Raw genomic sequence first — 44,365 nt, 5'->3', positions numbered from 1 at the left:
ATCCGAAACTGGGGCATGATCCTGAATCAATTTTTGACTATTTTTGAAAACAGAGTCAGGCTTTAAGCTTTGCCCGACCCCGATTGAAAAGTTTACACAGTTAATGCGATAGTCCCAAAAAGTGAAGGGTTATAAGCTAGGATTATATCCTTAAACTTTTAGCCCTTCACTTTTCTACCCTTAACATCTCACTTCACACATCTTACTTCACACATCTCACCTTTCACATCTCACTTTTCACATCTCACTTTCTCCCCTCACGCTTTCAAAAAGTCTTTTTGCTTCATAATGCGCTCAAAGACCTTTATGTCATGCTCCGTATTGAAGATAGTAAATGGTAAATGCAGGAACTGGCCTTTCGAGATTACCAGCACATACGCGTCTTTATCTTTATAAGCATCCTGGATCTGCTCCCATTTCATCACACTGCCTTCTTTCAGATTGAGTTTCATCAGGATCTGCCGGTTGTCGATCTCGTAAGAGAATTTCTCGAACATCGGCTTGTACTGGGCCAGTTGTGTAATTCCGGTAAACTGGATCAGCCAGAAAAGAACGTATAAAATAGCTCCCACAAATACGGTAATGTAAATCCACAAATTCGGATAAACGCCTGTCAGATTGAGAATTGCATTAATCAGTATCAATGCGAGCGGGATAAGCCCCCATTTCAGTTGCGTTTTGAAAAAATAACGCATCGCAAGCATAATATACTTTTTTGTAGGTAAAGCGTATTTCTTGGTACGGACCGCAGCCGGGTTCGTAGGCATTTGATAGACGGGCTGGTGTTTGTTTACCGAAACTTTGGCCATGACTTGATTTAAATTAACAATAGAGATCTCCGGAAACCGAGTATTTTTCTTGCCCGGAAATGAAGTGCAAAGTTAGAAAAAAGCCCGTGACATATCAGAAAGGCTTTGAAATAAAAAGCACTTATGAGAATTTAACGTAATTTGTCGTTGTACACAAAGACACGATCATATCACGAGCTAATGAGTTTTCTTTTTCCGTCTTTTCTGTGGGGTTTGCTGGCTGTATCTGTACCTATTGCCATTCATATTTTCAATTTCCGTCGTACCAAGAGAGTTTATTTTACCAACGTCGCCTTTCTGAAAGCCGTCGATACCAAAACGCGTTCCGTCCGGCAGATCAAGCACTGGCTCGTACTCGCTGCCCGGATTTTAGCAATAACCTGTCTTGCTCTGGCATTCGCGCAGCCATTTCTTCCCGCTGAAAATAAACTGGCCGTCGATCGGCGCGGGATAACGAGTCTGTACCTCGATAATTCGCTCAGCATGGAAAGTGATCTGAATAACAAACGCTATCTGGACATTGCCACCACGCGCCTCGGCGATCTTCTTGGGATCTTCAAAAATGCGACATCATTACAACTCATTACCAACGATTTTTCAGCCCAGGAACAAGGATTATACCCCGCCGAAAAGCTCCGCGACCGGCTCACAACCATTAACCTTTCCAATACACCGCGTACATTAGACCAGATTTACAAAAGACAGGAAAACCTGATCGCCCGGCATCAATCCACAGGAAAAAACCAGTATTTCTGGTTTTCCGATTTTCAAAAAAGTACAGCGGGAAATCTCGCAGATTTAAAAATTGATTCCACTAATCAGCTTTTTTTGGTACCCGTGCAGGCTGAGGCTGAGCGAAACGTTTTTGTTGATTCGGCCTGGCTCAACACGCCGTTTATCAGGGAATTGCAGAACAATATCCTTTTTGTGAAAGTGAGCAATTCGGGAAAACAGGAAGCAAAAAATGTCGTTCTAAAACTGACATTGGACAATACGCAGGCTTCTACGGCGTCGGTGAATGTGCCTGCAAATGGAAGTGCTACCGCGAAATTCAATTTTAACATAAAAGGGAAAGGTTACAAAAAGGGCCAGATTACATTCGACGACTTCCCGGTAACTTTTGATAACGATTATTATTTTGTTTTGAATTCGTCGCCGTTGATCCGGGTGCTGCACATTTTTGGAGAAAAATCGGATGCGAACTACATCCAAAATGTATATGACAACGATAGTCTGTTTTCCCTGCAAAGTTTCAGTGCGCAGAATGTGGATCCAGGCCTCATCAAAGGTTCGGACCTTGTCATACTGGAAAGTGTTACGCAGCTCTCAGGCTCATTGCCACAGGATTTACAGGATTTTGTTAAAAAAGGCGGCAGCCTGGCCGTGATTCCTCCGGGTACGCCAAATGGTGCCAGTTATACGCAGTTTTTGAAGGGTGTCGGTATAAATGGACTGACTGTCTCCGCAAGTTCCGATCCCGCACCCATAGAACTCGCCACACCCGATCGTAACAACCCGTTTTTTAGTGATGTTTTCGAAGAATCCGTTCGCCAGGAACTTAATCTGAACCTGCCTTCCGCGGCTCCGGTTTGGAACTGGGCAAATGCAGGCCAGCTATTACTTTCACTGCGAAACGGCCAGACCTACCTGAACCAGGCTAGCTCGGGAATGGGAAAAGTTTACCTGTTTGCTTCCTCGCTCAATCCGAAATACGGCAACATGGCGCAACATGCCATATTTGTTCCCATTATGTACAAGATCGCGGCGTCGAGTGTGCGGGCGCAACGGACTTCCTACAAGTTCGATGAAAACCCGATCAACCTGACTATCGAGAATCCCGGAGCGAATCCGGTTTACAAGCTTCGCAGAAATAAAACCGAACTGATTCCAGTCCAGCGCATTACCGGAAATCAGCTGCTTCTCGAAATTCCTGAGGGAGATCAACTGGGTGAAGGACTTACTGCCGGTTATTACGAATTGATCCGTGACAATAAAACGGAGCAAATCCTCGCATTGAACCATAACAATGCAGAATCCAAACTGCAATACTACTCGCCTGATGAGTTGCGGGCCGCCTTTTCGGGCCAAAAAAATGTGCAAGTGTTTGATAGGATCGATGACGATGCATTTGCCACGGCATTCGAGCAGCAGAATATGGGAACGACACTCTGGAAATATTTTCTGTATGCCTCACTCCTTTTCCTGCTCGTGGAAGTGGCGCTGATCCGGATTTTGAAATAGCAGACATCGTTGTCGAATTTCTTTACAATTTCTCCAAAACAATGGGATTCGATTTTATGTTAGCGGTTTTTAACCCATTTTTGTAGCATACTATTTATCTCTTAAATGCTTTCATCCCGAATTGGAATCCTAGGTGGCGGGCAGCTTGGGCTCATGCTTTTGCAGGCAGCCGTAGACTGGAACCTCGACATCCACGTACTGGATCCGGATGCAGACGCACCCTGCAAAAAGATCGCCCCGCACTTTCAACAAGGCTCATTACAAGATTATCAGACGGTTTATAACTTCGGAAAAAACCTCGATGTGATCACCATTGAAATTGAAAAAGTCAATGTCGAGGCATTGGAAGACCTGGAAAAAGAAGGAAAACGCATTTACCCCCAACCTTCGGTGATTCGTCAGATACAGGATAAACGGATTCAAAAGAAATTTTACCTCGAAAATAACCTTCCCACCGCCGAGTTTATATTGACCGAAAATCGTGCGGATGTATCGAAACATATTTCCTTCCTGCCCGCATTCCACAAGCTTGGCAAAGACGGATACGATGGCCGGGGCGTGCAACGGATCGCATCTGAAGACGATCTCGATAAAGCTTTTGACAAACCCGGATTACTGGAAAAAGCTGTTGACTTTGATAAAGAACTGGCGGTAATCGTCGCCCGGAATGCGAATGGGGAAGTCGCCACATTTCCTACCGTAGAAATGGTCTTTCATCCCGAACATAATCTTGTCGAGTACCTTTTCGCACCCGCGGAAATTGAAGAGTCCATTGACTCGAAAGCCCAGGAAATTGCAAGGAAGACGGCAGAGGCTTTTCAGATTGTAGGATTGCTGGCCGTAGAGCTGTTCCTTACAAAAGAAGGAAGCATACTGATCAACGAAGTGGCGCCGCGACCGCATAATAGCGGACACCACACCATTCGCGCCAATGCGACGTCGCAATACGAGCAGCATTGGAGAGCTATTCTCAACCTGCCTTTGGGTAGTACACATGCATACGGGCCATCGGCGATGGTGAACTTGCTGGGCGAGGACGGGTTCGAAGGTCCTGCCGTTTATGAAGGAATCGAAACTTTACTGGGCACCGGGCAGGTGTTCCCTTTTCTATATTGGAAAGCAGTCACAAAGCCTTTCAGAAAAATGGGACACATTACCATTATGGATTCAGAGATTAATGCTTTGAAAGATAAAGTTGATTTTGTGAAGAAAAATATCCGGGTAATCAGTACCAAATCTTAACATCAGACGAAATGGTTGGAATTATCATGGGAAGCCTTTCAGATCTGAAAGTAATGCAGCAGGCAGCCGACGCATTGACAGAACTCGGCATTGCATTTGAAATGGAAATCGTTTCGGCACACCGTACACCCGAGCGAATGCTCGATTATGCGGGCTCGGCAAGAGGCCGCGGGTTAAAAGTGATTATTGCAGGCGCGGGGGGCGCGGCACACCTTCCTGGAATGGTTGCATCGCTTACTTCACTGCCGGTAATCGGCGTTCCGGTGCTGTCTAGCAACTCCATAGATGGTTGGGATTCAGTGCTTTCCATTCTGCAAATGCCTTCCGGCGTCCCGGTAGCGACTGTCGCTTTGGACGGCGCCCGTAATGCCGGAATACTGGCAGCGCAGATCATTGGCGCCAGCGATCCCGAGGTTGGAAAACGCCTCGATTCGTTCAAAGAAGGCCTAAAAGAAAAAGTCTCTGCCATGAATGAGGAATTGAAAAATCACCTTGGAAAGTAGTATGTCTTTAGTATTTTCGTGTAAAATTAGCTCCACTAAACCTTGAATAGCGACTGAATTATGGAAGACGAATTCCCTAAAAAAAGAAATATCCGTCCCACTGAAAAGTCAAATCTGCCCATTGTTACGTTGCTCGTATTGGTTTTGTTGGTGCTCGCGATGTTGTACGTTGGTTACGAATATATTTCAGATAGTTCATCCAATTCAGAGGAGCTAACTTCGGTGGTTGTGGATTCGACATTAGAAGAATCGGTTGTCGGTGAGCCCATTAGAGATACGCCAGGTGCAGAGCCGGTGACTGCAACCGGGGACGTAAAATCCGGACCGATCAAGGAAGAGGAGCCTAAGCCTGTAAAAGAAGAGCCGAAGAAGGAAGACAAACCAGCCATTTCCGCTTCCTCATTGGGCGGCGAGTCGATCACGCACTCGGTCCAGGGAGGAGAAACTTTTTCGAGCATTGCTTCCCGATATAACCTGAAAACAGAAACGTTACAGGGACTCAATTCTTCCGTTTCTGACGTAAAATCAGGTGTGACCAAACTCAAAGTTCAGGTTCAGACCGTTCATACCGTGGGTCCCGGCGATGTACTTCGTGTGGTTGCTGGAAAATATGGCGTTACAAAAGAAGCGATCATGAAAGCAAATGGGAAAACCCGCGATTTCTCGGAAAGAGGCGAAAAGCTGATCATTCCGTTTGCATCGAAAAAATAATTTCAGATAAATACCAAGACGAAGAATCCCGGACCGATGACCGATCCGGGATTCTTTTTGCACTGGATATGAGGATCTAAGAATACTGATCATTAAAAGCCCCCTGCACCTCTTCCCCCACCGCCACCTTCTCCGCGACGAAAACCACCCCCTTCACCCTCAAAATCCCGTCTGCGGCCACCGCCATCATTAGTAGGCATTTTACCGAAGTTTTTCAATGTATAAGTGAATGTCAGCATTGCATATTGTGTCAACACACGGTTGGTTACATCCTGCACGTAGGTTTCGGTTACGTTACGAGTGATGCTGTTGTTTTGTTTTAATATATCAAAAACGGTCAGTTTCAACTCGCCTGCATTGTTTTTCAGGAATTTCTTGCCAATACTCGCATTCCACAAAGTGAAGTTTTGATTAAAACCTTCTCCCAGTCCACGATAAGATTGATTGCTCAGGTCGCTTTGGATCACAAATCCTTTGCCGAAAATCCAGTTCACGCGGCCCGTAATTCCCTGCGTATAGTAATTATTGTTAAGGTTCGGCTGGATCGTATTCCGGACGATGTTGTAATTCCCTGAGTACGAGACAGTGAAATCGAGTTTATCACTCACATTACTGCTCAATACAAGTCCCTGTGAAACAGCGTACGTATTTGAAAAATTCGGAATGTCGTTGATGAGCCCCGGCGATCTTACATAGTTGAAACCGGTTGTCAGGTTAAGGTTCAGTTTCAAAGGCGCGATTGGTTTACCGTAGGCGAAGAAGGTTCTTGCATTCCAGCTTCCATCGACATTGATCGGTCTGGTCAGCTTTGAGCCACGTTCCAGTATGATGCCATTTGCCAATGGCGTTGGCTGCTGGGCAATGAAGGTCGAGTTCACGATCGCATTGTTGGTTTGTGTCACGAACAACATCGCATTCAGGCTGTAAGGTCTTTTTGCACCGGCCAGAGAATATCGGATGTTAAACATGTTCCGGTATTCCTGTTTCAGGTTGGGGTTACCGGCAGTGAGTGACAATGGGTTACTGTTATCGATCACATTCTGCAATTGCGAGATTGAAGGCTGATTTGTGGAACTTCTGAAAAACGTCCGGAATTGCGTCCCCGATTTCGACCGGTAACTCAGCATGAAATTGGGCAGAAAATTGCTGAATGACTGATCCACTTTTACATTGTTCGGCGCCAGCTGCTCGCTGTACAAGCCAGTATTCTGATAATCCACGCCCAGGTTCGCCGACCAGCTGTTTTTGCGAAAGCGGTATCCGATCCCGGCCCGATTGGTCAAATATCGGTTGTCAAAATTGTTTGTGAGTAACGTATCCAGATCCGAGTATGTATTGTCATCGAAACTCATATTATAGGTGTCTCTGCTGGAGTTGCTGTTACTCAATGTCAGCCCATAATTGAACTGCAACTGCCCGGTACTGCTGATCGGCTCGGTATAAATCACATTACTTCCCCAGGCCATTCCATTCGAATTGGTATAACTCTGCTGATCGATGGTATCTCCCCGCATTGCAGCGAAAGTATCGTAGTACAAATTTTTAGAATACAGATTTCTGGTACCAGCTCTGTCATTCAGCTGCGTATTGACGTTCACACTTACGGTGCGGCCTTTTTTAGCGAAACTGTGACGAAATAAAAGATCATTGGAGAAGTTATAGCCATTATTAGCATTCAGTTGCGTATTATCCTGGCTGTTTATTCTGCTGCTATCACCCAAAGTCGTTAACCCTGCTTTTAAGCTGCTGGAAGTGTTATCCTGAAAGCTGAGTCGCGGCGTAATGATCAATGAGTTTTTGGGATCAATATTATATTCAATCCGGAAGTTGAGCCGGTGATTGGAATTCGTGGTCGATGTGCGGCTGTTTTCATTGTAAAACTGATCGGTAGAATCACCTGCCAGCAGGAAACGCTGCTGCATACTCTGTACATTGCTGTTACCCGTCCGGTTGAAAAAATAACTTCCCGTCACATCCACTTTCTTTCCAAATTTGTTGGAATAATTAAGCCCGAATGAATTGGTCCCTGTAATCCCATTTTGGTTTCCAACCAGGAAGTTATTAGAAGCACCGCCGCCGCCTGAGCCGCCTCTTCCTCCTCCCCCGCCGCTCCCGGAAACACCCAGCAGATCCTGGCTCGAGAAGTTTTGCATATTGATATTATTGCTCAAACCGATCACCGAAATCCGCTGATTTCCTTTAAAGAAACTGATATTACCACCAGCCTGGTACCGATTGTCCAATCCGTACCCGGCGAATACCTTGCCAAACTGGCCCATTTTACGGTCTGCTTTGGTCACAATGTTGATTGTTTTTTGACCATTACCATCATCAAACCCTGTAAACTGGGCCTGATCGCTCAGCTTATCGAAAACTTCGATTTTATCAACGATCTCTGCGGGAAGGGATTTTAATGTAAGTGCGGCATCTTCGCCAAAAAATGGCTTTCCATCCACCAAGACGCGATTTACCGTTTCACCGTGCGCAGTCACCGTTCCATTTATCACAGTAATACCAGGCATTTTTTGGATCAAATCCTCGGTAGTAGCGTCGGGATTTGTTTTGAATGCAGCCGCATTGAATTGCGTAGTATCGCCCTTTTGCTCCATAGCAGTCACCTGCCCCACGATTTTGATTTCTTTCAGATTGGCAATTGCTTCAGTCAGCTCAATGGTACCCAGATCCTGCGTATCGCTGGTCAAATTAACGGTTTTGACGAAGTCTTTATAACTGATATAGGTAACTTTTACGAGATAAGAAACTTGTTTGGTAAGACCGGTGAACGTGAACTTACCATTCACATCCGTTGTGACATATTCCGGCTTGGCATCGGGAGTATTGCGGCTCACCGCGACATAGGCACCGACCACCGCAGAACGGTTTACACTGTCGAGTACAGTACCTGAAATCTGTGCATTTTGCGCCTGAGCGATTTGAGAAAGTCCGAGACCCAGAGTAAGGATGAGGACTAATGTAAATCTGTTCATTAGTTCTAAAGGTTTAATTGCATTTTAGAGCACCATTTTCCATTTAAGTTTAACCGTGCCATACAATAAACCTTTACAATCGACGAACAAAGGGTATTTACATATCAGCCGCCCTTTTCACCCGATGGAAAATCCCCGAAAAAGACTGACCGAAATCGTTATTTCAGCCAGTCTCTGAGCATTCCCTCATAATTTTCCAGAAATTCGGAGAATGCCTGCTGCAACTGGGGCAGCGCCTGCGCCAGGGTGCTGGTATCCTCTGACTTCAATCGCCATTCCGCATCCCGCGCAATTTCTGCAAGTCTCGAAACGCCAACCGTGCCCCCACTTCCCTTTAATGTATGCAAATTGCTTTTTACCGTAGCAATGTCATTTTTTTCAAAAGCTTCCAATGCACCCGCAACCAGTTCGTTGGATTCCGTTACAAAATCTTCGAAAACCGACCACACGAGATCTGCCCCGCCAATCCCATTCAGCTGATCGATAATTTCCCGATCCAGAATAGGAAGCGTCGTTTGCGGAACCTGAGCTGCCTGTTGCGGCATGGAAGCAGGTTCTGTTCTGGTACCGACAATTTCTCTCACTTTCTGAACCAGTGTTTGTGCACGGATCGGCTTTGCAATGTAATCGTCCATACCCTGGCTGATAAACCGGTCACGGTCTTCCTTCATCGAATAAGCCGTCATTGCGACAATCGGTGGAAGTAATCCGGGATATTTCTTTTTCAATTCCTGTGACGTTTCCACGCCGTCCATATCCGGCATTTGGATATCCATAAAAATGATATCATAGCCAGGAAGCGAAGACGCCTGGCGGTTATCCACCATTTCAATCGCTTTGTAGCCACTCTCCGCGAGGTCCACCACGCAGCCTGATTTTTTCAAAATTTCATTCGCTACCTTCCGGTTTACCGCATTGTCGTCCACCAAAAGAATACTTGGATGGTAATCGGCAAATACGTTTTCAATCGGCGTCTCATCGATTTGCTTGACCGTTCCTACCTGGGCAATCGAAGTTTCCCTGGTCTCAAATGTGAACCAGAATGTGCTGCCCTGGCCAATGGTAGATTCCACGCCAATTTCTCCATTCATTAATGCGCAGAGTTGCTTCGAAATCGCAAGTCCAAGCCCCGTTCCTCCAAATGATTTCCGTGAGGAATTGTCCAGTTGGGTAAAAGAGGTGAACAAAATCTGCTTGTCCATTGCACTGATCCCAATCCCTGAATCCTGAACATCGACTTTGATCTTGTGGTAAATACCGTCTTTTTTTATCAGTGTAAGCAAAACTTTCACCGATCCGTTTTCTGTGAATTTTAATGCATTTGACGTCAGATTCGACAGGATTTGCAGTAATCGGGTCTGATCGGCGATGATAAACTTCGGAATGTCGGGCGCGATTTCATAGGTAAGCGTATTGTTTTTGCTTTTGGCAGTTTGCCCAAAAAGTGACACCAGTTTCAATAAAATCTCCTCGATCGCGATCGGAGCCTCATGCAGCTCCATTTTCCCTGCCTCGATTTTCGACAGATCGAGAATATCGTTCAAAATATTTAACAGCGTTTCCGACGAACGTTTGATCGTCAACACATAATCTTTCTGCTCCACATTCAGCGGCGTTTCTCCCAGCAGGTCAATCATCCCGATCACCCCATTCATCGGCGTACGGATCTCGTGGCTCATATTGGCAAGAAAACCCTCTTTTACTTTCAGCGAGCGTTCCGCATGTTCTTTTGCTTTCAGTAATTCGAGCTCATTTCGTTTCAATTCGGTAATATCCCGCGCCAATGCCGCAATTTCCGTCGGTTTGCCTTTGTCGTTGGTAAACATCAGCATGTTGATCATAAACTGGCGCTCGGTACCATCTTTCCGGTACATCGTGATCTCGAAATTCCGCAGGCTTTTTGTCTTCCGCAACCGGATCAGCGCCGAATGAATGCGTTTCTTATCCGCAAAAAATTCCGTTAGCTTATGCCCGATCACCTCATTCGGCAGGTAACCAAGCCGTTTCATTACCGACTGGCTGATCATCGTGATCTCACCTTCCCGGTTGATCCTGCAATAAATATCCTGCAGGTTTTCAAAAATCCCCCTGAAAAGCTCCTCACTATGCCGTAACGACAATTCCGCCTCTTTTCTCCGGGTAATATCCCTCGCGATCCCGGAAACTTCCTCGATCACCCCGTCGGCATAATGAATGGGATTCAGGTAAAATTCAAGCCACATCTGGGCTCCGTCTTTCCGATCGATTTTAAATTCAAAATATTGCGCCTCACCACGCAATGCCTGCCGGTATTTCGATTCCAGCGTGCGGCGGTTGTTGTTACCAACCATTCGCCAGCCGAACTTCTCAGTACTCGATTGCAAAGAAGGTCTCACTCCCAGTTGATTATGGATCAGATCGGCGTAATTCCGGTTAAATGAGGTCAGTTGTAACGATTTATTCACCGACCAGATCAAATGCGAGCTGCTATCGAAAATCGCATTCAAACGCGCGAGGTATTTACTTAATTCCTCCTCACTTTGCTTTCGCGCAATGGCCATCGCAACCTGCCCGGAGATAAATTCCAGCAATTCCAGGTCTCTCGCATCGAACATTTTGGGGTCATCGTACGATTTCACACCGATAATGCCGGTAATCCGCTCCCCGATCCGCAATGGAACGCAGAGAAGCAATTTCGGAGTGACACCGTACAAATGGAGGCTATTTGTTTTTGCCAGATGCTCTACATCTTCTCCGGATAAAAAAAGTGGTTTATTGGATGCAATCGCATATTCTGTGACCCCATTTCCCAATTTCCTTCTTGTAAACCGCACATTTCCCTGAAAATATTGATCGACGTAATAAGGGAAATAAATGTAGCTTTTGCTGGGATCGTAAAGTGCGATGAAGAAGTTCTTTACATCGATGATCTTACCAAGTTCTTCGTGGATATTTTGGTAAAAATCGTCGAGATTGGGTGTATTTACAGTCCAGTTGGCAATGCTGTAATACAGGTTCTGCGCTTTCTCAGCCCTGATTTTTTCAGTAAAATCATTTAAAATACACCTGAATGCGGTAGGTTTTCCATTATCGAACCGGCAGTTGACACTTCCTGCCACAAATACCTTTTTCCCCTCCCGGCTCAGAAAAACAGCTTCAAAATTGGGATTGGAATTACCCTGCTCAATGAGTTTCAGTTGTGCCAAAGCTTGTTCCTTATGCTGCGGATGCAGAATATCCTCCATGCGCATCGACGCGATTTCATCAAGCCCGTAACCCAATACTTCCCGCCAGGCCTTGTTCACAAATATGAACTTCCCGTCCATTGCCACCAGCTGGATCAGGTCGCTGGTATTATCCACCAGATCTTGTAACTGCGAATTCGATTTTGCTATCGAAGACTCCATTCGCCTGCGACGGGTAATGTCGTCGCCAACCAAAGTCACGCATTCCACCTCATCCTCTTCCCGGTGCATCAGTACCGAATTGATAGAAAAAGTGCGAACCGTTCCTTTTTGAGCTAAAAAAGGCACTTCGCGTTGTTCCAGCTTCCGTTTTCCCTGAATCCCTTCTTCCAGCATTTGCCGTACCTCGTATTCTTCCTCCTTTGGAATAAGCTTATCAAACAGGCTGTGACCGAGCAGGTCGGACTCCATCCAGCCGGTTTTCATCAATGCATGGGCACTTATATTCCGGATCACAAAGTCCGGAGAAAATGTAATTCCAATGAGATTAAGATGTTGTAATGTAGCGTGTATCGTTTGCCAATCGGTGTGGGACGAGATCATTTCCATGGTTTCCGGAGCATCGCACTTTTAAGGTTCCTTCCAATTCTTTATTCGATAAATCTACGAATTAAGCCGTAATTTTGGCTTGTGAAAATGAATTATAAAAATAGGGACGACTCCAAAGTCCGGGCTAAAAAGCACCTTGGACAGCATTTTTTAAAAGATCTGAACATTGCCCAGCGCATTGTCGACGGGCTGTCTGGTCACCGCAATTATAATAAGGTTCTCGAGATCGGGCCGGGTATGGGCGTGCTGACGCAATTCTTATTGCAAAAAGATACATTCGAAACGTATGTAATCGAGATTGATACGGAATCGGTGGTTTATCTGCAAAAGCATTATCCGGACCTTTCGCCGCGTATCATCGAAGGTGATTTTCTCAAACTAAATACCGCCGACCATTTTTCAGCCCCATTCGGCGTTATCGGCAATTTTCCCTACAACATTTCGTCCCAGATCTTTTTCCGGGCTTTACAGATCCGCGACCAGATCCCGGAGATCGTTTGCATGCTTCAAAAAGAAGTTGCCCAACGTATCGCTTCACCTCCGGGAAATAAGGATTATGGCATTTTGAGCGTTTTGTTGCAGGCTTTCTACGATATAGATTATCTCGTCACAGTGCCCCCGGGAGCATTTGACCCTCCGCCCAAGGTGCAGTCAGGCGTGATCAGGCTTCGCCGGAACAGTACCAGTGCGCTGGATTGCGATGAAAAATTGTTTTTCAGGGTGGTGAAAACGGCTTTTAATCAACGGAGAAAAACGCTGCGAAATGCATTAAAACCGATCGGCGAGTTTCCAGATCATCCATTGCTGACCAAACGCGCAGAACAGTTACCCGTCAGTGATTTCGTTATCCTGACCCAGCTTGCCCAAAGTCTGCCGGAATAACCAAAAAGCATTCTTCGGAAAGTAAGTATGTAAGCTAAAAGCCAATCGCCAATCGCTAAAAGCTACCTCAACATGACTTTTGAATTAACCCAGGAATACGTAGACCATATTCAGGAACTCATTGAAAAACAAGATGCTGCATCCATTCGCATTGAGATGGAGCCTCTTTTTTCAGCTGATATTACCAGTCTTTTGTCGGAGCTTGAAACCGATCGCGCCAAATTCCTGGTCAGTCAGCTTGGCGTTGAACGAGGTGCCGAAATTCTGGCCGATATGGAGCCGAACGACCGCCGCGAGTTTCTGAAAGCATTCAATTCCGAAGAAATTTCGCGGTTTGTCAACCTGTTCGACTCGGATGATGCGGTGGATTTGCTGAACCAGCAGCCTATCCGTGTCCGCGAGGAAGTGATCGCATTGCTGGAAGACCGCGAACAAGCCCGTTTTATCCTCGATCTGCTACATTATGATGAGGATGTCGCGGGTGGTTTGATGCAGAAAGAGCTTGTAAAAGCCAATGTAAATTGGACTGTGAATCAATGCATTGAGGAACTTCGCAAGCAGGCGGAAGATGTGGGGAAGGTGTATGCAGTCTATGTGGTCGACGATTTTGGTAAACTGCTGGGAATTCTGTCCCTGAAAAAAATCGTTCTGGCGCATAAAAACACCAAGATTGAAAGTCTTTATGATAAAGATGTGATTTTCGTCGAAACATATCGTCCGGCCGAAGAAGTAGCCGAGCTCATGCGCCGCTATGACCTTGATGCACTGCCGGTTGTGAATGTTCAGGGGAAATTGCTCGGTCGCATTACCATTGATGACGTGATCGACGTAATCACCGAGCAGGCAAGTTCGGATACGCTCGCCATGGCTGGTATTACGGGAGACGTGGAAGAAGATGATACCATCTGGCAGCAAACGAAAGCTCGTTTGCCGTGGCTTCTGGTAGGAATGATGGGGGGAATTCTGGCTGCGAAATTCATCAGCTTTTTTGAGGGAGACCTGCAAATTGTGCCGGCTATGGCTGCATTCATCCCGATTATCGGTTCTACCGGAGGTAATGTCGGCATTCAAACGTCATCCATTATCCTTCAAAGCCTGGCAGACAAAACCGGTTTGGATACCACGGTCGGGCAGCGTCTGATCCGGATGTTCGCGGTGGCCTTTATCAATGGATTAATCATCAGTCTGATCGTTTTTGGATTTAATCTACTGATTGGCAATGAAGTAAACCTGGCTTTTGTCGTTTCCATTGCATTAATGTCAGTCGTTTTCCTCGCTTCCTTTATGGGTACCATTACCCCTATTTTGCTGGAAAAAATTGGTATTAACCCGGCAGTAGCGTCGGGGCCATTTATAACAACCGCCAATGACCTCATCGGATATGGCGTTTACTTCGGGCTGGCGCATTTACTTTTGAACCTGTGAGGTTTTAGCATTCACTTAAACTGATCGGAATATTGACTGCCAGTCCGCCCTCCGAGGTTTCCTTATACCGATGATTCATATCCAGCGCAGTCTGCCACATCGTTTGCACCACATTATCCAGTGAAACCTTCGCATCCCTCGGGTTGCTTTGCAAAGCCAGTTGAGAAGCAGTAATCGCTTTAATCGCCCCCATTGTATTACGTTCGATGCAGGGAATCTGAACAAGTCCGGCGACCGGATCGCAGGTTAGTCCCAAATGATGCTCCATGGCAATTTCAGCAGCCATCAGACATTGTTCGACGGTCCCGCCGGAAACCTGGGTAAGCCCCGCAGCTGCCATAGCCGACGAAACGCCGATCTCGGCCTGGCAGCCACCCATTGCCGCAGAAATGGTGGCGCCTTTCTTGAAAATGCTGCCAATTTCTCCGGCAGTTAACATAAACCTGAAAATATCTTCTTCGGTACCTCCGCAAAAAGTGATATGAAATTGTAAAACTGCCGGAATGACACCGGCCGCCCCGTTTGTCGGAGCAGTCACAACCCTGCTATATGATGCATTTTCCTCATTTACTGCCAGCGCAAAGCAACTTACCCAATCCAATGTATAGTTAAAGCCTGCGCCACCAGTCCGAATGGACTCGACCCACTCGTCACATCCGACGCAAGCTTTGCCTTTCAATAATTTTTGGTTTAAAGCTGCGGCCCGCCGCTGAACAAGAAGCCCGCCTGGAAGAACACCCTGATTTTGGCAGCCATGGAAAATGCTATCCTGCATCACGTGCCAGATATGCATCAAATCCTTCCGGACAACAGGCTCCGGACGCCAGGCTTTCTCGTTTTCCAATACGATTTCCCAAATCTCTTTCCCGGAGATCCGATGCCATTGTAACAGATCAGAAGCATAATCTATCGGATATGGCAGGCTCACGGAATGCTTCTCATTTTTCTCCTCCCCCTCCTGAATTACGAAACCGCCACCAATCGAATAGTAAGTTTCTTCAAATGTGCCATTTGAACCACATTCTGCAACAAAGCTGACGCCATTTGGATGAAAAGGAAGTGATTCGGATTTATGGAAAACCACATCTTCTTTCGGGGTAAACCGGAGACTCATTTCGCCATGCAGCGAAATGGTTTCACTCGAAGCGATATCGGCAAGAATGCGATCAATGGAATCTGTCTCGACCGTAACCGGATCGTAACCGCTGAGTCCAAGAATCACAGCAATGTCCGTTCCGTGGCCTTTGCCGGTTTTTGCCAGTGAACCATACAGATGAACCTGCACATTCCGAACCGACGCCAACTCAATTCGCGAGTTAAGCCTTGTCAAAAACTGCTGCGCCGCCCGCCACGGCCCCAGCGTATGGGAGCTCGACGGGCCAATGCCAATTTTAAATATATCAAAAACTGAAATGCGTTCTTCTTTCATGTAATCTTTAAAACAAGACTTAATTTCCCCACCACAATCACCTTACCTACTACTTTATCGTTCAGGGTCACAATGTACAATCCTTCTTTTAACCTTGCTATATTTATTTTTTGATCCGACTTTTTCACGGTTTGGGAGATGAATAATCTGCCTGACTGATCCATGATCCTGACAATTGCCGGCGATGTGAGGCCGGGAACTTAGACCGTCACATAGTAGCGGGCAGGCGATGGATAAACGGTTTACAAGAATAAAAGCACCGTGCATATCCCTAAATAGGTTTATTTTAGCTCAGAAAAGTGATTTCAAATAATTTGGCGTACACATGATTGCAGTAGTACAGCGCGTAAGTAGTGCCTCGGTGACGATCGAAGGAAAGGTAAATGGGAAAATTGAGAATGGGTTTCTGGTCTTGCTGGGAATCACCCATCAGGATACTTCAGAAGATATTGAGTGGCTGGGAAAGAAAATGATCGGTTTGAGGGTATTTGGAGATGAGGAGGGAAAAATGAATCTTGACTTGAAAACAGTTGATGGTAACATTCTTCTGATCAGTCAGTTTACATTACACGCCAGTACAAAAAAAGGAAATCGCCCCTCATTCATCGAGGCCGCCAGGCCGGAAGTCGCAATTCCATTATATGAGAAAATGATCGTGTTTCTGGAACAAGAATTAGGAAAAAAAATCGAATGCGGCCAATTCGGGGCTGATATGAAGGTAGCTTTACTCAACGATGGCCCGGTCACCATCCTCATCGACTCAAAAAACCGAATTTAACGAACCACAACAACGCCTCCGACATTCCGTTCAATCATTCAATCATCGCACCGGTGACCCGGTCTAAAATTAAAGCAATGTCCATCGACGAAGCCCAAAACCAGGTAGATCTCTGGATCAAAACATACGGAGTCCGTTATTTCTCAGAATTAACTAACATGACGATCCTGACGGAAGAAGTGGGAGAACTTGCCCGCATTATGGCCCGGACCTATGGCGATCAGTCTTTCAAAAAGTCGGATTTGGGTAAAGACCTGGGCGATGAAATGGCGGATGTTCTGTGGGTACTGATTTGTCTGGCTAATCAAACGGGAATTAATCTTACCGAAGCTTTTGAAAAAAATCTTGCTAAGAAAACTGAACGGGACAAAGACCGCCACCGGGAAAATGACAAGCTGAAATAATCTGCTAGAATTTTAATCTTACCGAAAGACTGTTTCCATATATTCCTGCGGATAATGTATATTCTCCGGCCTTCGCTGTCCGATTATACAACCGGACAGACTTGGTTTTTTGACTTTTGCCCACAGTCATGAGTAACAGTCCGGTGAAAGTGACGCCGCACGAAGCTATCAAAACAGGGACGCCTGTACTCCCATTGTCGGAGGTCTGTGAAAACAAATTATTCAGTGCTTCTCCCATAGCTACCAAGGATCCTACCAGAGCTAAGCCTCCCCCAAGTATCGCGACAGTCCCACCTACCTTTTGTAATTTGTGTCCTTTGTTAAACATCACAAAATTGCTGGAATCAACACAACTTATCAGATCGGCAACTTCCCTTATTCGAAGCTTTTGTCTCCCAACGAAATACTTGTTAAAGTAAACTCTGATGACAGGAATGGAATCACCTGTTGTGATTTCAGTTGATGATATTTCAGGTTCCGGGAGCTGAGAATGTACGATCCCGGCATTCAAAAAAGTGAGGACAAGCAAACAAACCAATGATTTATGGATCATCTGACAATGAATAGGGTTATTCACGAATATAAAAAAATCCCGTCGATATGACGGGATTAGATTACTTATGGGTCTTTTATTAGATTACATATCAAGTAACAATCGCATTGGATCTTCTAGCAGCTGCTTCAACCTGACAAGGAAGCTAACCGAATCTTTTCCATCAATGGTACGGTGATCATACGAAAGTGCCACGTACATGATCGGGCGAATGACGATCTGACCATCTACGACTACTGCGCGTTCAACGATATTATGCATTCCGAGAATTGCAGATTGCGGCGCATTGATGATCGGGGTCGAAAGCATCGAACCAAACGTGCCACCATTTGTAATGGTGAACGTTCCGCCTGACATTTCATCAAGCCCCAGCTTACCATCACGCGCACGAACTGCCAAACGAACGATTTCTTTTTCTATCGCTGCGAATGACAACGTTTCCGCATTCCGTATCACTGGAACTACCAATCCACGGGGAGTCGAAACTGCTACCGAAATGTCGCTAAAATCATTATAAACAAGTTCCTCGCCATCAATGTATGCATTTACGACAGGGAAATCTTTCAATGCCACCGTCACCGCTTTCACGAAGAATGACATAAACCCAAGTCCAACTTCGTGTTTCTCCTTGAACTTGTCCTTGAACTTGCCGCGAAGGTCCATGATCGGCTTCATATCTACTTCGTTGAAAGTAGTCAGCATAGCCGTTTCATTTTTCACTGCGACCAAACGACGAGCGATTGTTTTACGAAGCGATGACATTTTCTCACGACGCTGACCTCTCGCACCGGCAGGTGCAGTTGGAGCGGCTGCAGCAGGTTTCGCGGAAGCAGCAGCAGGTGCGGATGGAGCCGCAGGTTTGCTACCCGCTTTTAACGCATCATCTTTCATTATTTTACCTCCTGATCCGGAGCCATTTACATCTTTCGGATCAATTCCCTTTTCCGCGAGAATTTTGGCAGCAACGGGGGAAGCATGTTTTTCACTATATGCCTTGTCCGCAGATGCAGTTTCGGCAGCTGGCGCAGAAGTTTGAGCAGCAGCAGGTGCAGCTCCGGCACCAGGTTCTATCGTGCAGATTACTGCGCCGATGGCCAGGGTATCACCTTCTTTTCCAACTATTTTTAATGTACCGGCAGCTTCTGCCGGCAATTCAAAAGTCGCTTTGTCTGATTCAAGCTCACAAAGGATTTCATCCAGTTCGACGTGGTCACCATCCTTTTTATTCCAGGATGCAATGGTAACCTCCGTTATGGACTCACCTACTGCGGGTACTTTCATTTCGTAAGCTTTTCCAGGTGTTGCCGGTGCAGCAGGAGCTTCAACTTTATTATCTGCTTTTTCAGCGACAGGCTCTACCGGAGCAGATTCCTTCGGTGCCGCCGGCGATTCCTGTTTCGGTGCAACGGCTGGTGCTGCAGCGCCATTCGACGGTTCAATAGTCGCAATCAGATCACCTATATTAATTGTGTCTCCTTCCTGCGCTTTAATATGCAAAACACCTTCTGCCTCCGCAGTTAATTCAAATGTTGCTTTATCTGAATCGAGCCCACAAATGACCTCATCCATTTTCACAAAATCGCCATCGTTTTTGAACCAGTTTCCTATTGTAACCTCCGTTATTGACTCGCCAACCGGCGGTACCTTTATTTCAATTTCAGCCATTTTATGTGCAATCTCGTTATCGAATTAAGTGTCTAAAAATATAGGAAATCATTCAAAAGCTCTGTTGATAATCTCTGCCTGCTCCTTCGCGTGGATTTTTGAGAATCCGGTAGAAGGTGATGCACTTGACTCTCTGGCGATTACCTGCAACGGTTTAGCTCCTTTATACATTCTCAGCATAAACGTCCAGCCACCCATATTGAAAGGTTCTTCTTGTACCCAATATACTTTTGCATTTTCGTACTTGTTCAAATGCGCGTCTATCTGCGTCTGCGGGAAAGGATGCATTTGTTCTAGACGAATAATTGCAACATCGTCCCTCTTATCTGTCTGCTGTCTTTCGAATAGTTCGTAATAAAGTTTTCCGGTGCACAACAACACTTTCGTCACTTTCGCAGGATCAGCATACGTATCTCCGATTGTTTCCTGGAATGACCCATTTACCAGACTATCCATTGACGAAACGCAAAGTGGATGTCTCAGCATAGATTTTGGCGACATCACTACCAGTGGCTTGCGGAACGGGAATTTCAATTGTCTGCGAAGCAAATGGAAGAAGTTGGCCGGAGTAGTAACGTTCGCCACGATCAGATTATAGTTCGCAGAAAGCTGCAAATAACGCTCCGGACGGGCATTGGAGTGCTCAGGTCCCTGGCCTTCATACCCATGAGGAAGAAGCATTACCAAACCAGTCCAGCGGTCCCATTTCGTTTCGCTTGAAGTAACGAACTGGTCGATGATCACCTGCGTACCATTTGCAAAATCACCAAACTGAGCTTCCCAGATCACCAACGCATTTGGATTAGCCATTGAATAGCCGAATTCAAATCCAAGAACACCGTATTCAGACAACAACGAATTGTAAATCATAAACGGGCCCTGATCTTCCTGAATATGCTGCAAATTGCTGTAAGCCGCATTCGTCTCAACATCGCGAAGTACTGCGTGACGGTGCGAAAACGTACCGCGCTGCACATCCTGGCCGCTCAGCCGGACAATGTTTCCTTCCACAAGTATCGAACCATACGCCAGCAATTCAGCTGTTGCCCAGTTCACTTCTTTTTTGTCAAAGATCATCGACTCACGATCTTTGAGCAGCTTATCTATTTGCTTTAATCGGCTAAAATCTTCGGGAGTACTGATCAGCGCTTTTCCGATTTTTTCCAGTACTTCCAGTGGAACACCGGTCTCAGGTGATTTTTCAAAATCCTCTGGTTTTGATTTACGCAAAGTATGCCACTCTTGTTCCAGTTTTGGGAGTGTATATGGAAGGGCTTTTTGTTTTACCATATCCAAACGCTCCTGTAAAAGCTGTTTGAATTCCTTATCCATATTGGCAGCCAGCTGCGCATCAACATCCCCTCTTTCCGCCAGCGTTTTCTGATAAATCTCGCGTGGATTCTGATGATTTTCTATTGATTTGTATAAAACCGGCTGGGTAAATTTCGGCTCGTCCGCCTCATTATGGCCGTGGCGACGGTAGCAAACCATATCAATAAATATATCTTTATTGAATTTCTGACGGTATTCTACTGCAAGTCGCATACAGAAAACCACCGCTTCCGGATCATCGCCATTGACGTGAAGTACCGGCGCATCTACGATTTTCGCAATGTCGGTACAATAAATACTAGACCTCGCATCAACAAAATCTGTAGTAAAACCAACCTGATTATTGATTACGAAGTGAATGGTACCACCTGTGTAATAACCATTCAGTGCAGACATTTGGGTCACCTCATATACAATCCCCTGGCCTGCAACCGCTGCATCACCGTGAATTAATACGGGCAGAACGCGGTCGTAATCACTGTCATACATCCCGTCGGCACGCGCCCGGATATATCCCTCGACAACCGGGTTTACGGCTTCAAGGTGAGAAGGGTTAGGTGCGAGTTTGAGATGTACCTTGTTTCCGTCTTTGGTTGTGATCTGGCTTGCAAAACCCATGTGGTATTTCACGTCACCATCACCCCAGACCTGATCAGGCAAATTTCCTTCGAATTCATTGAAGATTTGTCCGTAGGTTTTCTGCATGACGTTGGCCAGCACGTTCAGACGACCGCGGTGGGCCATACCGATCATGACTTCCACCACGCCCATTTCGGCTGCCTTATTGATCATAGCATCCAGTGCAGGAATGGTGGTTTCGCCACCTTCGAGCGAAAACCGTTTCTGACCTAAGTACTTTGTATGAAGAAAGTTTTCAAAAACAACTGCCTCATTCAATTTGGACAAAATATGCTTTTTCTCATCTATGGAAAAAGTCATATTCAGAGCTTCCTTCTCAATTTTCTTGCGAAGCCAGCTCTTTTGTTCCCGGTCACGAATGTATAAATATTCGAAACCGATATTTCTTGTATAAATGGTTGTAAGAGAATCGACAATTTCCCGTAGTGTTGCAGGTCTGTCAAAAACTTCGACCCCGGCTTCGAAAACCACATCGAGGTCTTCATTTCCAAGATTAAAATCGGCAAGATCAAGCTGTGGATGACGATCTTTACGTTTCTGGATCGGGTTTGTGGTAGCCATTAAGTGGCCTCTGGAACGGTAACCGCGGATCAGATGCACCACTTCCATTTCCTTACGGATGCGGCTGGGGTCCACTTTACCGATTACTGCAGCCTCTTTGCCAACGGCTGAGCCATTTGCGTGACCATTACCATTGACGGGATACTTTTGAAAAAAATCGTAACCTTCAAAAAATTTCTGCCATCCTTCATCAACGGAAGTGGCATCTTGCTTATAGGAATTGTACAATTCCTCTATGTAAGCGGCGTCGGAATTTGCTATATAAGTGTATTTATCCATCACAAAAGTGAGTATTTCATTTACCGCACAAAGGTACGAGAGTTATCTAAAGATTACGAATAAATTCTCCTTTTAACTTGGGCCAAAAACGATTTTAACGGCGTGTATTCCATCAATATTTATGGAAACCGGTTGGATTCGGTACAAATTTCAACATCAGTTCGTGGATTCCTTTTGGCCCGGAATAATTGCTGTAAATCTGCTCCACCTGGCGGGTACTGTAAAAATATCCCAGCCTTACATTTCGTCCGAACTGGACTTCTGCGGATAACTGCAGGTAATCGACTTTGGCAGAAAACGAGTTATAACCTCCTCCAACCCGGTACGAAGCTCCGATTCCGACCCGCTCATTGAACCATAAACGTGAACCGAAATCGACCCTCAGTTTATGGTCTTTTTCCTGTACCACCAGAATTTGCGGCAACAACCTAACATCCTCGCTCAAATCGTAACTACCGCCGGCCATGATGTATAATGGTCTCCGGTAAAAGTCGCCTATGAGTTGATTATCAAACCGCTGGGACAACAATTCGGGTTTTGAAATACCAAAGTAGAGCTGTTCGGAACGCAGCCACGCGCCTAGCCCGACGCTTCCCAAAGCACGATTGGTAGAACCATAGGAAAGATCGGAAACCGGCAAGACATTAATGCCTCCCTGGGCGCCCAAACCCAGTTTCCACGTATCTGAAACTGCCAGGTGAAATGCGAAAGACGCTGAAAAGCCCGTCGTGGTGAAATAACTGGTTTGGTCATTCAGTGCCTGAAATCCGATTCCAAACTTTCCATTAGCAACTGTACCGTCGGCTGCAAACGTCTGACTTGACGGCGAATTTTTAATGTTAAACCACTTTCTGCGAAACATCGCAGTCATGTTAAAATCCTCCCGTACACCTGTAAACCCCGGGTTGATAGCCATTGGATTCTGAATGTACTGTTCATACAGTATTTCTCTTTGGGCGAAGGCCATTTGACAGCAACAAAAAAACAGCCAAAGGAAGGCGATCCGGAATCTAAGTGTGTTCATAAATTTCAAATAAAACTGGCTTTACTAAAACTAAAAATGGCAGGAGAACTTGATCTCTTGCCATCTTTATAACTGCATGATATGCTGTTTTTACTTATTATTTCTATCAAAAATCATAACCCAGTGTCACATAAGGAATTGGCTTATTGGTATATCCGTTGTCCACCCCCCAGGCATAATCGAACTTGGCATAGAAACCAAATAACGTCGTTCTCACACCAGCTCCGTAACCCATCAGGTAAGGATTTTTGAAATTCGTAACTGTTGCTCTGAACGGATCATCTTCACTACCGATGATTTGGGTATTCAAACTATTGTTTTCGCTAAATGGCCCTTTTCCCGTCCAGGCAGTCCCGATATCCCCGAAACCAACGATCTGAAAGTTGCGGAGGAAGCTCGAAGTAATGGCGCCGCGGTACAGGTACTTAACCAATGGAATGCGCAATTCAGCATTTAATAGCATGTAGCTTGTTCCAGACAAACGGTTCAGGTTAAAGCCCCGCAAATTGGTGGCAAAATCAGCAAAGAAAATATCGCGGTTGTCTTTTTGAAAGTTCAATGGATTGTCCCCCAGCCGGTTTTCTTTTTTATTTCCGATCCAGTTCTCCATACCTCCCAGAATATTCTGTTTCGGGGCTTTTCCGCCTGAGTGACTGGCCGAAGCTCTGATCGCCAGGATCAAATCTCTGTGAATCTTCTGATAATGACGGAAATCCAGACTAACACGGTTGAAGCTTTCTTTCCCGCTGGTAATTCCTTGCTGCAAATCATAACGGAGTTTGAAACGTGTTCCCTCCATCATATTCATCCCATTTACCCGGGTGTTATCAAATACATATTCTGTCCGCAACCCACCGTAGCTCGACGCGAGATCAGGATTAGGTAAAATGTACACATCAATCATCCGTGTCGAAGTATACATTGGCGATAATGACAGGCGGCTTGTTGTGGAGAATGGGTAAGACGCCGTAAACATCAACTGGTTGAACCTGTATTTCTGAGGTGCTCCCTCTGTATCGATATACAGGCTTTTGCGATCGAACCTCACCCCAAAATCAATGCGGTAGGTATTGTTGGAATATTCTCCAAAAAGATCACTATTCCTGAAATTGGAAGAAATGAATAAGCCTGCTTTTATGACGTGATTCTCAAGAAGATCATTCATCGAGATCGATTGGGCATACCCGAATCCGCGAATCGGATCGATGCGCCAATCGGAACTGGCGTCATTTGTAATAAACAGTCCTTTATAATTTGTCGGGCCTTTGATCGCGATATTTTCACGTGTCGTTTTGGCTCTCGAAAGTGCGCTCGGCGTTGTAGGGAAATTCCCTCTGGTCCTTTTTGATTCGAATGCTTTCAACACATCTTCATCAAACTGATAATTTTCTATATCCACCTCACCTTCCTTCAAAGCAATTTTTGGCGCCTCGGCAGGCTGCAACGCCTTTACAGTATCAGACACAACAGCAGCAGCCTTTCCGTCCCCGGAAGGATTAGCCGCAATCGTATTCAATGATGGCGTATTTAACGTTGCATTAATGTCAAAGCTATTTTTAAATGCCGCCGTATAATATCCGTTGTTCAGGTATGTATAAGCCAGTGCACCACCGCCTGTTTTGATATTAATATCTGCACTCCGGATATTCTGAATGTAATTTGTAAGTTGTGAATTCGCAGAAGTAGCACGGTTGAATTTGAAAAGGTTACTTACCCCTTTTGCATTTGACAGGTAAACCACATCATTCTCATCGGCGTACACCGGTAAAATTTTGTTTTTCCCATCCGCCTGCACCAGTTTCAGGAGGTTGTCAGACTTTGGCGTACCATCGTGCTCGTAAATAGTAAAAGACGAAGAAATCGATTTGTAGCTTCCTTTATCACCTGTCCCAAGCGAATCCAGCGGACGGTTAGATGCGAAAACAACACGTCTGGACGAACCCTGCACAAAACGTGGGGAGAGATCATCGTACAAGTCATTGGTTAATGGAAGCGCAGACGCACGGGCGACGCTGATGAGGTAAAGGTCATTTTGTCCACCTTTATCCGCACTCACCGCAAGCATCGTTCCGTCTTGGGAAACATCCATATCAACAATCTGATCGAGTCCGCGAATATTTCGTTTCAACTTGATCTTAACCTTTTTCGTACCGACGTTTTCATACAGATAGAAATTTTTTCGGTCATTTTCGGAGGCCAGGATCGCCAGATTATTATTTCTGGACCAGCCCAAAAGAGGCGGCTGAGTTTTGGCGCGGCCACCGATGAAATCAAGCTTACCCTGGCGGATCACCTTCTTGGAACCACCTTCACTCTCAAACACATATACTTTATAACGTCCGTTCTTGATCTCGCTAACTGCGGTAAATTTCTTGTCCGGAGATATTTTGATCACCGCATTCGCATCCGATGCGCTGAACTCATTCAGCTTGTATTTCCAGGTTGGACTTGGATCGGTATAAAACTGTTCGGCGTTTTTACTCTGGTTTAAATAATAAGCACGCCAATCGCGAAGAAAACGATTGTAAGATTGAACCCCCAACGTACTGGTGATACTGGTTTGCTCGGTCCGGATAATGCGCGTAAGGTTCAGAATATCAGATATTTTATCTTTTCCGTAACGTTCTGCAATGTAATTCCAGATGGAGTGACCGATCAGCGTAGCATCATTACCGGTCATTAATGTGGGTTTTCTCACATTACGGTTTTTGAAAAAATCCCGCATGTAATCATTCAATTCCGGCGACCAGCCTTCTGCAATGTAGGCCGCAGTTCCTGTCATGAACCATTCCGGTAATGTAAGTAAAAGTGAGCTTTGCAATGCCTCCTTCATGTTACCGCCGTAAAGCATATCGTATACAAAAAGCAGACTGATATCCTTTACAAGCTTTTTCCGAAAACCGATCTGATCGCCGGTATAAGCAACTTCTACCCGCGATTGTGACAGATCAAGCTTCTGCTCGTTTAGATTGTCCAGCGTGGACAAACCCATATTACTTTGTTCCAACTCCGCAGGTGAATTGTACAAGAAGATCTTTACGCGGCTGTATGGGGTCCAGCCCAGGACATCAGTGATTTTATCGAACTCACTTTCAGCATATTGCGCAGTGAGCCTAGCCAGGGCAGTTCCGCCCTGATAGTGATAAATTTCGAAGTTGGTGGTTCTGAAAATCTTCCAGTTGAACTTCTTATACTGGACCCTGTTCTTTCCAAAAGTTTCCTGAGAGGGATATCGCTGGGCTGACGATTCGGTGAAAAATCCTGAAACCGCTAATAAACCGATCGAGAAGGCTAACTTGTATATAGATTTTATGCTCATAATGCAAAGGCTGACTTCAACGGAAATATAACGAAAAATACCTGTCAATATTAACTGCCGGATTCAATTCTTTACCGCTTTCCAAATGTCCAACGAACTGATTTGCAAAAAATGGTGCAAGTGTTACGCCTTTTGTTCCTAACCCATTGAAAATTCCTACATTACGATGCTTTGGATGTAACCCGATCAATGGTCGCCGGTCTTTTACGGAAGGTCTGATCCCTGCGATGCCCGTCTTAATCGTGTACTTGCATTTAAAAATCGACCTCAGCTTGCCATCCAGCTCTTCCGTCGCTTCCTGGGTCGGCTCCCAGTCCAGCGGGTCCCAGGAATAGGTTGCCCCTACCCGCATGGTGGACTCCGAATCGGGAAGCATAAAAATTCCCTGATTGATAATGTAGGGTTTTAAATGCGTTTCGGTGGAGACTTTAAGGATTTGCCCTTTCACCGGAGTAAATGGCAGCCAGTCGAAAAGCTGATTTTCCAAAGCCATAAAGCCCTGACAGAAAATGATTTTGCTAAAAATTTTATTGTTCCAGATCACGCCGAACTCTGAGATCCGTACATCATCCATATAAAACCGGGCCTCCACAAACTGGTTATTTTCGGAGAAAAAACGCCTGCTTTCGACAAGCAGTTTTGGTAGATCAATCCATCCCGCCTGAATCACCTCGATTCCACCATGCCCGGCATGAATGTAATCCGAAACGTCAGCCGGGACCTCATTTTGTGAAATATAGGGTGCGATTTTCGGATCCGCCGTTTGGGCCAAATAGGTATTTTGTTCTTCGATGGATCTGAATGGCCGGTAAATCGGCATTTCATGCACGAGCTGGCATGAAAACTTCTTTTCAAGGGTCGAATAAAAATTCCTGGCATATGGAAAGAGGTCATCCGCCAGCCAGGTTTTTACGAGTTTTTTCCCCGTTAATGGATTGAAAATTCCTGCTGCAACCTTTGAAGAAGATGGAAGTGAAGAGTCACCTATAATTTGAAAGCTTTTGCCAGCCTCAACCAAATGCATTCCCAGGGAAGTTCCCGCTATGCCTTGTCCAACGATGAGATAATCGTAATCTGTTTTAGCCATGTTGCGCCTGCTCCTTTTTCCGGCGGTGCGCCAGAGCTATTTGCTTATCCGCAAGCCTCACCACGAGTTCGACCTGCTCATCGAGCGTCATCATGGAATTATCAATATAAATGGCGTCTTCTGCCTGTCTTAAAGGACTTTCTGCACGATGGGTATCAATATAATCCCTGGTTTTGAGGTTTTCCGAAATCTCTTCGATCCCTATAATTTCACCCTTTTCCATTAATTCAATCTGTCGTCGCTGCGCGCGGATAAGCGGGTCAGCTGTCATGAAAATCTTCAATTCGGCTTCCGGAAAAACGACCGTTCCGATATCCCGGCCATCCATTACAATGCCTTTGGTCCTCCCCATTCGCTGCTGCTGCGCCACTAATGCATGCCGTACATCCGCAATCGCACTTACATCGCTGACACGCTCGGAAACATACATTTTACGGATCTCGTCTTCAACATTTAACCCATTGAGAAAAGTATCGTTTCGCCCCTTTTCACCGTGGCGGCGGAATGTGATCTGAATGTTGTTCAATGCTGTTTCAATCTCTTTTTGATTGGTCAGGCTGATGTGATTTTGAATAAAATGTAAGGTAACTGCGCGGTACATGGCGCCGGTATCGATGTAGGGATAGTTCAATTGCTTTGCAACCAGTTTGGCTGTTGTGCTTTTTCCGCAGCTGGAATAACCATCGATCGCAACAATTATTTTAGGCATATCGTGAGAACGTCATTTAAATGATACTCGGGCATCATCACTGACTAAATCGTTATGTGAACTTTGCAAAAATAGAAGAAAGAATGCGCGGGAAGGTTTTTAGAGGTAACTTTTTAAATGAGGCCGTATTATTAATTAACCAGCTTTACGAACAAATGTTCGTCGAGTACTTTTCCGTTTTTGATAATTGCCTTTCGGTGAATGGCTTCCAGATGGTAGCCCGCTTTTTCCAGAACCCGCATGGAAGCGAGGTTTGTTTCAAAAACCCCGGCAAAAAGTCGGGTAATGCTTGTATTCTCAAAAACCCAACCCGTCATTTGCTTCACCGCCTCAGTCATGATCTGCCTGCCCCAGTAAGGTTCGCCAAGCCAGTAACCGATTTCAGCATTATTCCGATGAATATCCTCCCCGCGTAAAACACCTATGCCGCCCACAAATTCATCATCCCAAAAAATTGCCCGATGGAAATTTCCTTCCTTCTGCCTTCCGGTACAAAAATCAATCCAATAATGCGCGTCCGAAATGGAATAGGGATGCGGGAAGTTATCCCTCACCTGTGAAACGATCTTAATGTTGTTAGCTAACCGGGCCAGCGGCGACGCCATTTCACTTGAAAACGGCTTTAAGGAAACCAGCTTATCCATATAACCAACTCACATCTCCTCTATCAAAAAAATCACCATACTCCGCGCTCCATGAGCGCCAATCACAAGAGATTGTTCGATATCAGCGGTTTTTGAAGGCCCTGCAATGAAACATCCCCAGCCAGTAGTATCCTGCAGACGCTCATACGCATCGTGCATATTGTCAACGAGCGCGTTTCTTGGGATTACAAATGCAAGGTTTTGTGTAATAAAAGGCAATGCGCGGTGCGGCAGGTACTTCTCCGAAATCCAGACAGCCCCGTTCTCTGCTACCCCAAATTCCGCTTTTAAAATCGCGATTTCAACCGTTTCCAGTTCATGGGGATCCGAGACATTGAGGCTAAAATCGGCCCAGCTGCCTAGTTCCGGAATTGTGGTAGCCCGGTTTACAACTCCTGCGAAAAGCTCGCTTGCTTTGGCTGCGAGCTCATCCATATTTTTTACCGGAAACACCTCGGTATAAATGGCAGCCAGGGTTTCCCGGAACTTCTCTTCCGTGTTTTCAAAAAGACTATCAAAACGGATTACCGGCGGCAAAGCCACATGATCAGGCTTATTCTGCCTGATCAGCTTCAACATATTATCTCGTGAGCTCATACCTATTCTTTTCGGTTACGGATATACCAGTCCCTGAAACTTTCCTTCGGAGGTTCAGGCATTTCGCGTTGCTTGTACCAGGGATTCAAACTGTTATTTACTACAAATGGAATTGCCCGCATCACCGACCTCCCCAGCCTGCCCGACCATTGATAAAACCGTGGCTGCGAGAGCACAATGGACATCGCTTTTACGCCAATGCCTTTTGAGGCAGGAACATGGCCGCCTTTTGCAAGTACCTGCCGCCATTTATACAACTGATCGTGGATATCGATTTTAACCGGGCACACATTGGAGCAACTTCCGCATAATGTACTCGCAAAAGGCAGGTCGGCGTACTTGGTCATATCCAGGTTGGGGGCCAGAATGGAGCCGATCGGCCCGGCGACCGCATTATGGTAACTGTGTCCCCCGCTTCTTCTGTAAACCGGACACGTATTCATACATGCGCCACAGCGAATGCATTTCAGCGAATTTCGAAAATCGGCGCGGCCAAGCTGGGTAGTACGTCCGTTATCCACGATGATAATGTGCATTTGCTGGCCATCGCGTGGTTTTTTAAAATGGCTACTATACGTTGTGATCGGCTGGCCGGTTGCACTTCTCGCCAGTAATCTAAGAAAAACACCCAGGTGCTCCTGTTTCGGAATGATTTTCTCAAATCCCATACTTGCAATGTGAAGGTCCGCCAGGTGCGCGCCCATGTCTGCATTTCCTTCATTTGTGGAAACTACGAAACCACCCGTTTCTGCGATCGCGAAGTTTACGCCGGTCAATGCGGCCCGCCTGGTCAGGAATTTGTCTCTCAAATGCTGGCGGGCGGCTTCGGTCAGATATTGCGGATCGGTGGCGCCGGCTTCTGTTCCAAGATGTATATGAAACAGGTCACCGATATCTTTCTTCTTTAAATGGATCGCGGGAAGTACGATGTGACTTGGCGGCTCGTTCCTCAACTGAACAATCCGTTCACCGAGATCGGTATCGATCACATCAATGCCATTTTTGATCAAAAACTCATTCATGTGACATTCTTCCGTCAGCATAGACTTGCTTTTGACCATTTTGTTGATGTTATATTGTTTCAAAAGATTCAGGACAATTTCGTTGTGTTCGGCGGCGTCGGCTGCCCAGTGCACATGAACCCCATTCTCTTTTGCATTTTGTTCAAATTGGACCAGCAACTCGTCCATATTCGAGAGCACATGACTCTTTATTCCGGAAGCCACTTCCCGGAGCTGCTCCCATTCCGGTAGCAATTTGGAAGATTTGTCCCGTTTCTGACGGACGAACCATAAGGTTTCATCATGCCAATTTACGTACGGCTCATCCCTATTGAAGACTTCTGACGCTTCTGCGTGATCAATCATTGCCTTGGACATAGTTATCTTAACAATTTCTTAATAGTATTTTTTGAAGAATAAGAATTGCACTTTTCACATTCATTGCATTATTCCATGTTTACAATTTATTTAATAAACAACTTTTCAAAATCAGTAAAAAAGCTATTTTATTGTAATGCAATATCTTATACTTTTGAATCACAAAGTTTTTCGCTCGGGTAACCGGAGTCTGAAACAAGTTCAGATTTAACTTTTTTTAGACACAATTAAAATTTTTACTCCTATGAAAACAAAAAACACGCTTATTATCGCTGCCTTAACTGGCCTTTTATTCTCTGGTTCGACATTCACAGTCAATGCTCAGGACACCAATGCTTCTGCAACGCAACTTGAAACAGCTTCATCAAAGCTTAACGTTTTGCAGATTAAACCGATGCAATTCAGACTTTCATACAATAACCCGGTTGCAAAAAATCTGGTAGTACGCATTTTGGATACAGACAAAAATGTTCTGTACACGGAAAACAGACGCGTTGAGACCAACTATTTGAAATACTTCGATTTATCGACTCTGGTTGACGGTACATATACCTTCGAGATCACGGATGGTAAAGAGAAAGCAACTCAATCGTTTGATATCCTGACTACAACCAGCCGCGTTGTTTCTTCGATCAACTAACACGAGGCTCTTCTCAGATTCTGTGCCAGCGAGGTGCGGCCTCCGTGGCAAGCCTTCCGAAACTTTGTAAAAATGCCGGTGCTCACTCAAATGGGTACCGGTATTTGCTTTTTTACCGCACTATTCAAAATCTCCGCAATGTGTTTGATCTGCACATTGGAGTTATTTCTTTGTAAGATCCCCCCTAAATGCATCAGACAGCTCATATCCGAGCCCGTAATAAATTCCGCATTGTGCCGGATGTGGTCTGCGACGCGGTCTTTCCCCATCTTCACGGAAACGGCTTCCTCACTCACACAAAACGTCCCGCCGAAACCGCAGCATTCGTCCGTCCGGTCCAGGTCGACCAGTTCCAGTCCTTTCACCTTTTTCAATAAGGTCACAGGTTTTGAAAAAGGCGCCGCATTCAGCTCCGACATTTGCGAAAGATGCAGCCCACGCTGTCCATGACAACCCTGGTGTAACCCAACCCGATACGGAAATTCCGCCTCGATACGATCTATTTTCAAAACATCAGTAATGAATTCGACCAGTTCATAAACTTTTTTTCTCAACACCTTCGACTCATCCGCCCGGTCTTCCGCCTTCAAATGTTCCTTAATATGCAGCACGCAACTCCCCGACGGCGAAACCACGTAATCGCAGGTGGCAAACTGATCATAAAAAAGATTATCGCAGGGAGTGGTTAAATGGGCAAAACCCGAATTCGCCATCGGCTGGCCGCAGCAAGTCTGGCTTAATGGAAAAGTAACCGTACAACCCAGTTTTTCAAGCAGTTCCAGCGTCGCGATTCCCACTTGCGGGTAAAACTGGTCTACGTAACAGGGTATAAATAATCCGATTTTAAGGGCTGAGTAATTCATTTTTACCAAAATTCAATGGTCGCAAGGATAGGATAATGGTCGGAAACCCGGGGATAATTTCGGATAACCTTGTAGTTTTTGACGCGTACCCTGCTGTTAAGCAAAGCAAAAATATAATCGAGCCGGTCGCCCGGTAAACCTTCATTCCAGGTCTGCAACTGAGATCCCTGGGCCGCATCCTGCCAGTTTTTACGAAATGAAAAATAAGGCTGCTCATTCGGTCGCGCGCCCATATCCATTCCAATCAGCACAGGTTGAACACTATTTACGAGCATTTGATTGATATATGCCGCCTGCAACGCCCGATCCATCACTGATGCATATTCCAGTCTCGAATTACAAAAACGGAGTGTCAACCCACGGGCCGGTTTTACTAATCCGCATAAAAGTACTTTCGGGTCAGAGCCAGCTGTCTTCGGAAGATCGATTACCTGCGTTTTCTCAAATGGCCAGGTCGACAATATGCCCACCCCCTGCGAACCATTTTCTGACTTATCAGCGACACCGTATAGGTAATCCATCCCAGTCTGCGCGGCAATCTGTCTGAGTTGAAACTGAACCTTCCCTTTATCTATAAGACTGTCTACGGCCTGCAATGCGATCAAATCAGGCTTATTTTCATCGATAATCTTTAAAATATCCCTCAGATTCGGCTCGTCATTCAGATTAAGGCCATGCCGGATATTGAAGCTCATTACTTTAATTTCCACGGCGCGTCTGGGCTGCGACGCGAGTAAAGTACATGAGACCAGTAAAATCAACAATAAATAAACTCCTCTGACCAATCTGATGAAGTGCTAGTTCAAAAATTCCATTCTTAATCTCTGAGGGCAAATATTTTGTTCATCAAAACCCACTTTTCTCCGGGCTTTGCTGATGGTAATGCTTTCTGGTATTTCCACATAAGCTGCTCCCATTCCTGGACTTTCGGATTGGATGCGTCCATGGCTGCTTTTTCATCAAAACTGAAATCATCTTCTGTTTCCATGATCATAAAAAGTCGGTCGCCCAGCCGGTAAATCTCCATTTGAGTTATACCTGCCTCTTTGATACTCCCTTCAATTTCCGGCCTGATTTGTTTATGGTAACCCTCGTATTCTTCGATCATTTTCGGATCATCGACCAAATCCACGGCAAGACAATATTTTTTCATATCAAAAAACTATATGTCCAGATTATAAAAATCGGCAGCGTTCTTCCCCATCACCCGTTGATGTTCCGAGTCCGAAAACATGCCCAGGTAATCCGTTAAAATGCCTTTTGCACCTTCATACTCAGCCGCTACCAGGCAAACCGGCCAATCGGAACCGAACATTAGACGGTCGGCCCCAAAAGCCTCAAAAACCACATCGAGATACGGACGAAAATCGGCTCTTTCCCAATTCTGCCAATCAGCCTCAGTTACCATTCCCGACACCTTGCATTGCACATTCGGCAATTCCGCGAGCAGCCTCATATCATTTGCCCAGGTCACGATTTCACCGTTTTTGATCGACGGTTTTGCAATATGGTCCAGCACAAACTTTACATTCGGAAGTCTTACCGCAAAATTGAAAGCTTCTTTCAGCTGATTATGGTAGATCAGAATGTCATATGTAAAATCAAATGCAACCAGCTGGCCTACTCCTTTCAGGAAATCGGGTTCTAACAAAAAACCCTCGGGCTGACCCTGTGCAACGTGTCGAAACCCTTTCAACTTTTCGAATTGCGAGTACTTTTCCAACTTGTCATATAAGTCGGGCGAACGTAAATCCACCCAACCTACTACACCTTTTATAAAATCATTCGCCTCAGCCAATTGCAACAAAAACTCCGTTTCTGAGTCTGTCTGAGAGGCCTGCACTGCCACACAACCATCGATTTTATTTGATTTCAGAACTGGCAACAAATCTTCCGGAAGGAAATTTTTCCGTATTGCCGACATTTCCGGCGTGATCCACGAATCCCGCTCTTCATCAAAGATCCAAAAATGCTGGTGACTATCTATTGTCATGGGTTTTTGCTAGTTGTCATTGGTGGTCATTCATTGTCATTTGTTGTCATTTGTTGTCATTGGTGGTCGTTTGTTTTAGGGATTGTTTGGAAATAATCTTTAAAAACAATCAATGACCTAATGACAATCAGTGACTACAAATGACTATTCCCTCACTACACCTGACTCCTACTCCACGCCACCGCCTCCTGCTTCTGGCTACCCAACTTCTCAATTCCCAATTCTACGACGTCCCCCGGTCTGAGGTACACATTTGGTTTCATGCCTAATCCAACTCCGGCTGGTGTACCTGTCGTGATCACATCCCCTGGCAGCAATGTCATAAACTGGCTCAGGTAACTCACAAGAAATGGTATCTGAAAAATCATATCCGAGGTATTGCTGTCCTGGATTTTGTTACCATTCAAGGTCAGCCATAAATCGAGGTCATTTGCATTTCCTACCTCATCTGAAGTTACCAAAAATGGCCCCAGCGGCGCAAACGTGTCGTTACTTTTACCTTTTACCCATTGTCCGCCACGCTCCAGTTGGTAGGCACGTTCCGAATAATCATTATGAACGGCATAACCGGCCACATATTCCAGCGCATTTGCTTCTTCAACGTAGCTCGCTTTTTTGCCAATAATCACGGCCAGCTCCACTTCCCAGTCGGTTTTCTCTGAACCTCTCGGGATAATCACCTGATCAAATGGCCCGCATAATGCAGAAGTCGATTTGAAGAATATAATAGGTTCTTTAGGAAGTTCAGTGGCTCCGGATTCGTATGCATGTTTGGCATAATTCATACCGATACAGACGATCTTAGATGGACGTGCGATGCAGGAACCATAACGAAAACCGCTTTCCACAGTCGGGCAGGAAGTTGCATTAGCAGTCAGCCATTCCGTGAGACGCGAAAGTCCATCCGTCGCAAAAAATTTCTCATTATAATCTTCACCAAATGCAGTTACATCCAGTTTTGTACCGTCTGTGAGTTCAACACCCGGTTTTTCTTGTTCAAAAGCACCAAATCGAAAAAGTTTCATGTTTAGCTGTTGGCTAGTAGCTTTTGGCTGTTAGCCTTTTTTAGGTATGTTAAAAATCAATATTCAATGCAGAATTGGTCAAAAACGAAAAGCTAAAAGCTAAAAGCTAACGGCTAAAAGCTAATAGCTAATAGCTTTCAATTGCTCAACTTCTCAAACCCGCCGTCAATCAAATAATCGCATCCTGTGATGAAGCCGGCTTCGTCGGAACAGAGATATAGTGCTAATGCGCCGATTTCCTCCGGTTTTGCCATTCTGCCTATCGGTTGCGTTTTGGAGAGTTTTTCGAACATTTCTTCTTCCTGACCGGGGTAATTTTTGGCGATAAAACCATCTACAAATGGTGTATGTACCCTTGCCGGAGAAATGCTGTTACATCTGATACCGTCTGCGAGATAATCTCTTGCCACTGACAACGTCATGGAGAAAACGGCTCCTTTTGTAGTAGAATATGCAAAACGGTCCGGCAGACCGACGGTCGCGGCGATCGATGCCATATTCAGGATTACACCGCCGCCATTGGATTTCAAATGCGGGATCGTGGCCATCAGGCAGTTGTAAACACCTTTAATATTGACATTGATCACCCGGTCAAAATCGATTTCCGAAGTAGTATCTGCTTTGCCAATGTGCGCAATACCGGCATTATTCACCAAAATATGAATCGGCCCGTTTGCCGCGATCGCATTAACGGTATTCACTACGTCGGCTTGCTTCGAGATATCAATCCCGTGCGCCTCCGCCTTTCCACCTTCCGCAACAATCTCATTTACAATTTGATTGGCAAGATCCAGGTTGAGCTCCAAAATGTGAACGAATGCGCCTTGTTTTGCAAATGTCTTGGAGATAGCAAGTCCGATCCCACTTGCTCCACCGGTAACCAATGCCGTTTTTCCACTTAAATCAAACATATTTTTTCTTTTTTTATCAGATCAATCAGTCGGCTAAATCCGACTGGAATTGAATTTTTATTTTATAGAAATGCCAGTGGCATTCATTTTGATTGGAAAATTTTCACTTCAATTCTCGTCACTTTCAAGTGGCGGATTATACTTCTAAAGTGAAACTCCCCGCTTCCACGGAATAAAATCGTCCTGACCAAGTTGCTGCGCTTTCGTCAGTTCGCCGCTCGCTACTTTAATCACGTATTCCAATAACGCTTCGGCATTCTGTTCGATGCTTTGTGTTCCGTCCACCACCGGGCCACAGTCGAAATCGATCACATCCGGCATCCGGTTGGCGAGTGTTGTATTGGTAGCTACTTTCGCGACGGGGCAAATGGGGTTGCCGGTCGGCGTTCCGAGTCCGGTTGTGAAAAGGATGATGTTAGCTCCCGCGGCAGTTTGTCCGGTGGTGGCTTCCACATCATTTCCTGGGGTGCATACCAGTTGAAGCCCTGGCTCCGTAGCTCTTTCTGTGTAGTTCAAAACGTCTGAAATGTACGCATTACCTCCTTTTTTAGCGGCTCCCGCGGATTTAATGGCATCCGTGATCAGCCCGTCTTTAATATTGCCCGGAGAAGGATTAAATGCAAATGCGGAACCTACTGCTTCGGCTTTACCCGCGTAGTCGCGCATTAACTTTTCGAATTTCGCAGCTTTTTCGGCAGTAACACACCGATTCAACAACTCCTGCTCCACCCCATTCAATTCGGGAAATTCAGCCAGCAGCGTTTGTCCGCCCAGCCCCACTACCAGGTCAGAGAGATGTCCAAGTACGGGATTAGCAGAAATGCCTGAAAATCCGTCTGATCCGCCGCATTTCAGCCCCACAGAAAGTTTGGACAAAGGCGCATCCGACCTTTCGTACTCGTTAATTTTGGTCAAACCCAAAAATGTTTCTTTAATCGCCCCCGCCATCAGCGAATACTCGGTCCCTTTCTGATGTTCAAATGCAAAAAACGGTTTATCAAAATGCGGATCGCGTTTTTTGATTTCGTCTTCCAGTGTCTTTAACTCGGAATTTTGGCAACCAAGACTTAAAACCGTAATTCCTGCCACATTGGGATGAACTGCATACGCCGCGAACAACGAGCATAATGTATTCGCGTCGGTTCTTGTACCTCCGCAGCCGCCTTCATGTGTGATGAACTTCACTCCATCGACATTTGCAAACGGTCGGTTTGGCTTGTGAAATGCAACCGGAGTCTCCACAAAAGTTTCCAGACTTTTGATCTTCCGAATATCGCCGGCCTGGTATAAATGCAAAAATTCTCTTACGTGCTCTCTGTAAATGTCTGTCTGTGCATAACCAAGCTCTCTCTCAAAAGCATCCTTCATGATGAGGATATTGCGGTTTTCACAAAAAACCAGCGGGACCACGAGCCAGTAATTGTAAGTACCCACCCTACCGTCGCGACGATGATATCCTTTAAAAGTCCGGTTTTGCCATTTGGTAACATCCGGCTGCCTGTAAGAATAAGGCTGACGGTTTGCAGTACTATATTCGTGGGCGTCGTGTTTGAGATTAAAAGTTGTGATCGGCTCGCCTTTTTTGATCGGCTGGGTCGCCCGGCCCACCAGAACGCCATACATGATAATAGCGCCACCGGTTTCGATATCTTCGGTCACAAACTTATGCTTGGCGGAAACGCCATATTGCAATGCATACTGCCTGTCGTCGAGGGAAACGTCCACTCCGGCAGGGATATCGCGCAAGGCAACGATCACATTATCTGACGGATGGACTTTTAACAGCTGTGAAGCCATGCTTTTAAAAATTAATACAGATCTGAGATGGTGAATGGCAATTGGAACTTATCAACAAAACAACATAAATATTTCAATATCAAAGAACACAATCGTAGCAAATTTTTCAACTATATTGGCATAAATTTCCCGGTAATGAAAGATAAATGTAATTATTTGTGAAACCGCAGCTTCTAAGAATTCCAAAAGGATTACAGAAATCGTTTCATATCCGGCGTGATGTGGTTCTTTATTTCTACAATCGCTGGCACTATCATCCTGAAATAGAGCTGATTCACATCGAACAAGGCTCCGGGACCCAGTTCGTAGGCGACAATATACAGAATTTCCAAAGCGGCGACCTGCTCCTCATCGGCCCGAATCTGCCGCATTACTGGCGGTGCGACGAAAAGTACTTTCAGCGCGAAAACAATCTGTATGCGCAGGCCACGGTTGTCCACTTTTCCGAAGATATTTTCGGGAAACCGTTTCTTGAACTTCCCGAAAATAAAAGCATTAATGACTTGCTCGTAAAAGCCAGGTTAGGAATGAAAATATCCGGATCCGGGACTGCGAAAGTCAAGGCACTTTTGCAGGATTTGCTCGACCAGACCAGCGGTAACACCATTATTTCACTGCTGCAGATACTGGATACGCTGGCGCATTGTGGTGAAATAAAACTACTTTCCGATAGCCATTATCAATATGAGTACGACCAGTTTGACACGGACCGCTTGAATCATATATATCAATACTCGGTCAGCAATTTTCAGAAGAAGATCTCCATTGAAGAAATTTCAGAGGTGGCGAATATCAGTCCGCATTCTTTTTGCCGGTATTTTAAAAGCAGAAGCCGGAAAACGTATTCGCAGTTTTTGCTGGAATTACGGATTGGTCATGCCTGCAAGCTTTTGTCAGAAACCCAATTATCTGTCGCGCAGATCTGTTTTGAGAGCGGTTTCAACAATTTCGCCAATTTCAATAAGTATTTTAAAATCCACACCGGGAAAAGTCCTTTGCATTACCAGAAGGAATTCAAAAAGCTCCCGATCACAAATCATTTGACCAACTTACAGGCTGCATTATGAGGGTTAACCTTATTGATATTTTCAAGAAAGACATTTCAGAGATCAATCTCCATATCGAGCAAAGCCGCATTCATAACATCGAATATCTGGGCCCGGAAAATCCTGAACTTCCATATATACTGCCTGGCTTCACCGATTCTCACGTACATATTGAAAGTTCCATGCTCACGCCGACACAATTTGCCAGGCTGGCTGTGGTACATGGAACGGTTGCGACGGTATCCGATCCGCACGAAATCGCGAATGTGCTCGGCGTACCTGGGGTCGAGTTTATGATCGAAGATGGAAAAAGGACTCCATTTAAGTTCTGTTTCGGAGCACCTTCCTGCGTTCCGGCTACGATATTTGAAACAGCCGGCGCGACCGTCGATGCAGAACAAATCGGCCAGTTGCTTGCCAGGGAAGATATAGGTTACCTCGCCGAGGTAATGAATTTCCCGGGTGTACTGCACGAAGACCCGGATATGATGGCGAAAATTGCCTGGGCAAAAAAGTATAGTAAAGTAATAGACGGTCACGCGCCGGGGCTGCGGGGGGAAGATGCCAAAAAATACGCCGGAAACGGAATTACCACCGATCACGAATGCTATACTTATGAAGAAGCAAAAGAAAAGATCGGTTATGGCGTAAAAATCCTGATCCGGGAAGGAAGCGCCGCCAGGAATTTCAATGCATTGATTCCATTGATCGCGGAGTTTCCCGACCAGATCATGTTTTGCTCCGATGACAAGCATCCGGATAATCTGGTGCAGGGCCACATTAATGTGCTTGTAAAACGAGCTTTAAATCTGGGATACAATCTTTGGGACATTTTGCTGGCCGCCTGCATAAACCCGGTACTGCATTATAGTCTGCCGGTCGGTTTGCTGAGAATTGGGGATGCAGCGGATTTTATAAAAATAGACGATCCAACTGATTTCAATATTCTTGAAACTTGGCTTAATGGGGAACTGGTTGCAGAAAATGGCGTTTCCAAGCTGCCCGACCTTCGGAGTTCCCATCCAAACAAATTCAATTGCTCTCTAAAAACAACAAATGACTTTTCATGTGCACCTGAAAAAGATTTTAGCGGAACAGTAAGGGTAATAGAGGCCTTGGAAGGTCAATTGATCACAAATGAGTTGCAACTGACGGTCACATTAAAAGATGGATTATTAGTCCCGGATATTGAAAGGGATATTCTGAAACTGGTGGTGATCAACCGGTACGAAGACGCGCAGCCGGCGATTGCATTTATCAGGAATTTTGGATTGAAATCTGGTGCGATTGCTTCTTCCGTTGCTCACGATTCTCATCATGTAATTGCGGTGGGCGCAGACGATGAAAGCATTGCAGCGGCGGTAAATTTGATAATAAAGTCAAAAGGTGGCATTTCGGCAGTTGGGAATGAGGAAAAGCATTTGTTGCCGTTGCCAATCGCAGGTTTAATGAGTGACGCGGATGGATATGAACTTGCTGGCACCTACACTGCGATAGATCATTTTGTAAAAGAGCAATTAAAGTCAACCTTAAAATCACCGTATATGACCCTATCGTTCATGGCATTACTAGTAATTCCAGCATTGAAACTCAGCGACAAAGGTCTGTTTGATGGCGGAAGCTTTGGTTTTGTACCATTAAGTGTTCGATAAGTTACATAAATCAGGAAATTGCATGATTAACTTTTGAAATATAATTTTCTGATGAAAATATTTTTTTAATACGTTTTTTTCTAAATATATTTACAAGTGTAATAATGACCCTTATTATCATCCATTCCTAACCCCAATCAAAATCCTTTCCAAACGTATGGCTCACCTACGCTACAAGCAAGAAGAAGAACTCTGTTTTTGGGATCAGTTCAGAAAAGGCGATGAAAATGCTTATGCATGCCTGTACCGCTCTTACGTTCACATTCTTTATCAGTATTGTTCGCAGTTTACCATCGACAAGCCCCTGATTAAAGATTGCATTCACGACTTGTTCGTAGAACTCTGGAGAAACCGAATGACGCTGGGTGACACCACTTCCGTTCGGTTTTATCTTATGGCGTCAATCAAAAGAAAATTAGTACGCCATTTGAATGCGCAGCAAAAGCATACCAGCAATGAGGATATTCCGGTGGAATACTGGCATATCAACACGCCTTCTCACGAAAATCACCTGATTTCTGAGGAAGAATTTGAGTCTACGAACCAGCATCTCAACGTGGCGATCAACGGACTTCCACGTCGCCAGCGTGAAGCCATTTTTCTGAAATTCTACATGAACCTGAACAACCATGAAATTGCGGATTTGATGAAAATCAACATTCAATCCGTTTACAATCTGGTTTTCGGTGCATTAGGAAATCTGAAAAAACAAATGACATTGGATCGGTTGACGTTCTGATCATTCTGATCAAAATCACTCCGGTCAAAAATTTACGCAGAAAGCGTGGCGAACTTAGCCACGCTTTTTTTGTTACTTACAGTATCAACAAAACGATATTAAAATGACATCGATAACGACTCCCCTGGCTGAACGCCTTCGTCCACGCACGCTAGACGACTTTGTGGGCCAGGAAAAGTTATTGGGGCCAAAAGGCCCGTTACGCCGGGCAATTCTGCAAAACACCATTCCATCGATGATTTTCTGGGGGCCTCCCGGCGTTGGGAAAACCACGCTTGCATTACTGATCGCGGAAACGACGAAAAGGCAGTTTTACAACCTCAGCGCCATTAGTTCCGGCGTAAAAGATTTACGCGAAGTACTTGCCCGACCGTCAGGCCTTTTTCCAGCCATTTTGTTTATCGACGAGATTCACCGTTACAACAAAAGCCAGCAGGATTCCCTGTTGGGCGCAGTTGAAAAAGGTCAGGTTACATTAATTGGCGCTACCACCGAAAATCCTTCATTTGAGGTAAACTCTGCGCTTTTGTCCCGCTGCCAGGTTTATATTCTCGAAGCTTTTGGAGAAAATGAATTGAAAAACCTGATCTCCCGGGCATTGGAAAAAGATCAGTGGCTGAAAGAGAAGAATATCAAGTTCAAATCATACGATGCCATTATGCGGCTTTCGGGCGGCGATGGGCGCAAGCTGCTCAACCTGCTGGAACTGGCGATAATGGGGAAAGGTGATGTAAAAAAAATCGAGATTACCGACGAATGGGTTACTGAGGTGGCGCAACAAAACATCGCGCGTTATGACAAGTCCGGCGAGCAGCATTATGATATCATTTCTGCATTCATCAAATCCCTCCGTGGCAGCGACCCCAATGCAGCTGTTTACTGGATGGCGCGGATGATCGTCGCAGGCGAGGACCCATCGTTTATTGCCCGGAGAATGCTGATTATGGCGTCTGAAGATATTGGCAATGCAAATCCAACGGCAGTAATTATGGCGAATGCGTGTATGCAGGCGGTAAATGTGATCGGTTACCCCGAATGCCGCATTATCCTTTCCCAGGTGGCAATTTACCTGGCAACCTCACCAAAAAGCAATGCAAGTTACATGGCGATTGGTGATGCGATGGAGGCCGCTAAAAACACGGCGCATTTGCCTGTACCACTGCATTTACGAAATGCACCCACCAAATTGATGAAGCAGATCGGTTATGGCAAAGATTATAAGTATTCACACGATTTTGAAGGAAACTTTGTAAAACAGAATTTCCTGCCAGACGATCTGAAAGGAAGCAAGTTTTTCGAACCTGGCCACAATGCAAGAGAAGAAGAATTGCGTAAGAAATTGCAGGCCTGGTGGGGAGACTGGTACGGCTACTGATTTTGAGAAGATTTCAGCTTTTCTTCGAATTTTTTAAACGACAGATCCGGGGCTCCTGCATCCGGTTGTGACGTTTTCCATTCCTCTTCCATAATCTGCGCGAGCTTTTCTATATTTTCCTCGGTTTCCAACTTTTCTGCAATCTGAGAAAGCTTATTTTGTATTTCTTCGGACTGAGCTGATGCTAGCGGATCAGTAAGTTCTTCGGAATTTGATTCTGTTGCGGGATTCATAGCGGCTACATCTTAAATAAAGGTACGGAGTACATAACGTACGCAAAGATGCAATTAAGACGTCAGAATACCAGAAAAGAGAGACTTCAAGAAAAAAGATAATTTCTTGTCTTAAAAGCAATGTTTTTGTGTGAAGATTATATTAAATTTGTTATTGGAAGCCGATCTAGGTTTTCAATAACGTTGAGTAAAATCGAACATCCCGGATACATTGCATCCGGGATGTTTTTTATTAAAATATGTGTGTTAAATTGTTCAGATGTGTGTGTTAAATATATATCTGAATACTAGCGAAGCTGCATTTTACGCATTCTGGAAGCATTGCGCTTCATAAAGAGCCTGTCACTTATTGAAAAGGACTGATGATTTCCGGATTTCTTGACTTGAACAACAAGCCATATCCCACTTGCGATTGCACCAAATAGCACTGCTGCGAACAAAAACGGTGCAATATGAAAGAAACTTTCGATTAGCTGTGTCATAACGGTCAAATGTTAGTCAGGTACTTGTTTTCCGATATGATTTACGAAAAAATTATACCAGCTAAAATTTTGATATTCAGCTAATAACTGAGGAATTCAATCCACAAATTTAGTTCCTAGTGCCTCGCATTCACGACACGTGTGTCGCAACCGACCACACTATTGTTGACATATCCGACACTCACGCCCGATACTTTCGTGGACTTGCCAGGTGGAAGCGGGTTTTTAATTGTGATGATTTTAGATGTGAGAATGGCCTGTGTATCCGAGAGATATTTAAATTCTATTTCTACGCTGTTGATCGTCTTTTTTGAGCTGTTCTCGATCAACATACTGTGAATGGCGATCCCTCCTACTGCATGCCATTCATTTTCCAGAATCTTGACCTGTGATCTTAATCTTTCATCTTCGGCTGCATTGGATGTTCCTGTCGAATCAACAGAACCAATCACTTCGGTTTTGGACTTAATTACGGGTTTTTCCTTTAAAAAGTCGAATTGTTTATAATAATAAAGGATATAAATAAATGCGCAGATGGGGACGATAGCGCTAATCCATTTTAATAACAGAATGAAAAATTTTTTAAACTTGGCTTTTTTGCCTCTTCTTCCTGCCATAGGGACTTTTTGAAACGTTA

General features: G+C 45.2%; 37 protein-coding genes. 13 read left to right on the top strand and 24 right to left on the bottom strand.

Going from position 1 to position 44,365, the window contains the following annotated elements:
- Positions 1-257: 257 nt before the first annotated feature.
- Complete coding sequence (locus LZG72_RS27650) at positions 258-809, bottom strand: YcxB family protein (RefSeq protein WP_233878396.1); 552 nt, start codon at positions 807-809, stop codon at positions 258-260.
- A gap of 180 nt (positions 810-989) precedes the next feature.
- On the opposite strand from LZG72_RS27650, the gene LZG72_RS27645 reads away from it, so the two are divergent.
- From LZG72_RS27645 to LZG72_RS27630, 4 genes are all read left to right on the top strand, one after another.
- Positions 990-3,050 (top strand): BatA domain-containing protein, encoded by a 2,061-nt coding sequence (locus tag LZG72_RS27645; protein ID WP_233878395.1) that lies wholly within the window; start codon positions 990-992, stop codon positions 3,048-3,050.
- A 105-nt stretch (positions 3,051-3,155) separates the two neighbouring features.
- A complete protein-coding gene (locus tag LZG72_RS27640; RefSeq protein ID WP_233878394.1) occupies positions 3,156-4,292 on the top strand; it encodes a 5-(carboxyamino)imidazole ribonucleotide synthase in 1,137 nt (378 codons plus the stop codon).
- 11 nt (positions 4,293-4,303) lie between these two features.
- The gene (gene purE / locus LZG72_RS27635) at positions 4,304-4,795 is read left to right on the top strand and encodes a 5-(carboxyamino)imidazole ribonucleotide mutase (RefSeq protein ID WP_233878393.1); all 492 of its coding nucleotides are present in this window, start codon (positions 4,304-4,306) and stop codon (positions 4,793-4,795) included.
- Between the two features lie 60 nt (positions 4,796-4,855).
- Positions 4,856-5,506 (top strand): LysM peptidoglycan-binding domain-containing protein, encoded by a 651-nt coding sequence (locus tag LZG72_RS27630; protein WP_233878392.1) that lies wholly within the window; start codon positions 4,856-4,858, stop codon positions 5,504-5,506.
- Between the two features lie 92 nt (positions 5,507-5,598).
- Here LZG72_RS27630 and LZG72_RS27625 read toward each other — a convergent pair whose 3' ends face one another.
- Positions 5,599-8,493 carry a TonB-dependent receptor domain-containing protein gene (locus LZG72_RS27625; RefSeq protein ID WP_233878391.1) on the bottom strand — a complete coding sequence of 965 codons (2,895 nt, stop codon included), beginning with the start codon at positions 8,491-8,493 and terminating at the stop codon, positions 5,599-5,601.
- Positions 8,494-8,651: 158 nt separating this feature from the next.
- Positions 8,652-12,266, bottom strand: a complete 3,615-nt coding sequence (locus LZG72_RS27620; RefSeq protein ID WP_233878390.1) for a PAS domain S-box protein — start codon at positions 12,264-12,266, stop codon at positions 8,652-8,654.
- Positions 12,267-12,353: 87 nt separating this feature from the next.
- On the opposite strand from LZG72_RS27620, the gene rsmA reads away from it, so the two are divergent.
- Both rsmA and mgtE read left to right on the top strand, forming a co-directional pair.
- Complete coding sequence (gene rsmA, locus LZG72_RS27615; RefSeq protein ID WP_233878389.1) at positions 12,354-13,148, top strand: 16S rRNA (adenine(1518)-N(6)/adenine(1519)-N(6))-dimethyltransferase RsmA; 795 nt, start codon at positions 12,354-12,356, stop codon at positions 13,146-13,148.
- Between the two features lie 72 nt (positions 13,149-13,220).
- A complete protein-coding gene (mgtE, locus tag LZG72_RS27610) occupies positions 13,221-14,573 on the top strand; it encodes a magnesium transporter (protein ID WP_233878388.1) in 1,353 nt (450 codons plus the stop codon).
- Between the two features lie 4 nt (positions 14,574-14,577).
- Here mgtE and LZG72_RS27605 read toward each other — a convergent pair whose 3' ends face one another.
- Positions 14,578-16,002 (bottom strand): L-serine ammonia-lyase, encoded by a 1,425-nt coding sequence (locus LZG72_RS27605; RefSeq protein ID WP_233878387.1) that lies wholly within the window; start codon positions 16,000-16,002, stop codon positions 14,578-14,580.
- Positions 15,999-16,178: a T9SS type A sorting domain-containing protein gene (locus tag LZG72_RS29530; RefSeq protein WP_409017752.1), complete on the bottom strand. Its 180-nt coding sequence runs from the start codon at positions 16,176-16,178 to the stop codon at positions 15,999-16,001. Before LZG72_RS29530 ends, LZG72_RS27605 begins: the two co-directional genes overlap by 4 nt.
- Before the next feature lie 149 nt (positions 16,179-16,327).
- Here LZG72_RS29530 and dtd point away from each other — a divergent pair, with 149 nt between their 5' ends.
- A complete protein-coding gene (gene dtd / locus LZG72_RS27600) occupies positions 16,328-16,780 on the top strand; it encodes a D-aminoacyl-tRNA deacylase (protein WP_233878386.1) in 453 nt (150 codons plus the stop codon).
- A gap of 77 nt (positions 16,781-16,857) precedes the next feature.
- A complete protein-coding gene (locus LZG72_RS27595) occupies positions 16,858-17,184 on the top strand; it encodes a nucleotide pyrophosphohydrolase (protein WP_233878385.1) in 327 nt (108 codons plus the stop codon).
- Between the two features lie 4 nt (positions 17,185-17,188).
- Here the strand turns inward: LZG72_RS27595 and LZG72_RS27590 are convergent, their stop codons facing one another.
- The 10 genes from LZG72_RS27590 to LZG72_RS27545 form a co-directional block, all read right to left on the bottom strand.
- A complete protein-coding gene (locus LZG72_RS27590) occupies positions 17,189-17,737 on the bottom strand; it encodes a hypothetical protein (RefSeq protein ID WP_233878384.1) in 549 nt (182 codons plus the stop codon).
- 84 nt (positions 17,738-17,821) lie between these two features.
- Positions 17,822-19,402, bottom strand: a complete 1,581-nt coding sequence (odhB, locus tag LZG72_RS27585) for a 2-oxoglutarate dehydrogenase complex dihydrolipoyllysine-residue succinyltransferase (protein ID WP_233878383.1) — start codon at positions 19,400-19,402, stop codon at positions 17,822-17,824.
- A 48-nt stretch (positions 19,403-19,450) separates the two neighbouring features.
- Positions 19,451-22,213, bottom strand: coding sequence for a 2-oxoglutarate dehydrogenase E1 component (locus tag LZG72_RS27580; protein WP_233878382.1), 2,763 nt, complete (start codon positions 22,211-22,213; stop codon positions 19,451-19,453).
- Between the two features lie 112 nt (positions 22,214-22,325).
- Positions 22,326-23,237 carry a PorP/SprF family type IX secretion system membrane protein gene (locus LZG72_RS27575; protein WP_233878381.1) on the bottom strand — a complete coding sequence of 304 codons (912 nt, stop codon included), beginning with the start codon at positions 23,235-23,237 and terminating at the stop codon, positions 22,326-22,328.
- Positions 23,238-23,343: 106 nt separating this feature from the next.
- On the bottom strand, positions 23,344-26,556 hold the full coding sequence (locus LZG72_RS27570; RefSeq protein WP_233878380.1) for an outer membrane protein assembly factor: 3,213 nt from the start codon (positions 26,554-26,556) through the stop codon (positions 23,344-23,346).
- A 16-nt stretch (positions 26,557-26,572) separates the two neighbouring features.
- Positions 26,573-27,643, bottom strand: a complete 1,071-nt coding sequence (locus LZG72_RS27565) for an FAD-binding oxidoreductase (RefSeq protein ID WP_233878379.1) — start codon at positions 27,641-27,643, stop codon at positions 26,573-26,575.
- The gene (cmk, locus tag LZG72_RS27560) at positions 27,636-28,352 is read right to left on the bottom strand and encodes a (d)CMP kinase (RefSeq protein WP_233878378.1); all 717 of its coding nucleotides are present in this window, start codon (positions 28,350-28,352) and stop codon (positions 27,636-27,638) included. The genes LZG72_RS27565 and cmk overlap by 8 nt, the downstream gene beginning before the upstream one ends.
- A 131-nt stretch (positions 28,353-28,483) precedes the next feature.
- Positions 28,484-28,996, bottom strand: a complete 513-nt coding sequence (locus tag LZG72_RS27555; protein ID WP_233878377.1) for a GNAT family N-acetyltransferase — start codon at positions 28,994-28,996, stop codon at positions 28,484-28,486.
- Between the two features lie 9 nt (positions 28,997-29,005).
- The gene (locus tag LZG72_RS27550; protein WP_233878376.1) at positions 29,006-29,593 is read right to left on the bottom strand and encodes an LUD domain-containing protein; all 588 of its coding nucleotides are present in this window, start codon (positions 29,591-29,593) and stop codon (positions 29,006-29,008) included.
- Positions 29,594-29,595: 2 nt separating this feature from the next.
- Positions 29,596-30,972: a lactate utilization protein B gene (locus LZG72_RS27545; protein WP_233878375.1), complete on the bottom strand. Its 1,377-nt coding sequence runs from the start codon at positions 30,970-30,972 to the stop codon at positions 29,596-29,598.
- A gap of 244 nt (positions 30,973-31,216) precedes the next feature.
- Here LZG72_RS27545 and LZG72_RS27540 point away from each other — a divergent pair, with 244 nt between their 5' ends.
- A complete protein-coding gene (locus LZG72_RS27540; protein WP_233878374.1) occupies positions 31,217-31,612 on the top strand; it encodes a hypothetical protein in 396 nt (131 codons plus the stop codon).
- Positions 31,613-31,698: 86 nt separating this feature from the next.
- Here the strand turns inward: LZG72_RS27540 and LZG72_RS27535 are convergent, their stop codons facing one another.
- The 7 genes from LZG72_RS27535 to LZG72_RS27505 form a co-directional block, all read right to left on the bottom strand.
- Positions 31,699-32,475 (bottom strand): (Fe-S)-binding protein, encoded by a 777-nt coding sequence (locus tag LZG72_RS27535; RefSeq protein WP_233878373.1) that lies wholly within the window; start codon positions 32,473-32,475, stop codon positions 31,699-31,701.
- Between the two features lie 2 nt (positions 32,476-32,477).
- On the bottom strand, positions 32,478-33,170 hold the full coding sequence (locus LZG72_RS27530) for an endonuclease/exonuclease/phosphatase family protein (protein WP_233878372.1): 693 nt from the start codon (positions 33,168-33,170) through the stop codon (positions 32,478-32,480).
- Positions 33,171-33,292: 122 nt separating this feature from the next.
- Positions 33,293-33,628, bottom strand: a complete 336-nt coding sequence (locus LZG72_RS27525) for an L-rhamnose mutarotase (protein ID WP_233878371.1) — start codon at positions 33,626-33,628, stop codon at positions 33,293-33,295.
- 9 nt (positions 33,629-33,637) lie between these two features.
- A complete protein-coding gene (locus LZG72_RS27520) occupies positions 33,638-34,468 on the bottom strand; it encodes an amidohydrolase (protein WP_233878370.1) in 831 nt (276 codons plus the stop codon).
- Positions 34,469-34,623: 155 nt separating this feature from the next.
- On the bottom strand, positions 34,624-35,493 hold the full coding sequence (locus tag LZG72_RS27515) for a fumarylacetoacetate hydrolase family protein (RefSeq protein ID WP_233878369.1): 870 nt from the start codon (positions 35,491-35,493) through the stop codon (positions 34,624-34,626).
- Between the two features lie 137 nt (positions 35,494-35,630).
- The gene (locus LZG72_RS27510; protein WP_233878368.1) at positions 35,631-36,404 is read right to left on the bottom strand and encodes an SDR family NAD(P)-dependent oxidoreductase; all 774 of its coding nucleotides are present in this window, start codon (positions 36,402-36,404) and stop codon (positions 35,631-35,633) included.
- 144 nt (positions 36,405-36,548) lie between these two features.
- Entirely contained in the window at positions 36,549-38,201 is a 1,653-nt protein-coding gene (locus LZG72_RS27505; protein ID WP_233878367.1) for a UxaA family hydrolase, read from the bottom strand.
- A gap of 158 nt (positions 38,202-38,359) precedes the next feature.
- On the opposite strand from LZG72_RS27505, the gene LZG72_RS29380 reads away from it, so the two are divergent.
- From LZG72_RS29380 to LZG72_RS27485, 4 genes are all read left to right on the top strand, one after another.
- On the top strand, positions 38,360-39,268 hold the full coding sequence (locus LZG72_RS29380) for an AraC family transcriptional regulator (RefSeq protein WP_233878366.1): 909 nt from the start codon (positions 38,360-38,362) through the stop codon (positions 39,266-39,268).
- A complete protein-coding gene (gene ade / locus LZG72_RS27495) occupies positions 39,265-40,899 on the top strand; it encodes an adenine deaminase (protein WP_233878365.1) in 1,635 nt (544 codons plus the stop codon). Before LZG72_RS29380 ends, ade begins: the two co-directional genes overlap by 4 nt.
- Before the next feature lie 157 nt (positions 40,900-41,056).
- On the top strand, positions 41,057-41,638 hold the full coding sequence (locus LZG72_RS27490) for an RNA polymerase sigma factor (RefSeq protein WP_015815162.1): 582 nt from the start codon (positions 41,057-41,059) through the stop codon (positions 41,636-41,638).
- A 103-nt stretch (positions 41,639-41,741) separates the two neighbouring features.
- Complete coding sequence (locus LZG72_RS27485) at positions 41,742-43,013, top strand: replication-associated recombination protein A (RefSeq protein ID WP_233878364.1); 1,272 nt, start codon at positions 41,742-41,744, stop codon at positions 43,011-43,013.
- On the opposite strand, the gene LZG72_RS27480 is transcribed toward LZG72_RS27485, so the two are convergent.
- Both LZG72_RS27480 and LZG72_RS27475 read right to left on the bottom strand, forming a co-directional pair.
- A complete protein-coding gene (locus tag LZG72_RS27480) occupies positions 43,007-43,246 on the bottom strand; it encodes a hypothetical protein (RefSeq protein WP_233878363.1) in 240 nt (79 codons plus the stop codon). The genes LZG72_RS27485 and LZG72_RS27480 overlap by 7 nt on opposite strands.
- Before the next feature lie 598 nt (positions 43,247-43,844).
- A partial coding sequence (locus tag LZG72_RS27475) for a hypothetical protein (RefSeq protein WP_233878362.1) occupies positions 43,845-44,365 on the bottom strand: 521 nt, incomplete at its 5' end.

Origin of the sequence: Dyadobacter sp. CY323 (assembly GCF_021390245.1) — a bacterium.
GTDB lineage: Bacteria > Bacteroidota > Bacteroidia > Cytophagales > Spirosomataceae > Dyadobacter.
The sequence above is the reverse complement of the archived record's forward strand: the minus strand, read 5'-3'. Positions and strand labels throughout refer to the sequence as shown.

Bases quoted from the DNA above. Each gene is read 5' to 3' on its own strand.
- LZG72_RS27650 (WP_233878396.1), bottom strand. From the start codon at position 809: ATGGCCAAAGTTTCGGTAAACAAACACCAGCCCGTCTATCAAATGCCT.
- LZG72_RS27645 (WP_233878395.1), top strand. From the start codon at position 990: ATGAGTTTTCTTTTTCCGTCTTTTCTGTGGGGTTTGCTGGCTGTATCT.
- LZG72_RS27640 (WP_233878394.1), top strand. From the start codon at position 3,156: ATGCTTTCATCCCGAATTGGAATCCTAGGTGGCGGGCAGCTTGGGCTC.
- purE (WP_233878393.1), top strand. From the start codon at position 4,304: ATGGTTGGAATTATCATGGGAAGCCTTTCAGATCTGAAAGTAATGCAG.
- LZG72_RS27630 (WP_233878392.1), top strand. From the start codon at position 4,856: ATGGAAGACGAATTCCCTAAAAAAAGAAATATCCGTCCCACTGAAAAG.
- LZG72_RS27625 (WP_233878391.1), bottom strand. From the start codon at position 8,493: ATGAACAGATTTACATTAGTCCTCATCCTTACTCTGGGTCTCGGACTT.
- LZG72_RS27620 (WP_233878390.1), bottom strand. From the start codon at position 12,266: ATGGAAATGATCTCGTCCCACACCGATTGGCAAACGATACACGCTACA.
- rsmA (WP_233878389.1), top strand. From the start codon at position 12,354: ATGAATTATAAAAATAGGGACGACTCCAAAGTCCGGGCTAAAAAGCAC.
- mgtE (WP_233878388.1), top strand. From the start codon at position 13,221: ATGACTTTTGAATTAACCCAGGAATACGTAGACCATATTCAGGAACTC.
- LZG72_RS27605 (WP_233878387.1), bottom strand. From the start codon at position 16,002: ATGAAAGAAGAACGCATTTCAGTTTTTGATATATTTAAAATTGGCATT.
- dtd (WP_233878386.1), top strand. From the start codon at position 16,328: ATGATTGCAGTAGTACAGCGCGTAAGTAGTGCCTCGGTGACGATCGAA.
- LZG72_RS27595 (WP_233878385.1), top strand. From the start codon at position 16,858: ATGTCCATCGACGAAGCCCAAAACCAGGTAGATCTCTGGATCAAAACA.
- LZG72_RS27590 (WP_233878384.1), bottom strand. From the start codon at position 17,737: ATGATCCATAAATCATTGGTTTGTTTGCTTGTCCTCACTTTTTTGAAT.
- odhB (WP_233878383.1), bottom strand. From the start codon at position 19,402: ATGGCTGAAATTGAAATAAAGGTACCGCCGGTTGGCGAGTCAATAACG.
- LZG72_RS27580 (WP_233878382.1), bottom strand. From the start codon at position 22,213: ATGGATAAATACACTTATATAGCAAATTCCGACGCCGCTTACATAGAG.
- LZG72_RS27575 (WP_233878381.1), bottom strand. From the start codon at position 23,237: ATGAACACACTTAGATTCCGGATCGCCTTCCTTTGGCTGTTTTTTTGT.
- LZG72_RS27570 (WP_233878380.1), bottom strand. From the start codon at position 26,556: ATGAGCATAAAATCTATATACAAGTTAGCCTTCTCGATCGGTTTATTA.
- LZG72_RS27565 (WP_233878379.1), bottom strand. From the start codon at position 27,643: ATGGCTAAAACAGATTACGATTATCTCATCGTTGGACAAGGCATAGCG.
- cmk (WP_233878378.1), bottom strand. From the start codon at position 28,352: ATGCCTAAAATAATTGTTGCGATCGATGGTTATTCCAGCTGCGGAAAA.
- LZG72_RS27555 (WP_233878377.1), bottom strand. From the start codon at position 28,996: ATGGATAAGCTGGTTTCCTTAAAGCCGTTTTCAAGTGAAATGGCGTCG.
- LZG72_RS27550 (WP_233878376.1), bottom strand. From the start codon at position 29,593: ATGAGCTCACGAGATAATATGTTGAAGCTGATCAGGCAGAATAAGCCT.
- LZG72_RS27545 (WP_233878375.1), bottom strand. From the start codon at position 30,972: ATGTCCAAGGCAATGATTGATCACGCAGAAGCGTCAGAAGTCTTCAAT.
- LZG72_RS27540 (WP_233878374.1), top strand. From the start codon at position 31,217: ATGAAAACAAAAAACACGCTTATTATCGCTGCCTTAACTGGCCTTTTA.
- LZG72_RS27535 (WP_233878373.1), bottom strand. From the start codon at position 32,475: ATGAATTACTCAGCCCTTAAAATCGGATTATTTATACCCTGTTACGTA.
- LZG72_RS27530 (WP_233878372.1), bottom strand. From the start codon at position 33,170: ATGAGCTTCAATATCCGGCATGGCCTTAATCTGAATGACGAGCCGAAT.
- LZG72_RS27525 (WP_233878371.1), bottom strand. From the start codon at position 33,628: ATGAAAAAATATTGTCTTGCCGTGGATTTGGTCGATGATCCGAAAATG.
- LZG72_RS27520 (WP_233878370.1), bottom strand. From the start codon at position 34,468: ATGACAATAGATAGTCACCAGCATTTTTGGATCTTTGATGAAGAGCGG.
- LZG72_RS27515 (WP_233878369.1), bottom strand. From the start codon at position 35,493: ATGAAACTTTTTCGATTTGGTGCTTTTGAACAAGAAAAACCGGGTGTT.
- LZG72_RS27510 (WP_233878368.1), bottom strand. From the start codon at position 36,404: ATGTTTGATTTAAGTGGAAAAACGGCATTGGTTACCGGTGGAGCAAGT.
- LZG72_RS27505 (WP_233878367.1), bottom strand. From the start codon at position 38,201: ATGGCTTCACAGCTGTTAAAAGTCCATCCGTCAGATAATGTGATCGTT.
- ade (WP_233878365.1), top strand. From the start codon at position 39,265: ATGAGGGTTAACCTTATTGATATTTTCAAGAAAGACATTTCAGAGATC.
- LZG72_RS27490 (WP_015815162.1), top strand. From the start codon at position 41,057: ATGGCTCACCTACGCTACAAGCAAGAAGAAGAACTCTGTTTTTGGGAT.
- LZG72_RS27485 (WP_233878364.1), top strand. From the start codon at position 41,742: ATGACATCGATAACGACTCCCCTGGCTGAACGCCTTCGTCCACGCACG.
- LZG72_RS27480 (WP_233878363.1), bottom strand. From the start codon at position 43,246: ATGAATCCCGCAACAGAATCAAATTCCGAAGAACTTACTGATCCGCTA.